Origin of the sequence: Komagataeibacter melomenusus (genome assembly GCF_013155395.1) — a bacterium.
Lineage (GTDB): Bacteria > Pseudomonadota > Alphaproteobacteria > Acetobacterales > Acetobacteraceae > Komagataeibacter > Komagataeibacter melomenusus.
Window position 1 is genome coordinate 110375 of sequence record NZ_JABJWC010000002.1, and the last position, 44286, is coordinate 154660.

Annotated in this window: 48 protein-coding genes and 1 pseudogene (1 of these 49 running past the window's edge); 33 read left to right on the forward strand and 16 right to left on the reverse strand. The window is 63.4% G+C overall.

The window, feature by feature from the left end; genetic code table 11:
• A protein-coding gene (gene dgt, locus HNW77_RS01575) for a dGTP triphosphohydrolase (RefSeq protein ID WP_172154725.1) crosses the window boundary here: on the reverse strand, positions 1-1191 show its 5' portion. Its footprint begins 183 nt before the window's first position; 1191 of the gene's 1374 nt are visible here — the first part of the coding sequence; its start codon is at positions 1189-1191; its stop codon lies off the left edge, out of view.
• Between the two features lie 124 nt (positions 1192-1315).
• Positions 1316-1453 (reverse strand): hypothetical protein, encoded by a 138-nt coding sequence (locus tag HNW77_RS01580; RefSeq protein WP_167370151.1) that lies wholly within the window; start codon positions 1451-1453, stop codon positions 1316-1318.
• A gap of 426 nt (positions 1454-1879) precedes the next feature.
• On the opposite strand from HNW77_RS01580, the gene HNW77_RS01585 reads away from it, so the two are divergent.
• The 4 genes from HNW77_RS01585 (at position 1880) to tmpT (ending at position 4091) form a co-directional block, all read left to right on the forward strand.
• Positions 1880-2365 (forward strand): DUF523 domain-containing protein, encoded by a 486-nt coding sequence (locus HNW77_RS01585; protein ID WP_172154727.1) that lies wholly within the window; start codon positions 1880-1882, stop codon positions 2363-2365.
• A 356-nt stretch (positions 2366-2721) separates the two neighbouring features.
• Positions 2722-2907 (forward strand): hypothetical protein, encoded by a 186-nt coding sequence (locus HNW77_RS01590; protein WP_172154729.1) that lies wholly within the window; start codon positions 2722-2724, stop codon positions 2905-2907.
• Positions 2908-3032: 125 nt separating this feature from the next.
• On the forward strand, positions 3033-3350 hold the full coding sequence (locus tag HNW77_RS01595; RefSeq protein ID WP_172154731.1) for a hypothetical protein: 318 nt from the start codon (positions 3033-3035) through the stop codon (positions 3348-3350).
• Between the two features lie 87 nt (positions 3351-3437).
• Entirely contained in the window at positions 3438-4091 is a 654-nt protein-coding gene (tmpT, locus tag HNW77_RS01600; protein ID WP_172154733.1) for a thiopurine S-methyltransferase, read from the forward strand.
• Between the two features lie 16 nt (positions 4092-4107).
• Here the strand turns inward: tmpT and HNW77_RS01605 are convergent, their stop codons facing one another.
• On the reverse strand, positions 4108-4344 hold the full coding sequence (locus HNW77_RS01605) for a hypothetical protein (protein WP_172154735.1): 237 nt from the start codon (positions 4342-4344) through the stop codon (positions 4108-4110).
• 494 nt (positions 4345-4838) lie between these two features.
• On the opposite strand from HNW77_RS01605, the gene wrbA reads away from it, so the two are divergent.
• A complete protein-coding gene (wrbA, locus tag HNW77_RS01610) occupies positions 4839-5438 on the forward strand; it encodes an NAD(P)H:quinone oxidoreductase (RefSeq protein ID WP_172154737.1) in 600 nt (199 codons plus the stop codon).
• 43 nt (positions 5439-5481) lie between these two features.
• On the opposite strand, the gene HNW77_RS01615 is transcribed toward wrbA, so the two are convergent.
• Positions 5482-6408: a LysR family transcriptional regulator gene (locus HNW77_RS01615; protein WP_172154739.1), complete on the reverse strand. Its 927-nt coding sequence runs from the start codon at positions 6406-6408 to the stop codon at positions 5482-5484.
• 181 nt (positions 6409-6589) lie between these two features.
• On the opposite strand from HNW77_RS01615, the gene HNW77_RS01620 reads away from it, so the two are divergent.
• The 7 genes and pseudogenes from HNW77_RS01620 to HNW77_RS01650 all read left to right on the forward strand — a co-directional run bounded on the left by HNW77_RS01620 (position 6590) and on the right by HNW77_RS01650 (position 11079).
• A complete protein-coding gene (locus tag HNW77_RS01620) occupies positions 6590-7291 on the forward strand; it encodes a pirin family protein (protein ID WP_172154741.1) in 702 nt (233 codons plus the stop codon).
• Between the two features lie 86 nt (positions 7292-7377).
• The gene (locus HNW77_RS01625) at positions 7378-8064 is read left to right on the forward strand and encodes a phosphoribosyltransferase (RefSeq protein ID WP_276592055.1); all 687 of its coding nucleotides are present in this window, start codon (positions 7378-7380) and stop codon (positions 8062-8064) included.
• 78 nt (positions 8065-8142) lie between these two features.
• Positions 8143-9165 carry an MYG1 family protein gene (locus HNW77_RS01630; protein ID WP_172154743.1) on the forward strand — a complete coding sequence of 341 codons (1023 nt, stop codon included), beginning with the start codon at positions 8143-8145 and terminating at the stop codon, positions 9163-9165.
• Between the two features lie 403 nt (positions 9166-9568).
• The gene (locus HNW77_RS17950) at positions 9569-9703 is read left to right on the forward strand and encodes a hypothetical protein (protein WP_275942125.1); all 135 of its coding nucleotides are present in this window, start codon (positions 9569-9571) and stop codon (positions 9701-9703) included.
• Positions 9704-9873: 170 nt separating this feature from the next.
• The gene (locus HNW77_RS01635; protein WP_172154745.1) at positions 9874-10044 is read left to right on the forward strand and encodes a hypothetical protein; all 171 of its coding nucleotides are present in this window, start codon (positions 9874-9876) and stop codon (positions 10042-10044) included.
• Between the two features lie 194 nt (positions 10045-10238).
• Positions 10239-10542 (forward strand): annotated as a pseudogene (locus tag HNW77_RS01645) (AGE family epimerase/isomerase); the annotation flags it as partial.
• A 72-nt stretch (positions 10543-10614) separates the two neighbouring features.
• Entirely contained in the window at positions 10615-11079 is a 465-nt protein-coding gene (locus HNW77_RS01650) for an Imm30 family immunity protein (protein ID WP_172154747.1), read from the forward strand.
• Positions 11080-11083: 4 nt separating this feature from the next.
• On the opposite strand, the gene HNW77_RS18140 is transcribed toward HNW77_RS01650, so the two are convergent.
• The gene (locus HNW77_RS18140) at positions 11084-11275 is read right to left on the reverse strand and encodes a CPCC family cysteine-rich protein (protein WP_172154749.1); all 192 of its coding nucleotides are present in this window, start codon (positions 11273-11275) and stop codon (positions 11084-11086) included.
• Between the two features lie 107 nt (positions 11276-11382).
• Here HNW77_RS18140 and HNW77_RS01660 point away from each other — a divergent pair, with 107 nt between their 5' ends.
• From HNW77_RS01660 to HNW77_RS01680, 5 genes are all read left to right on the forward strand, one after another.
• On the forward strand, positions 11383-11823 hold the full coding sequence (locus tag HNW77_RS01660) for a hypothetical protein (protein WP_172154751.1): 441 nt from the start codon (positions 11383-11385) through the stop codon (positions 11821-11823).
• 139 nt (positions 11824-11962) lie between these two features.
• Positions 11963-12958: an ABC transporter permease gene (locus HNW77_RS01665; protein WP_172154753.1), complete on the forward strand. Its 996-nt coding sequence runs from the start codon at positions 11963-11965 to the stop codon at positions 12956-12958.
• Positions 12955-13929 (forward strand): ABC transporter permease, encoded by a 975-nt coding sequence (locus HNW77_RS01670; RefSeq protein ID WP_172154755.1) that lies wholly within the window; start codon positions 12955-12957, stop codon positions 13927-13929. Before HNW77_RS01665 ends, HNW77_RS01670 begins: the two co-directional genes overlap by 4 nt.
• Positions 13919-14944 carry an ABC transporter ATP-binding protein gene (locus tag HNW77_RS01675; protein ID WP_172154757.1) on the forward strand — a complete coding sequence of 342 codons (1026 nt, stop codon included), beginning with the start codon at positions 13919-13921 and terminating at the stop codon, positions 14942-14944. Before HNW77_RS01670 ends, HNW77_RS01675 begins: the two co-directional genes overlap by 11 nt.
• Complete coding sequence (locus HNW77_RS01680) at positions 14941-15918, forward strand: ABC transporter ATP-binding protein (protein WP_172154759.1); 978 nt, start codon at positions 14941-14943, stop codon at positions 15916-15918. Before HNW77_RS01675 ends, HNW77_RS01680 begins: the two co-directional genes overlap by 4 nt.
• Before the next feature lie 103 nt (positions 15919-16021).
• Here the strand turns inward: HNW77_RS01680 and HNW77_RS01685 are convergent, their stop codons facing one another.
• A complete protein-coding gene (locus HNW77_RS01685) occupies positions 16022-16603 on the reverse strand; it encodes a peroxidase-related enzyme (RefSeq protein ID WP_172154761.1) in 582 nt (193 codons plus the stop codon).
• Positions 16600-17097 (reverse strand): hypothetical protein, encoded by a 498-nt coding sequence (locus tag HNW77_RS01690; RefSeq protein ID WP_172154763.1) that lies wholly within the window; start codon positions 17095-17097, stop codon positions 16600-16602. The genes HNW77_RS01685 and HNW77_RS01690 overlap by 4 nt, the downstream gene beginning before the upstream one ends.
• Before the next feature lie 314 nt (positions 17098-17411).
• Between HNW77_RS01690 and HNW77_RS01695 the strand changes: the two genes are divergently transcribed.
• Both HNW77_RS01695 and HNW77_RS01700 read left to right on the forward strand, forming a co-directional pair.
• A complete protein-coding gene (locus tag HNW77_RS01695; protein WP_172154775.1) occupies positions 17412-18173 on the forward strand; it encodes a 2-keto-4-pentenoate hydratase in 762 nt (253 codons plus the stop codon).
• 19 nt (positions 18174-18192) lie between these two features.
• Positions 18193-19122, forward strand: a complete 930-nt coding sequence (locus HNW77_RS01700) for an NAD(P)-dependent oxidoreductase (RefSeq protein ID WP_172154777.1) — start codon at positions 18193-18195, stop codon at positions 19120-19122.
• Between the two features lie 107 nt (positions 19123-19229).
• On the opposite strand, the gene HNW77_RS01705 is transcribed toward HNW77_RS01700, so the two are convergent.
• Positions 19230-20222: an MsnO8 family LLM class oxidoreductase gene (locus HNW77_RS01705; RefSeq protein WP_172154779.1), complete on the reverse strand. Its 993-nt coding sequence runs from the start codon at positions 20220-20222 to the stop codon at positions 19230-19232.
• Positions 20223-20363: 141 nt separating this feature from the next.
• Between HNW77_RS01705 and HNW77_RS01710 the strand changes: the two genes are divergently transcribed.
• Complete coding sequence (locus tag HNW77_RS01710; protein WP_172154781.1) at positions 20364-20552, forward strand: hypothetical protein; 189 nt, start codon at positions 20364-20366, stop codon at positions 20550-20552.
• A gap of 69 nt (positions 20553-20621) precedes the next feature.
• Here the strand turns inward: HNW77_RS01710 and panS are convergent, their stop codons facing one another.
• A complete protein-coding gene (panS, locus tag HNW77_RS01715) occupies positions 20622-21542 on the reverse strand; it encodes a ketopantoate/pantoate/pantothenate transporter PanS (protein ID WP_172154783.1) in 921 nt (306 codons plus the stop codon).
• A 315-nt stretch (positions 21543-21857) separates the two neighbouring features.
• Between panS and HNW77_RS01720 the strand changes: the two genes are divergently transcribed.
• From HNW77_RS01720 to HNW77_RS01740, 5 genes are all read left to right on the forward strand, one after another.
• Positions 21858-23792: an N-acyl-D-glutamate deacylase gene (locus tag HNW77_RS01720; protein ID WP_172154785.1), complete on the forward strand. Its 1935-nt coding sequence runs from the start codon at positions 21858-21860 to the stop codon at positions 23790-23792.
• A 147-nt stretch (positions 23793-23939) separates the two neighbouring features.
• The gene (locus HNW77_RS01725; protein WP_408886745.1) at positions 23940-25118 is read left to right on the forward strand and encodes an OprO/OprP family phosphate-selective porin; all 1179 of its coding nucleotides are present in this window, start codon (positions 23940-23942) and stop codon (positions 25116-25118) included.
• A 138-nt stretch (positions 25119-25256) separates the two neighbouring features.
• Positions 25257-25514 (forward strand): hypothetical protein, encoded by a 258-nt coding sequence (locus HNW77_RS01730; RefSeq protein ID WP_241694227.1) that lies wholly within the window; start codon positions 25257-25259, stop codon positions 25512-25514.
• Positions 25515-25689: 175 nt separating this feature from the next.
• Positions 25690-26496, forward strand: coding sequence for a DODA-type extradiol aromatic ring-opening family dioxygenase (locus HNW77_RS01735; protein WP_172154787.1), 807 nt, complete (start codon positions 25690-25692; stop codon positions 26494-26496).
• A gap of 39 nt (positions 26497-26535) precedes the next feature.
• Positions 26536-27144 (forward strand): YceI family protein, encoded by a 609-nt coding sequence (locus HNW77_RS01740; protein ID WP_172154789.1) that lies wholly within the window; start codon positions 26536-26538, stop codon positions 27142-27144.
• On the opposite strand, the gene HNW77_RS01745 is transcribed toward HNW77_RS01740, so the two are convergent.
• A complete protein-coding gene (locus tag HNW77_RS01745; RefSeq protein ID WP_241694228.1) occupies positions 27145-27786 on the reverse strand; it encodes a TetR/AcrR family transcriptional regulator in 642 nt (213 codons plus the stop codon).
• A gap of 130 nt (positions 27787-27916) precedes the next feature.
• On the opposite strand from HNW77_RS01745, the gene HNW77_RS01750 reads away from it, so the two are divergent.
• From HNW77_RS01750 to HNW77_RS01765, 4 genes are all read left to right on the forward strand, one after another.
• Complete coding sequence (locus tag HNW77_RS01750; RefSeq protein WP_172154793.1) at positions 27917-29047, forward strand: HlyD family secretion protein; 1131 nt, start codon at positions 27917-27919, stop codon at positions 29045-29047.
• Positions 29044-30570, forward strand: a complete 1527-nt coding sequence (locus HNW77_RS01755) for an MDR family MFS transporter (RefSeq protein ID WP_172154795.1) — start codon at positions 29044-29046, stop codon at positions 30568-30570. Before HNW77_RS01750 ends, HNW77_RS01755 begins: the two co-directional genes overlap by 4 nt.
• Positions 30571-30575: 5 nt before the next feature.
• A complete protein-coding gene (locus HNW77_RS01760) occupies positions 30576-32099 on the forward strand; it encodes an efflux transporter outer membrane subunit (protein WP_241694229.1) in 1524 nt (507 codons plus the stop codon).
• A 288-nt stretch (positions 32100-32387) separates the two neighbouring features.
• Positions 32388-33893, forward strand: coding sequence for a glucoamylase family protein (locus tag HNW77_RS01765; protein ID WP_172154846.1), 1506 nt, complete (start codon positions 32388-32390; stop codon positions 33891-33893).
• 64 nt (positions 33894-33957) lie between these two features.
• On the opposite strand, the gene HNW77_RS01770 is transcribed toward HNW77_RS01765, so the two are convergent.
• From HNW77_RS01770 to ahpC, 3 genes are all read right to left on the reverse strand, one after another.
• Positions 33958-35349 carry an NAD-dependent succinate-semialdehyde dehydrogenase gene (locus tag HNW77_RS01770; RefSeq protein WP_172154799.1) on the reverse strand — a complete coding sequence of 464 codons (1392 nt, stop codon included), beginning with the start codon at positions 35347-35349 and terminating at the stop codon, positions 33958-33960.
• A 236-nt stretch (positions 35350-35585) separates the two neighbouring features.
• On the reverse strand, positions 35586-37169 hold the full coding sequence (ahpF, locus tag HNW77_RS01775) for an alkyl hydroperoxide reductase subunit F (RefSeq protein WP_172154801.1): 1584 nt from the start codon (positions 37167-37169) through the stop codon (positions 35586-35588).
• Between the two features lie 86 nt (positions 37170-37255).
• Positions 37256-37819: an alkyl hydroperoxide reductase subunit C gene (gene ahpC / locus HNW77_RS01780; RefSeq protein ID WP_172154803.1), complete on the reverse strand. Its 564-nt coding sequence runs from the start codon at positions 37817-37819 to the stop codon at positions 37256-37258.
• Between the two features lie 142 nt (positions 37820-37961).
• On the opposite strand from ahpC, the gene HNW77_RS01785 reads away from it, so the two are divergent.
• Both HNW77_RS01785 and HNW77_RS01790 read left to right on the forward strand, forming a co-directional pair.
• Entirely contained in the window at positions 37962-38939 is a 978-nt protein-coding gene (locus HNW77_RS01785) for a hydrogen peroxide-inducible genes activator (RefSeq protein WP_172154805.1), read from the forward strand.
• A gap of 187 nt (positions 38940-39126) precedes the next feature.
• Positions 39127-39621 carry a hypothetical protein gene (locus HNW77_RS01790; RefSeq protein ID WP_172154807.1) on the forward strand — a complete coding sequence of 165 codons (495 nt, stop codon included), beginning with the start codon at positions 39127-39129 and terminating at the stop codon, positions 39619-39621.
• Between the two features lie 15 nt (positions 39622-39636).
• On the opposite strand, the gene HNW77_RS01795 is transcribed toward HNW77_RS01790, so the two are convergent.
• A complete protein-coding gene (locus tag HNW77_RS01795; protein ID WP_172154809.1) occupies positions 39637-40974 on the reverse strand; it encodes a CNNM domain-containing protein in 1338 nt (445 codons plus the stop codon).
• Between the two features lie 500 nt (positions 40975-41474).
• Here HNW77_RS01795 and HNW77_RS01800 point away from each other — a divergent pair, with 500 nt between their 5' ends.
• Both HNW77_RS01800 and HNW77_RS01805 read left to right on the forward strand, forming a co-directional pair.
• A complete protein-coding gene (locus HNW77_RS01800) occupies positions 41475-42626 on the forward strand; it encodes an acyl-CoA dehydrogenase family protein (RefSeq protein WP_172154811.1) in 1152 nt (383 codons plus the stop codon).
• Positions 42627-42967: 341 nt separating this feature from the next.
• Positions 42968-43462 carry an RcnB family protein gene (locus tag HNW77_RS01805; RefSeq protein WP_172154813.1) on the forward strand — a complete coding sequence of 165 codons (495 nt, stop codon included), beginning with the start codon at positions 42968-42970 and terminating at the stop codon, positions 43460-43462.
• A 218-nt stretch (positions 43463-43680) separates the two neighbouring features.
• On the opposite strand, the gene HNW77_RS01810 is transcribed toward HNW77_RS01805, so the two are convergent.
• Positions 43681-44088: a hypothetical protein gene (locus HNW77_RS01810; RefSeq protein ID WP_172154815.1), complete on the reverse strand. Its 408-nt coding sequence runs from the start codon at positions 44086-44088 to the stop codon at positions 43681-43683.
• An 11-nt stretch (positions 44089-44099) separates the two neighbouring features.
• Positions 44100-44286 (reverse strand): hypothetical protein (locus HNW77_RS17505; RefSeq protein ID WP_206677820.1); only part of this gene is annotated, 187 nt, incomplete at its 5' end.

Below are 44286 nucleotides of genomic sequence, written 5' to 3' on the forward strand. Positions count from 1 at the left end.
CAATTCATTCAGTAATGGCAGAAGCCCATCCAGAATGCGGTAGACGACGTTGCGCCCGTAAACCTCGAGTTCCGTCTTGCGTGCCGCGTTGAAGATCTCGGTCCGCGCCACCTGCCGTATGGCCTGGAATTCCGCCCCAAGCCGTGATGCCTCGACCAGCGAACGCGGGAAGTCTCCCTCCATGATGGCATCGTAATTCTCACGAAACGCCTCCACGCAGGCGGCAATCGCGCCGCTGATGGCCTTGGCGCGGTAGATGGAGACAATATCGGCCCGGCTGCGTTCAGGGTAATCCCTGCGCGAGCGGGTCGTGAGCGCGCCAAGCAGGGTGGTTGCCACCTCGAAGCTGATATCTTCCGAAAGGTAGGCATCTTCCAAGTCCATGATATTGTAGCAGATGTCATCTGCCGCCTCCATCAGGAAGGCCAGCGGGTGCCGCCGCCACCATGAGCCGACAACCCGCCCGCTGGCATCAAGCACATCCGTGCGCCGCAGGCCAAGTGCCGTGGCGACATGCGCGAAAGTCGGCACGTCATTCTCGAAAAAACCGTATTTCTTGAGACCGATATAGGGCGTGCCGTCCACCACGCCCCCGACCCCCGCCTCCAGCCGGACAGGTGCTGAAACCGGATATTTTGTAAAGGCCCCCAGTGAACCCAGCGCAAGCCGCATCCCGCCCCTGTTGCGATACATCTCGGTGCGCGTGAGAATGCGAAAACCCTGCGCATTCCCCTCAAAGGCATTGAATTCGATACGCTGCGCGGGCGTGATCTCGCCCATGATATCGTGGCCTGCCGCAAATTTTTCCTTGAACCATGATCCGATGGCCTCCTCCCCGGAATGGCCGAAAGGCGGGTTGCCGATATCATGCGCCATGCAGGCCGTCTGCACGAGGCCCGCAACGACCTTGACCTCATCAGCCGTGAGGGCCTTGAGGTCATCGGCCAGCCATGAGCCCACCTCGGTGCCCAGCGAGTGCCCCACCGTCGCGGCCTCAAGGCTGTGGATCAGGCGGTGGTGCACATGGTCGTTATCATAAAGCGGGTGAACCTGGGTCTTGTTCGCGAGCCTGCGGAAAGGCGGCGAAAACAGGATACGGTCCATGTCCTGCATATAGGCGGGGCGGTGTTTTTCCTGCCTGTAGTCGGGGTCGTTGAGGCGTTCGGTCCTGAGAAGCGTGTTCCACTGCATGCCCGGTCAATCCCTGGTGGCAATCTGCCTGCCATCATCCGTGCTCCCCCCATGCCGGTCAAGCCGCCTGCCCGCATGTAACGGAAAAAGCACGATAATCGGGTCCGCGCAGGCCCGTATGCGCTCACTCCTCGCCACCCGACCCGAACAGGAATTCAATCGCCCACATGGCCAGCCGCATCACCGCCCATGTTAAAAAACACAGCAGGATGCCATTACGGATTACGATGGAAATCTGATAAATCATATTCCACTGGGTCACGCGTTATCGTTCCTTCCCGCCAGGCATTCTCTGTTCATGGTAGGCGTGTGCACCCTTGCGCCTTGATTTGCCAGCATTTCCTGCCTCACCTGCTTTGCGCGCGCCCGTGGCGGGGCCTCTCCTGCCAGCATACAGGCTGCCATTGCAAAAGTATATGTTTCGTTATCGCAACGCATGTGTGGAGCCGGGGGTATGGGCTTTTCCAGCAATGCTTTAGCGGATGGTAGGGGTGCATTTTTTTCATGCGACATCCTGTCATAACAACCTTAAACCTGCTTGCATGTGTAGGTCGGCACATCCGTGATGAAGAAAGACCGGACGGCAGGGGCCCTGGCTCCTGCCGTTGCTGTTTTACCCCCCCTTATTTGCCTGCGCGCATGATCGTAACGGTTTTCCTTGCCACCCGTTCGTGGCAGGCTGGGCGGCATGAAACCCAACCTGTTGATCAGTGGCTGCCTTGCGGGCCTGCCGGTGCGCTATGATGGCTCGGCCCGCCCCCTGATGGAGCACAGTCTGGCGCGATGGCGGGCGGAAGGGCGTGTGACGGTTGCCTGCCCCGAAACGCAGGCAGGCCTCATGACTCCCCGCGCCCCGGCTGAAATTGCGCAGGGGCGCGATGGTGTAGCGGTGCTTGACGGGTGGGGCTGCGTTCATGAAGCGACAGGGCAGGATGTATCGGCCCCGTTTGTAGCGGGCGCCCATCTTGCCCTGGCCATGGCCCGGCAGCATCACTGCGCTCTGGCGCTGCTTATGGATGGCAGCCCGTCATGTGGCAGCAGTTTTATTTATGATGGCACGTTTACCGGCACGCGCCATGCCGGGATGGGGGTGACCACGGCTCTTTTACGCCGCCATGGGGTGGCCGTTTACGCGCCCGCGCAATTTGCGCTGCTCGCAGCCAGAATGGATTGAGTGCTCCTGCACGCTGCCCGCACACGGGGCATGGTTTGATGCCCTGTAACAGATACGCGCCAGAACCGTCTTCCTGCTGACAGGAGTTTTCCGGATTGGCTTTTGAGACACGCCCCGTTCATGCCGGTTCTGCCTGCCGTTACGTTTGGTCAGGTTTCTTTACGCAGTGTATGGCAGATGTCGCGTATCATGGAACCTGCGGTCCCGGCTTGCCCGGCCATCCACCTGCGCCGGGACCGCACCCGCCGGATGCGCGTCATGCCTTTGCACGCGGCGCATGGCTGTCGCAACGGGGCGCCGCTACGGCACAATCTTGCCTGCCTGCTGGCCCGCAGCCTGATGGGAAGCCTGCCGCCATGCGTCTGCTCCCGCGTTTTCTCATGCTTCTTGCCTGCATTGCTGGCCTTGCCGCCTGCGCTGACCACAATCCGCGCCTTGATGATAACGCGCGCGCCGCAGCGGATCATGGCAATGGTGGCCCGCAGGGTGAGTGGGGCAGCCTGGGCGGTGGCTGGAGCGGACCCGGTAACATGGGCTGGTAGAACCCGCTTTTATTGCCATGACATGAATAATATATAATCCATCTGAAACACAAAAACGGCCTCTGCACATAATGCCGTTACATTGACCCCTTACAGGTATTGCAAAACCACCCGAGGTCTTGCCAATGCCCAGAAGAATCACCATCGCGGCCCTGTCCGTCACGATGCTCGCCGCAGTCCCCCGGCCTGCGGCAAGCCACAGCTATCATATTGGCCTGCCCGCGCGGTTGCATGCGCATAACCATGTCAATTCGGTCTATGGCTACATGGCGGGGCATAGCGCTGCCATCCCCCGGCAGAGCAGCCGTTACCGCAACATCGAGGCCCGATGCGAGGGCCGTTCGCTCGGTAGCGATTCTACGGCCACGACCATCGGGATCAGCCAGGCCTCGCACCGTAACTTCTTTGCAGAATGCATGACACAGGCTGGCGCGTGGCAATAAGGGGCCAGCCTGTGGCAACCGGTCTGTTCACGCCATAGGTAACGCGCTACCACAGGCAGCATGAATCCGGGCATAAAGGCAGACAGGATGGATGAAGCTTTCTGGCAGGCGAAGTGGGAACGCGGCGAGACCGGCTTTCATGAACCCCGCCCCAACGCCCTGCTCACCCGCTATCTGCCAGCCCTGCACCTGCCTGCGGGCGCGCGGGTTTTCGTGCCCCTGTGTGGCATGAGCCTCGATATTCACTGGCTGCTGGCGCAGGGCTACGGCGTGGCGGGCTGCGAACTCAGCCGCATTGCCGTAACACGCCTCTTTGCAGCACTGGGTCTGGTGCCGCATGTTACACCCTGCGGCGCGCTTGATCGCTTCGAGGCGGGCAAACTCTGCGTTTTTGCTGGCAATATCCTTGACCTGACCCCACAACAGCTTGGAGCGGTGGATGCCGTCTATGATCGCGCGGCGCTGATCGCCCTGCCCGCGCCCATGCGGGTGGCCTATGCCCGCCACCTCGTTGCCCTGACCCACAGCGCGCCGCAATTGCTCATCTGCCTGGAATATGACCAGTCATGCCGCGCAGGGCCGCCCTTTGCGGTGGATGAAACGATGGTGCGCCAGTATTATGCCGGAACTCTGCTGCCAGCGCGCATCGCCCGGCAGGCCGTGCCCGGCGGCCTGAAAGGCGCCTGCCCGGCATGGGAAAGCGTATGGACCCTCACACCCTGCCCTGGGCCCGCACCATAGCGTCGCCGCCCGTCAATTACTTGCCGGACGGATTGCCCGTTGCAATCCACAATACGAGCGCCGGAATAAAGAAATACAGCGCCGTGGCCGCCAGCATCCAGGGCATGAGGAAAGACATGTCGGTATGCAGCACGTAGCGACACACCAGGTTGGCAAGCCCCAGCATGAGCACCACGCACAGGCAGGCGCACAGGTTCATGACCAGTGTGCGCTCCGCGTTGATTTGCCGGACGTGTTCTATAATCGATCGCATGGTTCCGCCTGTATCCGTATGGTGCCTGTCCGTTGGTGCCGGGGCCTGCCCCCATGCCCGGCCCCGTGTTGCCCCTTCTATAAAGGCCGCTGCGCCGGAAGTCACTTCCATGGGCAGGCGCGCGAAACAGGGTGCGTGAGGGGCTGCCTGCCTTCCGCCGGTTCTTTTGCTGTAGCGTGCGGACATGTTAACACGTGCGTCGCTTACGGCCACGGATCTCGCGCGCGTTCTCGGGCAGGGCACGGATTGCGTCAAGCTGCTTGACTGCAATGGCGTGGGGATGGGGTCATGGCTGCCATTTTCCTGCCACTGTCGGCGTGACAGGATTCAGGCAACGCCGTCTTTTTGGCAGGCCAGCCCGCGGGCAGGCTTCAAGGCCCGGAAACGGAGCGTTTCCAATTTTGGCGTATCGGCAGGCGCATGGGGCCGTATTGTTGGGGCTCCTGCCGGGCAGCCCGGCAGCGCAACATGAAACATAGCGGAAGGTCATGACTATGCCCAAGGTTCTCGTACTGTATTACTCATCCTACGGCCATGTGGAAACAATGGCCCATGCCGTGGCCGAAGGCGTGCGCGAGGCCGGGCTGGAGGCCGTGGTCAAGCGCGTGCCTGAACTCGTGCCTGAGGAAGTTGCCAAAAACCATCATTTCAAGACCGGGCAGAGTGCCCCGCTGGCCACCACGGCGGAACTGCCGGAATATGATGCGATCATCGTGGGTGCGCCCACCCGCTTTGGCCGCCTGCCATCGCAGATGGCCAATTTCTGGGACCAGACCGGCGGCCTGTGGCTCAAGGGCGCGCTGGTCGGCAAGGTGGGCGCGGTGTTCACCTCCACCGCATCGCAGCATGGCGGGCAGGAAACCACGCTGTTCTCGCTGATGTCGAACCTCTTGCACCACGGCATGGTCATTACCGGCCTGCCCTACAGCTTTCAGGGCCAGCTCCGGGTTGATGAAGTAACAGGGGGTGCGCCTTATGGCGCCACCACCATCGCGGCGGGCGACGGTTCGCGCCAGCCCAGCCCCACCGAGCTTGATGGGGCGCATTACCTTGGCCAGCATGTGGCGGGCCTTGCACGCAAGCTCACCGCCTGATCGCCCCCCCCGGCCCGTGGCGCCGGGGGGATTGCCCTGGCGCCTACAGGCAGCCTTCTTCCCGCGCCCAGGGCGGGTGGGCAAAGGCGCCCACCAGATAATCAATAAACGCATTGACCCGGATGGGCCGCAGCCCGCTTGCGGGCGTGATCAGGTACAGCCCCACGGGCGGCACCTCCCATCCGGGCAGCAGGCGCACGAAGCGGCCTGCCTTCAGCCCCTCCCATACCATGAATTCCGGAAACATGCCGAACCCCAGCCCCGCCTCGAGCGCGGGCAGGAAGCCTGCCGCATTATCGGCGCGGAGCCGCGCTGTCTGCGAAAGTACGAATTCCCGCCCATCCCCTTCGTGCCGCAGGCGGATCATGCCGGGGGCGGAGGTATTGGTGTAGACAAAACTCTTGTGCCCCTCCAGCGCGCGCGGATGCCCTGGCGCGCCAATGCGCGCCAGATAGGCAGGCGTGCACACCAGCGCCAGCCGCACGCTGCACAACCGCCGGGCGCGCAGCGATGAATCGGCCAGCGCCGCAATCCTGAGCGCAAGGTCATATCCCCCCGCCACCAGGTCAACCAGCGCATCGCTGTAATCGATGGTGAGGTCGATTTCAGGGTAACGGCTCAGGAATTCGGGCAGAACCGGGGCCAGGTGCTGGATGCCAAATGTCATGGGCGCGGCCATGCGGATCAGACCTGATGGCGCGCGCGTGCCGCCGCGGGCCTGTGTCTCGGCGGCCTCGGCTTCGGCCAGGATCGTGTTGGCGTGGCCAAGTAACTGGCGGCCGGTCTCGGTCAGTGACATCTGGCGTGAATTGCGGTTGAACAGGGCGACGCCAAGCGCCTGCTCAAGCCGGCTGATGGCTTTTGATACGGTCGGCTTGGAGAGTTGTATCTCCTCTGCCGCGCGGGCAAAGGAGCCGCGCTCCGCCACCTTGGCAAAAATGGCCCAGGCCTCGAAATCCGGCAGTCTCATCGGCAAACTCGGGAAAGGGTATGTGCCATATGTTTCCCTAACTTATCTGCCGGGCTGTGTCTCTACCCTGTCTGGTCAAGGGCTGAAGATGCAAAAATTGGAAATGAAACATTTCATTCATTTCCATATAAATACCGGACCCGGTCCGATACCCTCAGGGCAACAGAAAGGAAAAAGCCCGATGATCGAAGTCCGACCCTTTGGCCTGCTGGGCCACGCCAACCATGGCTGGCTTGATGCACGGCATCATTTCTCGTTTGCGGGGTATCATGATCCCGCCCGCATGCACTGGGGTGCGCTGCGGGTCTGGAATGACGACATGATCGCGCCCGGCACCGGTTTCGGCACCCATCCGCACCGGGATATGGAAATCATCACCTTCGTGCGCGAAGGCGCCATCACCCACACCGACAGCCTGGGCAATACCGGCCGCACCGAGGCAGGCGACGTGCAGGTCATGTCGGCTGGCACCGGCATCCGTCACAGCGAATACAACCGCGACGCGGTGGCCACGCGCCTGTTCCAGATCTGGATCATGCCTGACCGCGCGGGCCATGCGCCCTCATGGGGCACGCGGGCCTTTCCGCGCAATGAGCGGGCCGGGCAGTTCGTGGTGCTCGCCTCGGGGCATGAAGGCGATGGCGATGCCCTGCCCATCAATGCCGATGCCCGCGTGCTTGGTGCCACCCTGGCCAAGGGACAGACAGCCACCTACAGGCTGGGTGCGCAGCGGCTGGGCTACCTGGTGCCCGCGCGCGGCGCGGTGGAAATAGAGGGCGTGCGGGTAGGCGAGCGCGATGGCGCGGCCCTGTCCGATATCGAGACCCTGAGCGTGCGCGCGCTGGAGGATGCCGAGATCATTCTGGTCGACACCATCGCCTGACCCGCCAGGGGTGTGTATCATGCAGGTCGGGGCGCGAAAGTGCGCGCCCCGACCTGACACACGCCATGACCGGGACCAACTGATCCGTGACCCTGCCCGCCTACCACGCCACATGGTCGCCTGATGGCGCACCCGCCGCCGCGCCGCCTTATGGCGCATCCTACCCGGTGCGCCTGCATGATGGCTCCACCCTGACCCTGCCACTGCGCGCCCTGCCCGGCGGGGCGCAGGCCATTGCGCTGCTCATGGCCAACCAGACCGGCTTTGCCGTGGAGCACGCCCTCATCCGCCTGCTGGCCGCAATGGTCAGCCCGCTTGCGCCACAGGCGATCGTTGGCGTGCCCACCATGGGGCTGGCCTATGCCCGCCCCGTGGCGGAAAAGCTGGGCATGGGTGACTACGTGGCGCTGGGGCACTCACGCAAATTCTGGTACGATGACAGCCTTGCCATCCCGCTCACCTCATCAACCAGCCCGGACCAGACAAAGCACCTTTACCTTGACCCGGCACTGGTGGAGCGCGTGCGCGGCAGGCGCGTGGTGGTGATTGATGACGTGCTCAACACCGGGCGCACGGCTGCCGCCGCCATGCGCCTGCTTGAACGCGCGGGGGCATGCGTCGTGGCCATTGCAGCCGTGCTGACCGAAGGCTGGGCCTGGCGCACGGCGCTGGAGGCCACCGGCCCCACCAGCGCGCCGCAGGTGCATGCGCTGGGCCATATCCCGCTTTTTGGCAGGCAGGCCGATGGCTGGCATCCCCTGCCCGGCACCTGAAACTGCCCATTGTCTTGCCGGGGGGTTTGCGGCATGACGGCAGTATCAAATTCACTTTTGCCCGCAGCAGGTCGCCTTATGTCAGAACACACGCCCATCGGTCTTGAAAATCCCACCGCACCCGTCAGCGCGGTGACGCATTCAGGTAACTTCCACCTTGATGAGACGCTGGGCTATGTGATCCTGCATTACGCGCTCGCACCCGATGGCGACCTGCGCGGGCGCGTGACGGGCACCGGGCCGGACGGGCGGCTGGCCTTCACCCGCACCCGCTCGCCCGAGCGCATTGCCGCAGCCGACATCGTGTTTGACGTGGGCGGAAAATACGACCCCGCCACCGGTCGCTACGACCACCACATGAAGGAAAAGCCCCTGCGCGAGGACGGCACGCCCTATAGCGCGGCCGGACTGCTGTGGAAGGATTACGGCATGGCCGCGATCCGCAGCATCCTCAAGAACCCGGCGCCGGAACCCGAAGTCGCCGCCATCTGGCAGAGCCTTGACCGCTCGCTCGTGCTGCCCATCGATCTTGATGATAATGGCGTGACCAAGATGGGCAAGCTCTCGCTGGCCGATATCGTCTCCGCCTGCCGCCCCACATGGGATACGGTAGAGCTGTACGGCCCCGATGCCGCCAAAACCCGCGAGACCGAAGGCTTTGCCAACGCGGCGGTGGCGGTGGCGGGGCATCTCGTCAACATGATCGACCGCGTGCGCGCCAGCCTCAAGGCGGAAAGCCGCGTGCTCGCCGCCTATGCGCAGGCGGAGGACAAGCGCATCCTGCTCATGGAAACCGGCATGCCGACCGAGAAGGTGATTTTCGACCATGACCTGCCGGTGGTCTATGTCGTTTCCCCCGCTGCCCCCGATCGCTGGAACGTCAAGGCCATTCCGCCCGTGCGGGGTGATTTTGGCCAGCGCGTCTCCCTGCCCGAGGCCTGGCGTGGGCTTGATGGCGCGACACTGGCCAGCGTGTCAGGCGTGGCCGATGCGGTCTTCGCCCACCCGGCCCGCTTCATCTGCGGGGCGGCAAGCCGCGCGGGCGCGCTGAAAATGGCGCAGCTTGCCCTTGAGATCGACGCCGAACAGGCAAAAAGCTGAACCCGCCCTGTACCCCTGAGCCACAGGGGTACAGGGGCGCGGCCTTGAAAATCTTCCTGATTCCCCAAGGCTTTCACAAGCAGGTGGATATGCCCCCAGGGGCATATGCCTGATGATGCCACAAACGTGATGGGACAGGCCCTTCTACCCGGCCTCTCCCCTCTTTCCTCCAGCCCCGATGCATCCCACGTCACCTCCATCGGGCAGGACATGCCTGCCCGTAAGGGAGGTTGCCATGAATATGGGAACACGGTACCGCACAAACCCCAGTGTCATGGACATGGTTGGGCTGGGTATGGTCCTGCTGACACTGGCCTTGTGGCTATCCTTTATCTTCATCTGAACACGCAGCCCGACAGGTACGCCTGATCGGTTGCATGCACCCCGGATACAGGAGGCGTCAATGAAGCTTCATCTACGTCGTGCCTTTCATGCCGGCACGGGCAACTCCGGTTATGCCAGCCGGTGGGACATCATGGGTCCGGCCCTGCTGGCCATCGCCTTCGCGCTCTCGACGGCGATGATCTTCTTTCTCTAGCCAAAAAATCCTTACATCGGGCCTGCCGGGCCATGAAAAGCCGGGCAGGCCCGTTTTGCGCCGTCTGCCCAAGAGAGCAGGACGGTCGGGTGTGATCAGATATTCCTTTGCATCCGTCCAAACCTTCCGCCTCCTGCCACGTTGCCAGTCGGCAGTCACAGGAGATCCCCATGAGCCGGACCCTACAGATCCTCGCCATCCTTTCGCTTACCCTGTCCATGACCAGTTGCTACGATGGGCGACACCATCACCACCATCGGGACTGGCAGGATGGCCAGTACGGTGATGGCTACGGCCCCCATGGCGCGCGCATGCGCGGCGGCCCCGGCGGGCGCTGGTAACGCCCGGCCAGTGCAGGGCAACATCTGGCGTTGGATGGAGGCAGGGCACGACCCTGCCCTTCCTCCACCATACCGGAGCGCCTGCATGACCAGCACCATTCCCCCCAGGGCCAGCCCCACCAGCCCGGCGTCGAGCAGTTGATGAACCCGCAGGCCGAGCATATCCGCGCGAGCTATCGCGGCAGCGGCAAGCTGAAGGGGCGCCGGGGCTGGCCTATACCATCGACTGGAACCACCAGTTCGTGGTGCATAACCGCCCTCGCCCTGCTCAAGCGCACGGGGCATGCGCAATATGAACACTGGTACCGCATGATTTGAGGTTACATCGACCTTTACATGATCGACCGCAAACGGGGCGGCTGGATACAGGAACTGGACCGCAACAACCGGCCATCAGCCGTGGTCTATGCGGGCAAGGCCGACCTGTACCACGCCTGGCAGGCCACCATTACGCCGCTGCTGCCGCTTGCGCCAAGTTTTGCTACGGCCGTATCATGACTGGAAAATTAGGGCCTGAAAGGCACGCTATGCCATAAAGCCCCTTGCCCGCGATTTTCAGGAAATGGTCATATGAACGGAACGTACGGATCAACCATAGCGGCATTGAAGAAGCAGCTTGAAGTGGAGCATCCGGATACATTGACTGTAGATCAACTGGTTACGGAACTTCATAAAAACTTTATCACCGTTCCTGAATTTGTTCCAGATATGTTGGGGTTACTGTCAGACAAAGACGAAAGGGATGAAGCCAGTTTCCTGATACTCAAGGCCGCAGAAGGTCTGGATGATCATGTTTATATAAAAAAGCTTCTGGAATTCTTCCCTGAATTAATAAAAATCGCCCCTGAGTGGTCTACATTGCCGTTATTAAGGGTAATAAATAATCAGAAGTGTAAGAAAATACTCCTGTCCCAGCTCAGCCTGTCCTCAAAAAACATCAAGGAATCAGTATTTGCCACATGCAGGCGGATAAATGATGAATCGCCTGATTTTATGGAAAGAACCCGCGCTGTCATCGCCTGTTGCGAAGTCTGAAAAATTAACTCTGTGCTTCAGCCTGATGACGGGCCCTTGCCTGGTTCAGGCTGAGTTTATTGGCCCCGCCTGAATAGTCCGGGTCTGCTGACTGCACGGGATCATCTTCCCAATTACAGACGCGACATATCTCATAATTCCCATACTCTGAAATTTCCAATGATTTACAGCACGGGCATGGTAGCAGTTCCGTCATGGCCTGTTCCTATCAATCAAGCAGAAACCGTTTTTTTTACCATGGTCGGTTTCATGATAACAGGATACTCCTAAAGATATTTTCAGGTCATATGCAAGGGCGCAGTCATGTTTGATCTTTCTTTTACTGGAGAAGGCCATTTTTACGGTGAAACAGGATATAATGGTACCATAAAAATTGGAAATTTCTCTGAAAATTTCTTCTCCAACAATACGTTTTTCAATGCACGCCAGTATCAGGAACAGTGGCTTGCGGCAGCGGAAAGAGTGCTGGCAAACGGGAAATCGTATTTTCTGGTGAATGTTCATGACCCCGACAGGGCCAATTTCTTCTGGTCCTGGCCCTGTTCCGTAATTGATGGAACGGTTTATATTCAAAATAAAATCATTTTTGCCGATCAGCATTGCCTGAGTGACATTCTCTCTTTCCACACCGATCTGGAAGAGATGGAATTTACTGATGAAGACGGACAAAAGATTTCCACATGGCAGACAGACCTGCACGCCATGCAGCAATTCAGCACGAAAATGCGCCACCTTCTGGCCTGAAAACGCCCTTCATGCAGCGCCCCCTCCCCCACCGATGCAAGGCCGCAACATAAAATTGCCGCAGGCCCTCCCGCATCGGGGCGTGGCCGGGTTATAGTGCCCCACCAGTCCTGCAAGCCATCCGGGTGCGCCACCAAACATGTCTTCCCCTTCTTCCTCCCTTCCATCCGGCCCATGCCGGCAGGCCGCGCGCGCGTTCGGGCGCAACAGGTCGGCCATGGGGGCGCTGGGCGTGCTGGCGTTCATCACCTGCGCCTGCCTACTGGCGCCGCTTTATGCCCATGACGTGGCCCATAGCGACCCGTTCGCCTCAAACGTGGCGGGCAGCATCGTGCTGGATGGGCAGGAGGTGGACATCATGCAGCCCAATGACAACCCGCTGCATCTCGGCCTCAGCCCCATAGGCCCCACGGGGCATGCCGCCTACCTGCTGGGTGCCGACAGCCAGGGTCGCGACCTTGCCGCCCGCCTGCTCTATGGCGGGCGCAACTCCTTACTCATTGCAGCCTGTGCCGCCGTGCTGTGCCTTGTGGCGGCAACACTTGCGGGCATCGTGGCCGGTTTCTGCGGCGGCGTGATCGATACCGTCCTTTCCCGCATCATGGACATCATGTGGGCGGTGCCGGTCTATCTGTTCGCCATCTCGCTCTCCATTGTCATGGTCAGCCAGAAAATCCATCTGGGTCCGTTTACGCTAGGGGCGGACAGCCTGCTCATTCCCATCTTCATCATCGCGCTGGTTTACGTGCCCTATGCCGCACGCCCCATACGCGGGCGGGTGCTGGCGCTGCGGCAGGCGGAGTTCGTCACCGCCGCGCGCAGCCTTGGCGTGCCGGGGTGGCGCATCATGCTGCTTGATATCATGCCCAACATCAGCACCACGCTGGCAACGCTCGGCCCGCTGCTCATGGCGCTGGCCCTGCTGGCGGAGAGCGCGCTGTCCTTCCTCTCGCTGGGCGTGCAGGCGCCACAGGCCTCATGGGGTACCATCATTCAGGATGGCGAGGGCCTGATCTATACCCGCCCGCTGGTGGCCGTGGCCCCGGGGCTGGCCATCGTGGCGGTGGTGCTGGCGCTCAATATCGTGGCCGATGGCCTGCGCGATGCGCTTGACGGGCGCGAGGGCGCACGATGATCCCCGCCCTGCTGCGCCGCCTGGGCCAGACGCTGCTTGTGCTCTTTGGCGTGTCGGTGCTGGTATTCGCGGTGTTTTTTGCAACGCCGGGGGCCGACCCGACCGCGCGCATCGCTGGCCGCAACGCATCACCGCAGATCATGGAGAAAGTGCGCCGTGAATACGGCTTCGACCGCGCCCTGCCGGTGCAGTACGCCACCATGATGAAGAAGCTGTTCATCACCCGCGATCTTGCCTCCTACGCCGACCGGGGCGAACTGGTGGTGCCCCAGATCGAGCAGGCGGCCCCGGTCACGGCCTGCCTTGTGTGCGGGGCGGCGTTCATCTGGGTGAGTGCGTCCATCATCATGGGCACGCTGGCCGCGGCCTTCAGGGATACATGGGTGGACCGCACGCTCATGCTGGCCGGGCTGGTGGGCATTTCCATACCCGTGTTCTGGCTGGGGCAGGTCACCAACCTGATAACGCAGAGCCGCTATCATGACACATGGCTGTTCTCATGGGTGCCGGGGCTGGGCTATGTGCCGTTCAGCGAGGACCCGGGCGGGTGGTTCCGTGCACTGGTCATTCCGTGGGTGGTGTTGGCGGTGATGTTCATCGGCATCTACAGCCGGGTGCTGCGGGCCGACCTTGTGGCACTGGCGGGCGAGGACTTCATGCGCACGGCCCGCGCCAAGGGGCTTTCGCCCACGCGGGTCATGCTGCGCCATGGGCTACGCACCGCGCTGGTCACGTTCGTCTCGCTGTTCGGGCTGGATTTCGCGCAGCTTGTGGGCGGCGGCGCGCTGCTGACCGAGGTGGTGTTCGGCCTGCCCGGCGTGGGGCGGCTGACCTATCGGGCGCTGACCAATCTCGACCTGCCGGTCATCATGGCCACGGTCATGTATTCCGCCATTTTCGTGGTGGTGGCCAACGCGGTGGTGGACATGGTGTATCTGTTACTCGACCCGAGGGTGCGTGATGCCCGCTGATCGCATGCCCCTGCTCGATGTGCGCGACCTGTGCGTGAGCGTGCCCGGCAATGGTGGCATGATCCCGCTGGTCGAGAACGTGTCCTTTTGCGTGAATGAAGCCGAAATCGTGGGGCTGGTGGGTGAATCCGGCTCGGGCAAGTCGGTCACGGCCATGGCGCTGATGGGGCTGATCGACAGCCCCGGGGTGCAGGTCCGTGGCTCGGCGCGCTTTCGCGGGCAGGAACTCGTAGGCATGCCCGCAAAAGCCCTGCGGACGCTGCGCGGGCGTGATATCGCCATGATCTTTCAGGACCCAATGACGGCGTTCACCCCGGTCTATACCATCGGCTGGCAGATCGATGAGCAGATCCGCGCGCATGAGCGCCTCACCCGCCGGGCGGCGCGGGCACGCACGGTGCAACTGCTGGCCGAGATGGGCGTGCCCGACCCCGCCCGCACGGCGCAGCGCTATCCGCACCAGCTCTCCGGCGGGCTGCGCCAGCGCGCCATGATCGCCATGGCGCTGTCATGCAGGCCCACATTGCTCATTGCCGATGAGCCGACCACCGCCCTTGATGTCACCGTGCAGGCGCAGATCCTTGACCTGCTGCGCGGTCTACGCCACAGCCACGGCTCCTCCGTGCTGCTCATCACGCATGACATGGGGGTGGTGGCCCAGACCTGCTCACGCACGCTCGTGCTCTATTCCGGCCGCATGGCGGAGAGCGGGCCGACAACCACCCTGTTCGCCCGGCCTGCCCACCCCTATACCGCAGCGCTGCTGGACTCCATCCCCCCGCTTTACGGCTCGCGCCCGCACCGCCTGCCCGCCATTGCCGGCGTGCCGCCCACCCCACGGGAGCGGCCTGCGGGCTGCGCCTTTGGCCCACGCTGTGCGTATGTGCATGCCACCTGCCTGCCAGCCCCGCCAGCGCTGGCCCCCATCGGGGCGGGGCAGCTTGCGGCCTGCGTGCTGCCAGCCGAGGGCACGCCCCTGCCACCGCGCACCATCGCACAGGGCATGCAGCCATGAACGAACCCACACCCGTGCTGGAACTGCGCGACGTGCGCAAGACCTACCGCCTGCCCCATGGGCAGAGGCTCAGGGCGGTTGATGGCATATCGCTGCGCGTCATGCCTGGCGAGATGCTGGGGCTGGTGGGGGAATCCGGCTGCGGCAAGTCCACGCTGGGGCGGTGCATGCTGCGGCTCGATGATGTCTCATCCGGGCAGGTACTGTTTGAAGGGCGCGACATCACCACGCTGAGCGAACGCAGGTTGCGCCCGCTGCGCACCGGCATGCAGATGGTGTTCCAGAACTCTACCGCCGCCCTCAACCCGCGCCGCAGCATTGGCGATTTGCTGGCCGAGCCGCTGCGCGTGCATCCGGCGGCTGACGGGCGCAGGCGCAGCGCGGCCGCGATTGCCGCCCGCCTGCACGAACTCATGGCGCTGGTCGGCCTGCCTGCCTCGGCGCTTGCGCGGTATCCGCATGCCTTCTCGGGCGGGCAGCGCCAGCGCATCAACATCGCCCGTGCGCTTGCGCTCTCGCCGCGACTGGTGGTGGCGGATGAACCGGTCTCCGCACTCGATGTGTCGGTGCAGGCCCAGATCGTCAACCTGTTTGCCGACCTGCGCGAGCAACTGGGGCTGACCTATGTGTTCGTGGCGCATGACCTGGCGGTGGTGCGGCAGATCTCCACCCGCGTTGCAGTCATGTATCTCGGCGCGATTGTGGAATGTGGCGAAACAGACACCGTGCTGCACACGCCCGCTCACCCCTATACCGCAGCCCTCACCGCCGCCGTGCCGCGCCCCGTGGTGGGAGCCCCCCCTGCCATGCTGCTGCGCGGCGATGTGCCCAGCCCGGTCAACCGGCCTGCGGGCTGCCGGTTTCACACGCGCTGCCCGCAGGCGCAGGCGCGTTGCAGCGCGGAGGAACCCGCCTTGCGCGCCTTACGCCCCGGCCATGAAGTGGCCTGCCACTATCCGCTCCCGCCCGCGTAGGGCCGGAACATGAAAAATTTTTGGTAAAGCTTTTTTTTTACAAAGCCTCAGGAAATACCGCCTTTTTCAAAAAGGCGGTACCCAAAAGTTTTTATCTGTTTTTTCAGGATTCCGCGGGTTCTACCGCCTGCCCCAGCGTGTGCATGAGCCGGTTGGCCCAGCCAAAAATGGCGCTGGCCAGCACAAGATCGAGCGCCTGCAACGCGGTAAAGCCCAGATCGCGCACATGGTTTATGTCAGCCTGGGTTGCCGCAACGGGCGTTTTGGAAAGGGCAACCGCGAAGTCGAACAGGCCCTGTGAATATTCATCGATTTCCGCTTTGGTGCCATCGGTAAGGATCGCATCCATCACCTCGGGCCGCCTTGTCAGTTCGATATAACGCGCGGCATGGACCGAGCCGCAGTAAATGCAGTGGTTCACCACCGATGTCGCCACCGCCGCAAGTTCACGCTCCGCGCGTGGCAGGCCGTCCTTGCCGTACATGATCTGGTTGAACAGCGGCGAGCGGTATTTCAGGCTCTCGGGGTCATGGGCCAGCGTGAGCGTATATTTCGAGATCTTGCGGTGCGAAGGGGTTTCCTGCAGCGCCTCGCGCTGGGCGGGGGTTGCCGTGTCATAGTCCACCGGGGTGATGTATGGCTCCCAGTCCAGCGTGTCGGTGGTAAAGCGGGTGACGGGCTTCATGCGAATGTCTCCTCGACCAGACGGACCCCTGCCAGCACGCGGGCCTGGAAATTGATGCACGCCACCAGTTCGGCCAGACTCACCACATCGCTGTCGGTCAGGCCCGCGCCCAGCAGGGCATCAATATGCGCGCGGCTGGCCCTGGCGGGCGTGAGTGTCACCGTATCGACATAGGACAGGATGGCCGCCCCGCGCGCATCCGCATCCGCCGCACCATCCGCAATGGCCGCAACGTCCGGGGTGGCATCCAGGGTGGCCAGCAGGGGGGCGTAGATCGTGGCCAGTTCCGCACAGCCATTGGCCCGCGCAATGCGGATGGCAATGGCGCAGCGCAGGGCATGGGGCAGGTTGCCGCACGCCGCAGGCATGACGACGGCCTGCCCGCTGGCATCGCATAACTGCATGATCTTCGCGCGGTCGGCCAGCGCTGCCTTCATCTCGCCTGAGCGCGATTGCGCCGATAGGGAACTGAATGTCGAGAACGGGTTGGGCATTACGGTCCACTTTCTGGTGGGCCGGTTCGTGCGGAACCGGCAGTGGGGTCGGGGCTGCACGCTACCATGCACTTACTGCATCGCAATATACCAAATACCCGTATGATGCATTTTATTCTCAAGGCCCATGATGCGGATTTTACGGCGCAATACGGATATCGCGCACGGTTCATGGCGAACAGCGCAAGGCGTTTGCCGCCGTCATGTTTCACTGCCCTGCCCGCCTGCGGCATGGCGGCATCTATGGCCTTGCGCAGGGCGATATGCCACCATGCAGGTGACAATCGTAAACGACGAGCCGGAAAAGAGACCCCATGCCCACTCCTGCCCCGACCAGTCTGGCCGAGCTGTTTCTTGCGGTAAGGCAGCGCAGAACCGATCCCCTCGCCAGCGTGCATGAAGCCCTGACCCCGCGCACCCTGGCCGATGCCTATGCGGTGCAGGACGCGGTGGGCCTGCATCTCGGGCCGGTACGGGGGTGGAAAGTGGGGGCCGAAACCCCGCAGTCCGAGCCATTTGCCGCCCCCATCCATGCCGCCACGATCTTTGAGGATGGCGAGACCGTGCCCGCCTATGTCTGCCGCCACCTGGGCGTGGAGGCTGAAATTGGCTACCGCTTTGCCAAGGCCCTGCCCCCGCGCGCGGCGGAATGGACGGCAGACGAGGTGATGGACGCCATCGGCACGATTCACCCCATGATCGAGATTGTCGATACCCGCTTTGAAAAACCCGGCTCACAGCACAAACTGCTCCACACCGCCGACCACCAGAGCCATGGCGCGCTGATCGTAGGCCCCGGCCGTGCGGACTGGCGCGGCATCACCCCCACGGACGAGCCGGTCAGCCTCACCATAAACGGGCGCACGGTCGTCGAGCACATAGGCGGCAACAGCGCGGGCGACCCGCTGCGCCTGCTGGTATGGCTGGCCAACCATGCCGCCCGCCGCGGGCTGGGCATCGAGCCGGGCTGCCTAGTTACGACCGGCTCGACAACCGGCACGATGTTCGTAGTGCATGACACCGATGTGCGCGCAAGCTTTCCCTCAATCGGCACGGTGCGTGCCCATCTGGCCTGACCTTGCGGGAGACATGACCGTGAAGCCCGAAATCCTATTGCTTGAACCCATGATGGACACCATCGAGAAACAGCTCGAGGCAGCCTATGTGGTGCACCGCCCGGACCCCGCAGGCGTGCCTGCGGATGTGGCGGGGCGCATCCGCGGCATTGCCACCGGGGGCGGCACGGGCGTGCCCCGCCCGTTGATGGACAGCCTGCCGGAACTGGAAATCATCGCCATCAACGGCATCGGCACCGATGCGGTCGATCTGCTTGAAGCCCGCAGGCGCGGCATCCGCGTCACCACCACGCCGGGCGTACTGACCGATGACGTGGCGGACATGGCCATGGGCCTGCTGCTGGCGCTGCTGCGCGGCCTGCCTGAATCCGACCGCTACGTGCGCGCGGGCGCATGGGGCCACGCCCCGGCACCCGCGCTGGGGCACCGGGTATCGGGCCGCCGCATGGGCATTTTCGGCATGGGGCATGTGGGGCAGGCCATAGCCGTCCGCGCCCGGGCCTTTGGCATGGCCATTGCCTATACCGACCACCAGGACAAGAACCTGCCGGGCTGCGCGTTCGTGCCGGATCTGCTCACGCTTGCGCGGGGAGTGGATACCCTGGTTGTGGCGGCATCGGGCGGCGCGGGGTCGCGCAATATGGTCAATGCGGCCGTGCTTGCAGCCCTTGGGCCGGCGGGCGTGCTGATCAATATCGCGCGGGGGTCGATCGTGGATGAGGCAGCCCTTGTGGCAGCCCTGACAGCAGGCACGCTGGGTGGTGCCGGGCTGGATGTCTTCGCGCATGAACCCGACGTGCCCGAGGCCCTGCGCGCCTCGCCCCGCACCGTGCTGCAACCTCACCGCGCCAGCGCCACGGTGGAAACCCGGCTGGCCATGGGCGAACTGGTTCTGGCCAATCTTGCCGCCCATTTCGCGGGCAGGCCACTGCCTACGCCCGTGGCGTGACAGGCCGCGCCTGCACCCGGTGCAAACGGCCCTGCTCATGTGCGCAAGTGAAAGCATAACCGCAACGGGCAGGAGCGCCATATTGCTGGCTGCCAGCGCCTGCCCGCTCAGCCGAGCTGTCCATCACGCAGCGCGGCTACGAGTTCCAGCGCATGTCGGCGCCGGGCGTGATCATAAACCGGCAGGGCCACCAGCAGTTCATCCGGCTGGTGCCGGGCCATGAAATCATGCAGCCGGGGTGCAACCGCCTGGGGCGAGCCGGTAAAGGTATAGGCAAGCGTCTGGTCCATCATGGCCTGCTCGGCAGGAAGCCATGCAGGGTGCTCGACCGGCGGCGGAAAGGCGATGGGCCGCCCGCGCCGTAGCGCCATGAAATACTGTTGCAGCGAGGTGGCGAGATGCCGCGCCTCCTCCGTGTCATCGGCCAGCACCATGTTCACGCCCAGCATGACATGCGGCGCCGGGCAGCGTGCGGATGGCTCGAAGCGGGCACGGTAGAGGGCAATCGCCTGCTCCATGTATGCGGGTGCGAAATGGGAGGCAAAGGCGTAGGGCAGGCCAAGGCGGGCCGCCAGCGCGGCAGAAAACAGCGATGAACCCAGCAGCCATACCGGCACGCGCAGCCCGGCACCGGGAATGGCGCGTACGAGATGGGTATCATCCGCCGTGCTCGGCTCGAAATAATGCAGCAGTTCAACCACATCATCCGCAAACCGTTCAGCGGCATGCGGGTCGCGCCGCAGGGCGCGGGCGGTCTGCTGGTCGGAACCGGGCGCACGGCCAAGACCAAGGTCAATGCGACCGGGAAAAAGCGTTTCAAGCGTGCCGAACTGCTCGGCCACCACCAGCGGCGCATGGTTGGGCAGCATGATGCCCCCCGCCCCCACGCGGATGTGGCGCGTGGCCGCCGCCACCTGCCCGATCAGGATGGATGTCGCAGCCGAGGCGATGCCCGGCATGGCGTGGTGTTCCGCCAGCCAGTACCGCGCAAAGCCCAGCCCATCGGCCAGGCGGGCAAGGTCAAGCGTATTGCGAAAGGCATCCGCCGCATCGGCGCCACGCGTGATCAGGGACAGGTCAAGAACGGAAAACGCACGCACGCAACAGGCCTCCATGCCGTATCATTATCCCTGATATGGGGGGAACCAGCCCTGAAAACACCCCCGCAACGCAGGTCCGGCGGGCGGAACCATCCATAAGGGGCCACGTTGGGTCAGCAGGCATTTTGCGGAGTACATCCCATGCTGACTCTTCTCATCATCGCACTCCTCATCTTCGCCATTGGCGGGGGTGGGTATGGCTATCGCTCCGGCTGGTACGGCGGCCCCCGAAGTACGGGGTTCAACGGGCTGGGGCTGTTGCCCATCATCATCCTGGTCGTGGCACTGTTCCTGCTGTTCCACACGCCCGGCACGACCCCCATGCCCTGAGCGCTGGCACGGGCGGGGCGTGCGGTGCGGCATGCCCCGCCCGTGTCACGGCAGGAGCTGGAAGAAGCATTATGACAGGTGCCCCCCATCGCGGGGTGGCCGTCCGGCCCACAGGGCGGCCAGCGCCGAGCCCGATATGTTGTGCCATACCGAAAAGACAGCACCGGGCAGTGCCGCCAGTGGCGAGAAATAGACCCGCCCCAGTGTTGCGGCCAGACCCGAGTTCTGCATGCCCACCTCAAGCGCCAGCGTGCGGCAGACGGATTCATCAAACCCCAGCAGCCTGCCCCCCCAGTAGCCGCCTGCAAGCCCGATGGCATTATGCAGTATCACGCCCAGCAACACGAGCGGGCCGACACTGGCCAGGGCAGGCCGCACGCCCGCCACGATACTGCCGATGATGATCATGATCGACACCATGGCCACCAGTGGCAACGCGGGGGAGACGCGGCGGATGAGGCGCGGGCACAGCATATTGACCCCGACACCCCCGCACACCGGCAGGGCCACCATCTCCATGATGCTGCAAAACAGGCCCCAGCTATCCACGCTCACGCCCGCCGAGACATAAAGCCGGGTCAGCAGCGGGGTGGCGATGATGCCCACCAGCGTGGACAGCGTGCTGATACTGACCGAAAGCGCCACATCGCCGCGCGAGAGGTAGATCATGACATTCGACGCCGTGCCGCTTGAAACACAGCCCACCAGCACCATGCCCGTGGCAATCATGGGCGGCATGCGCAGCATGTGCGCAATACCCCATGCCGCAAGCGGCATGACAAGGTAATGCAGCCCCACCCCCGCCAGCACCGGCGCGGGCCTGCGCGCGATCCGCCCGAAATCAGCGGGCGTGAGGGTGACCCCCATGGTGAACATGATAAAGGCCAGTAGCGGGGTAATGGCCGGGGTCACATGCATGAAGGGGCCGGGCGCCAGCACCGCTGCGAGCGAAACCAGCACCGCCCATACGGGGAAAAGCCTCGTCAGCATGCGCAGCCCCCGCCTGTCCATCCTGCCCTGACATCCATCGCCATCATCACCCTGCCCCATGCCACCTGGCCAAGGGCGTGTGCATAGCGGGCCGCCCTGCGTGTGAACAGCCCGTATTGCACCTGCCCTGATAACGGCATCGCCACCGCGCATTGCCCGAGGGGATTGGCCGGGGGGATTGGCCGGGGGGATTGGCCGCATGCAACCCTTTGCCCCACAGGTGGTTGAAACAGGGGCATGCCCCGGGGGATGCCATCAATACGCCGCAATACTGCCCCGTCATGCTGTCCGCCCATCATCCCGCTGGAGACCTGCGTGCCTGATACCATCTACCGTAATGCGCTGTTTTTCGATGGCACGGGCGCCAGCCCCACCAGAACCGACATTGCCGTATCAGCAGGCAGGATCTCCGCCATAGGCCATATGCTCGTGGCGGACAGCCACACGACCGAGATCGCGTGCGACGGCATGTGGCTCATGCCGGGGCTGCTCGACATCCACACCCATCTCGACCTCGAGCTTGAACTCGACCCCGCCCTGCCCGAGGTCGTGCGCCACGGCACCACCACGGTCGTGATAGGCAACTGCTCGATTGGCGTCACCTACGGCAACCAGCGCCGCGCGGGCGAAGACCCGATCGTGGACTGCTTCGCCCGCGTGGAGAACATGCCCAAGGCCGTGCTCTCCACGGTGGCCGATGCGTGTGACTGGACGGATTCACAAAGCTATCTCGACCACTTTTCCAGCCTGAATCTTGGCCCCAACGTGGTGCCGCTCATTCCGCATTCCATGCTGCGCATCGAGGTGATGGGCCTGCGTGATTCCATCTCGCGCCGCCCGACACGGCGCGAGCGCGCGCGCATGGAGCGCCTGGTCGATGCGGGCATGGCGCAGGGTTATGCCGGTTTTTCAACCGATGCCCTGCCCTTTCATTTCCTGGCCAACGACCCGCACAAGAAGCGCAAGATCCCCACGCAATATGCCAGCTTTCGCGAGCTGCGGCAGTTGACCGGGGTGGTGCGCCGCTACGGGCGCGTGTGGCAGGCAACGCCGCCCAAGGATGACATTGTCGATGCCGTGCGCAGTTTCCTGCTCACCAGCGGGCGGCTGTTCGGTCGCCCGCTCAAGACCACGGTGCTGGCCGCGATCGACCTGCAGACCAACCGCGCCGCCGTCTCGATGTGCCTCATGCTCTCGGCCATGCTCAATTCCCGGCTGCTTGGCGGGATGTTCCGCTTTCAGGTGCTGGCCGCCTCGTTCAGGATCTGGAGTGATGGGGCAATCAACCCCATTGCCGATGAAATACCGCAACTGCGCGCCCTGAACGAACTTGAGCTTGATGACCGCGCGGGGCGTGCGCGCATTCTCAACGACCCGGAATGGATCGCGGGCTTTCGCGAGATGTGGCTCAAGGGCAAGTCAGGCTGGACACCCGACCGCCTGCGCCGCCTGCTGCGCCAGGAAGAAACGGTGCTCACCCGCAGCCTGGCCGACATGAAAGTGGCCGAATGCCCGCTGGCCAACTGGCAGGGCGAGAGCCTGCTTGCCCCCTATGAGCGCCTGCTGCGCTGGCAGCACACCAAGGGCCGGCAGGGCGCTGCCAGTGCCGCGGAGGCCGCGTTCTTCGCCACCTTCCCCGACCCCGTGCGCGATGATGCCACCTTCCTCCTGCACCTGCTGCGCCAGTGGGATACCGACCTGCGATGGGAGACAACCTTTGCCAACCGCGACCCGGCAAGGCTGAAGAAACTGCTGTTCAATCCCCAGACCCTGCCCGGCTTCAACGATAGCGGGGCGCATCTGGCCAATATCGCCTTTTATGATGGCAACCTGCGCTTTCTCAAGATCGCGCAGCCCGACGGGCCGGAAAAGGTGGCGCTCGCCATCCATCGCCTGACCGGCCTGCCGGCTGATTTCTTCAACCTCAACGCAGGCAGGCTGCGGGTGGGTGCGCAGGCCGACCTGTGCGTGATCGACCCCGAGGCCCTGCGGCGGTGGAACCCGGAGGAAACCTATGAATTCGTCCACCGCTCCGAATTCGGCTGCCGCCAGGTCATCAACCGCCCCACCGGCGTGGTGCGCCATGTCATGATCGCAGGCCAGCACGTCTGGACCGATGGCCGCTATGCGCCGGGCTTTGGCACCACGCGCCATGGCCGGGTCATGCGCGCCAGTGACCACCCGCTTGAGCACCAGCAGGCCTGCGCCATGGCAGGGCGCATGGCCAGTGACGGCGCGGCCATCACGTAATCTTCACCCGCGGGCGGGCGTTTTGCGCAACTTTTTGATAGATACCCGGCCCGGCCCGTCATGCTATCCCGCCACATCTGTTATGGCTGGAGAAAGCACGTACCCTTGGCATATCGGCCGCAAACCCGATGCATGGCATCCCTCTGCATGGCAATGGTGGCCGCTGTCGTGCCGGTCATGGCCGTGCATGCCCAGAGCGTGCCCGTGGTCAGGCTGGATGGCATCACCATCCGGCCCTACGCCACAGACCAGCTTGATACGGGCGGCTTTGTCTCGGCCGGGCCCGCCCACCCCGGCACCGGCGCGCGCGGGGCACGGCTGCGCAATGGCGTGCGTGTCAATATCCATGACCAGGTGGAAATTGGCGCGATATGGGATTTCGGGCCAGCCCCCAACGGCCCGATGCGGCTGTTCGAGGGGCAGGTCTCCTATACGGGGCTGAAGCATTTCGTCTTTACCGCCGGTATCTTCAAACCCAGCTTCGGCCTTGAATCGATGCAGGCGCAGGGCGATACGGTGTTTGTCGAGCGCTCGAGCATTTCCACCATTACCCGCAACCTTGCCACCGGCATCGAACGCCAGGCCGTGCAGGCGGAAGCCTATGGCAGGCGCTACCATTTTGCCCTCTCCGCCACAGCAGGCACCGCAGGCCCCGGCGAGGACGGCAACCAGCGCGCCATGGCCTTCCGCCTCGTGGGGCTGCCGGTGCGCAGCCATGACGTGGTGGTGCATGCCGGCATTTCGGGGGAATGGGTGTTCCGCCCTGCCGCCATGACGCATGCCAGCCCGGCCATTGCGCTATCCGACAACCCGGAACTCAACCCCGGCACGGTCTCGAAATACCTCAATACCGGCCGCCTGGCCGCGACATCCGCCGGGGCTTTTGGCGCGGAGGCCGCCGTGGCGTGGAAGCGGCTGCTGTTCCAGGGCGAAGGCTATGACATCATGCTCGACACCAGCCCCGCTACTGGCAGCCAGAGCCTGAACTTTCATGGCTGGTATGGCATGCTGGGCTATACGATCAACGGCACGCCGCGCCAGTGGAAAGGGCGCAGCGCAGCCTTTTCCTCCCCCACATGCGCGCGGGGGCAGGATGTCCTGTGCAACGGCTATGGCGTGCTGGAGGTCGCGGCCCGCTATTCCGAGGTCAGTCTTGACTCCGCCACCGTGCATGGCGGCCACCAGCAGACCGGCGCGCTGGCCCTGAACTGGTGGCCCACCGCCATCATCCGCACCACCGTGCAGTATGAATACGGGCAGGAGAACGCCGGCAGGGTGCCGGAGCATTTTCATGCCATCATGTCGCTTTTCCAGATCAAATTCTGAGCGGTAGCGGGCCGCGTTCATGCTGGATCTGGGGTTTTGTAACTTTTTGTTGCCAAACGCTCGCCACATTTACCGGGGCACACTGTCCGGGTCGATGCATCGGCGATAACAGGCACATATAAAAGAGGAAGACTGACCATGATGATCCGCTCCACTTCCATTCTCGCGACTGTCGCCGCAATTGCGCTGGCCACCCCGGCCTTCGCGCAGGGCCACCCCGATTACTGCAAGAGCGTGTCCAAGGAGCCCTCGGGCGAATGGAAAATCAATTCCGACACCACCGTCACGGTGGGCGGCGCGCGCGTGGACCTCAAGCCCCAGTCGGTCTATCGCGGGGAAATCAAGATAAACGAGCAGGACGTGCATAACGAGTTTGAGAAAAGCTGCGGAAAGTAACTCCCCCGACAGGGCCGGCATAGCCCGTCCGGCCCTGTCTGCCATGAGGTACGCTCCGGACGGCCTGCCGTGGAGAGAACCTGTCATCGTGCAGGGACGTTTACCCGATCCCTGTATAAACCAGGTTATTCCAGACAGTATCCAGCCATGATCCGCCACCGGGAGAACACACCTCATGGAACCATCCCCACCCCGCCAGCCGGTGCTGTTCCTGCCGCATGGCGGTGGTCCCTGCTTTTTCATGGACTGGCCCGATACGTGGGACCGCATGGCGGCCCATCTGCGCGGCATCGCCGCCACCCTGCCCTGCAGGCCCGATGGCATCGTGGTCATGTCCGGCCACTGGGAGACCGGGGTGCCGATGGTCACCACGTCAGCGCATCCATCGCTGATCTATGATTATTACGGCTTTCCGCCCCATACCTACCACCTGCAATACCCTGCCCCCGGCGCGCCCGCGCTGGCAGCCGGGGTGCTCGACCTGCTGGCCCAGGCCGGCATGCCCGGCGAGGCCGATGCCGGGCGCGGGCTTGACCACGGGGTGTTCATTCCCTTCATGCTGGCCTTTGCGCAGGCGGATGTTCCCATCGTGGAACTCTCGCTGCCACGCGACCTCAATGCCGCGCATACCCTGCACATGGGGGCGGCCCTGCAGCCGCTGCGGGCGCGCAACATCCTGATCGTGGGCACCGGCATGACCTACCATAACGTGCGCCACCTGATGGGGCGCGATCCCCAGTCCGATGCGCCGTCGCGTGCGTTCGATGCGTGGCTGGCACGCGCGGTGGAATCGCCGCCTTCCATCCGCGCCGAGGCCCTGACCCACTGGGCGCAGGCACCCGGCGCGCGCATCTGCCACCCCACGCCAGAGCACCTGCTGCCCCTGGTCTTTGCCGCAGGGGCCGCGGGAAATGACCTTGGCAGGCGGGATTACAGTGATACGATCATGGGCAAGGCACTGTCCGGCTTCCGCTTTGGCTGAGGGCATGCCGCCCCTTTCGCCTGCAAGGACAGGATGCCCATGACCGTGAAGTTTCCCGTATGCCTGCTTGCGGCACTGGCCACGGCCCTGCCGCTTGCCCCGCTTGCCGCCGCAACCCCTGCGGCCGATGTGCGCCCCGGCCAGTACAGGGTCGAGCCGGGGCACACGCAGGTGACGTTCTCGCTGCTGCACATGGGTTTTACGCCCTATGCGGGCCTGTTTGCAGGGGCTTCGGGCACGTTGCGGCTCGACCCTGCCCTTCCCGCCGCATCACGCCTGAACGTGACCGTGCCGATTGACAGCATCACCACCACCAGTTCCGTGCTGACCACCGAACTCAGGGGGCCGGACTGGTTCGATGCCGCCCGCTACCCCACCGCCACCTTTGTCTCGAGCCGCGTGGTGCCGGTAGGAGCCGACCATGCCAGCGTGACCGGCGACCTGACGCTGCATGGCGTCACCCGCCCCGTGGTGTTGCAGGTGCAGTATGTGGGCGCGGGCATCAACCCGATCGACAAGGCCTATACCGTCGGCTTCCAGGCCACCACCACCATCCAGCGCAGCGCATTCGGCATGAAGACCTACCTGCCCATGGTGGGCGACGAGGTTAGCCTGTCCATTGCTGGCGCGTTTGAAAAACAGGACTGATCACGCCCCTGCCCGCCCGCCGAGGCCGTGCAGGAAGAACTGCCACGTTTCATCAACATAGGTCGCGCGCATGGCGGCATCGGGCAGCGGGTTGCGCCCGAGCAGGCGCTGCTGTATCGCCCAGCCGGTCATGAGGCCGGTGAGCAGGCGGGCCGTTTTTTCATTGTCATGGCCGGGCGGGATCTGCCCCGCCGCCCCCGCCATGCGCAGCAGCCTGATGATGCGCTGGTGAAAGGGCGTGGCGATCTCGTCCATCGCGTGCTCGATCAGCGCGGGATAGCGGTAGCCATCGGCTATCATCATGCGATAGGTCGCGATCACGTTCTCCTGCATGATGAAGTCGAGCAGCATGCGGCATACCGCATGCAGGGCCTGAAGCGGATCACGCAGCGAAACCTGCGTGTCGTGCTCCAGAAGGCGGGCGCATAAATGGGTAATGACCGCCTTGAACAGCGCCTCCTTGGAGGCATAGCGGTGGTAGAGTGTCTGCTTGCTTGCCCCCGCCGCGCGCGCGATCTGCCCCATCGAGGTACCCGCATAGCCATGGGCGATGAACAGGCCGCCCGCCACCTCAAGCAGGTAGCGGTCAAGCTGGGCTGAATCCGCGGGCGTGGGGCGGCCTGAGCGGCGCGGTCGGGTCATGACGTTCGGCATCGTTGCTCTCCCCGGTCTGGCGGTGGTCAGGGCGCGGGCCCCGCGCTTATGTGGCTTGACCGGGGCATCTTGTCCATCCTAACAAAACCGTACCGACCCGTTCCATAAATGGTGGCGCATGCCTGATACCCCCCCGACCGACCCGACCCCCGCAGGCCAGCCTGCCACGCCCCAAAAACCGGCAAACCCGCGCAGGGCCGCCCTGCGCAGGATGGTGCTGGCCGGTATTGGTGGCCTGGCACTCATCGCCTTTGCCGCATGGCTGGTGCATTGGTGGATGCACGGGCGCTTTATCGAGTCCACCAATGATGCCTACCTGCAGGCGGATCAGGTCACGGTTTCCACCCGTGTGGCGGGGTTTGTGGATGAGGTGCTGGTGGCGGAGAACCAGAAGGTGAGCAAGGGCCAGGTCCTGCTGCGCCTTGATGAGCGCGACCCGCGCGCGCGCTTCGAGCAGGCCCGCGCGCTGGCCGATCAGGGCCAGGCCGCCATTACCCAGACCAAGGCGCAGATCGATGCGCAGGATGCCCAGATCGCGCAGGCGCAGGCCCGCGTGCAGGCGGCACAGGCGCAGGCCGATTTTGCCGACCGCGAGGTGGCCCGCTACCGCGCCCTTGCCGCAACCGGCGCCGAAACCAGCGAGCATTACGACCAGTTGCGCAACAGCAGCGCGCAGGCCCATGCCCAGCTTGCCCAGGCCACGGCCGGCCTGCAATCGGCCCAGCGCCAGCTTGCCACCTACAGCGCCGAGATCCTGCAGGCGCAGGCCCGCATCGAGCAGGCCATTGCCCAGCAGCGCACTGCCCAGGTCGATCTTGACGCCACCACCATCCGCGCCGCCATTGATGGCCGCGTGGGCGACAAGACCGCCCGCGTGGGGCAGTACGCCACCGTGGGCACGCGCATGATGACCATCGTGCCGGTGCAGGACCTCTATCTCGTGGCCAATTTCAAGGAAACGCAGATCCGCCGCATGCGGCCCGGCCAGCCGGTTGAAGTGTCGGTCGATGCGCTGGGCGGCACCAAGATCAAGGGCACGGTCGAGAGTTTCGCACCGGGCACCGGCGCGCAGTTCGCGCTGCTGCCGCCTGATAACGCCACCGGCAACTTCACCAAGGTGGTGCAGCGCGTGCCGGTGCGCATCCGCATCCAGCCCGAAGGCAGCGAACGCGCGGTGCTGGTGCCCGGCCTGTCGGTTACGGCCGCAGTTGACACGCTGGTCGAACCCGCGGCGGATGGCGGCCCATGACCGCCGCCCCCGCTGAAGAACAGGCCCCGCCCGAAAAGGCGGATGCCGCCGCCTGGCTGGCAGTTGCGGCAGGCACCATCGGCGCGCTCATGGCAACGCTTGACACCTCCATCGTCAACTCAGCCCTGCCCACCATCCAGGGCGAGATCGGGGCCAGCAGCAGCGAGGGCACCTGGGTCACCACCGCCTATCTGGTGGCCGAGATTGTCATGATCCCGCTGGCGGGCTGGTTCGAGCGCATTTTCAAGCTGCGCAACTTCCTGCTCATCGCCGCCGTGCTGTTCACCATCTTTTCCATGTGGTGCGGGCTGTCGCCCAACCTTTTGCACATGATCATCGGCCGCGTGGGCCAGGGCTTTACCGGGGGGGCGATGATCCCCACCGCCATGACCATCGTGGCCACCCGCCTGCCGCCCGCCCAGCGCCCGGTGGGCATTGCGCTGTTTGGCATGACCGCCGTGCTCGGCCCCGTGATCGGGCCGGTGATCGGCGGCTGGCTGACCGAGAACCTGAGCTGGCATTATGCCTTCTTCCTCAACCTGCCCATCAGCATCGGGCTGGGGGTGCTGCTGTTCGTGGGGCTGCCTGCGGGCAGGATCGACTGGGGCGCGTTTCGCGAGACGGATTATTACGGGCTGGCGGGCCTGATCATGGGGCTGGGCGGCCTGACCGTGGTGCTGGAGGAAGGGCAGCGCGAACGCTGGTTTGAATCCGACATGATCCGGGAACTCAGCGTCATGTGCGCGATTGGCATGGTGCTGCTGGTCATTGGCCAGTTCCGCTCGCCCCGGCCGGTCATTCACCTTAAAATACTGCTGCAAAAAAGCTTTTTTGGCGTCTTCATTCTCAGCCTGGGCGTGGGCGGGGCGCTTTATGGCATCCTGTATCTCATCCCGCAGTTCCTTGCCGCCGTGCCGGACTACAATTCCGAGCAGTCGGGCATGGTCGCGGCCATCAGCGGCGTGCCCACGCTGCTCATGCTGGCGGTATTCCCCATCCTGGTGCGCAAGCTCGACATCCGCTTTGCCATCGGCTTTGGCATGTTCCTTTATGTGGTCAGTTGCTTCATGAATGCCCATCTCTCGCCCGACAGCGCGGGCGAGCACTTCTTCTGGTCACAGATCGTGCGCGGGTTTGCGCAGTTCTTCTCGCTCCTGTTCCTCAACCAGGCCGCGACCAGCGCCGTGCCCATACAGTATGCCGAGGATGCATCGGGCCTGTTCAACGCCGCGCGCAACCTTGGCGGCTCGTTCGGGCTGGCGGCGGTGGCCACCCTGCATGACCGCAGGCTGGACCTGCACACCGCCCGGCTGGAGGAAACGGTCACCGCCAACTCCCTGGCCGGGCAGGACTTCGTGCAGCATTTTGGCCTTGCCCGCCTGAGCGCGCTCATTACCCGGCAGGCCACGGTCATGACCTATAGCGACCTGTTCTGGATATTCGGCATCGCCCTGCTGGCCATGCTGCCGCTGGTCATGCTCATCAAACCCCTCCCCAAAGATGCCGGCATGACGGTGGGATGACAGATATGACGCGCCTTTTCCCCTCCCTGTGCCGCACGCCGCGCCGCCTTGTACTGGGTGTTGCAGCGGGCCTCCCCCTTGCCGCCTGCTCGGTCGGGCCGGACTACAAGGGCCCGCCCCATGTTGCCCCCGTGGCGGAACATGCACGGGCCTTCAACCGGGCTGACCCCACGCGCACCCCGGCGCAGGAGCCGCTGGCCCAGTGGTGGACCGGACTCAATGACCCGCTCCTGAACACGCTCATCACCACTGCGCTGCAGAACAGCCCGGACGTGAAGCAGGCCGCAGCCCGCCTGCACACCGCGCGCGCCACCCAGCGCGAGCGCTTTGCGGGCTTCTTCCCCGGTGGTGGGGCAGCGGCCTTCTGGGACCGCACGCGCATCCCCACGGGCGATATCACCTCCGTGCTGGGCGGTAGCGGGGCCGAGCAGGCCATGACGCTGCCACCGGCCATCAAGTCCGATTCCTACGGCGCGGGTTTCGATGCCAGTTGGGAAATCGACCCCTTTGGCGGCAACCGGCGCGGCTATGAGGGCGCGCGCGCCCAGAGCGAGGCGCAACTGGCCCAGCTGGCCGATACAAGGCTGCGCCTCGTGGCCGATGTGGCGCGCAACTATGTCAGCCTGCGTGACGTGCAGAACCGCCTGGCACTGATGGAGCGTACGATCACGATCGAACGCCAGATGCTCGACCTGACCCGCCAGCGCCGCGCACAGGGCACCGTATCGCAGGAGGACGTGGCCCGCTTTGCAGGCCAGCTTGCACAGGTGGAAGGCGCCATTGCCCCGATGAAGGCCCAGCAGGCCAGCTATATGGATGCGCTCGCAACCCTCGTGGGCCGCGAGCCCGGCCAGCTTGACGCCATGCTCGCCCGCCCCGCCCCGGTGCCCGTGCCGCCTGCGGTCGTGCCCGTGGGCAATCCTGCCGACATGATCCGCAGGCGGCCCGACATCCGCGTGGCCGAACGCGATATTGCCGCCAATAACGCCCAGATCGGTCAGGCTATTGGCCAGTATTTCCCTAAAGTCAGCCTGTTTGGCACGGTGGGCTTTACCGGGGCGAACGGGCAGCGGTTCTTCTCGGGCGACAGTTTCTCCTACATGGGCGGCCCGACGCTGGAATGGAGCATCCTGAACTTTGCCCGCACCAATTCACGTGTGGGGCAGGCCAAGGGCGGGCGTGACGCGGCCCTTGCGCATTACCAGAACGTGGTGCTCGCCGCCCTGCAGGATGCGGAAGGCAGCCTGTCACGCTTTGGCCACCAGCGCGAATACGTGCTCAAGCTCGATGAGGCCCGCGCCGCTTCCGACCAGTCATGGACCTTGGCCCAGCAGCGCCAGCGCGCGGGCACGCTCTCGGTCATTGACGCGCTCGATGTCGAACGCCAGCGCATCCAGATCGAACAGCAGCAGGCACAGGCGCGTGCCAGCATGACCACCGATTACATCGCCGTGCAGAAGGCACTCGGCCTGGGCTGGCAATCCGCTCCCGCGCCGCAGCCCACAACCGGGCCCAAACCGGCGCATTGAGGCGACACGCCCTGCCAGTGCGCATGAGCCCTACCTGCCGCCTGCCGCGCCGCAGAGACCGAACGCCTGCCATGAAGGTGATGTGCCGGCCGGCGCCTGATGGCATGCCACCCGGTCCAGGCATCCGGGCAGGGCGTAACCGGATCGTTACAATTTGCAATGCAACTCCGCCCCGAAAGCGAGGCGGGGATCTTGCCATCTTGCCTGATCTGAATTCATAACGGCATGCGATAGTATCAGGCAGGAGACCGGGCTTTGCGATTGAAACACACGCGGGCCTATGCAGGCATGTTCCTCTCGGCAGTGCTGTGCTGCACCTCTGCCCCGCCCGTATGGGCCGCAACCCCTGCAGCACCTGCCCCGGTCGCAGCATCCACGCCCATCGGGACCGGCACCGCCGATTCCATCATGGTGGGCGACCTTGAGCGACGCACCTTCCAGTGGTTCTGGGATGCGGGCGACCCGCGCACCGGCCTCATACCCGACCGCTACCCCTCGCCCCAGACCCTGAGCAGCGTGGCATCCGTGGGCTTTGGGCTGACGGCCTACGGTATCGGGGCCGAGCGCGGCTATATCACGCGCGCGCAGGCGGTGCAGCGCACGCTCGCCACCCTGCGCTACCTGATGCAGAGCCCGCAGAATGACAGCCCGGACAAGGCCACTGGCTATCATGGCTTTTATTACCACTTCCTCGACCGCACGACCGGCCTGCGCTTCAACCGTGATATCGAACTCTCCAGCATCGACACGTCGCTGCTCATGCAGGGCGTGCTGTTTGCGCAGGCCTATTACACCGGCAATACGGCCCCCGAGCGCGAAATCCGCGCCCTGGCCGACAAGCTGTACCAGCGCGTGGACTGGCAGTGGATGCGCAGGCCCGATAACCGGCTGAGCATGGGCTGGAGCCCCGAGCACCAGTTCATCCCCAATTACTGGGAAGGCTACAGCGAGGGGATGATGGCCTACATCCTTGGCCTCGGCGCCCCCACCCACGGGCTGGAACCCGCCTCGTGGCAGGCTTGGCTTGCCACCAACAACCAGCGCTGGGGTGATTATTACGGCCAGACCTTTCTCAACTTCGCCCCGCTTTTTGGCCACCAGTACACCCATGCCTGGATCGACTTTCGCGGGTTGCATGATGCCTGGGCGCGCGAGAAGCAGATCGACTACTTCGAGAACAGCCGCCGCGCGGTCTATGCCCAGCAGGCCTATGCCATTGCCAACCCCGGCAAATGGCAGGGCTACAGCGCCACGACGTGGGGCCTGACAGCGTGCGATGGCCCCGGTGACGCCACGCAGCAGATCGATGGGCAGCCGCGGCATTTCCTGGCCTATTCCGCCCGTGGCGCGGGGCGCGACTATACGCAGGATGACGGCACCATCGCCCCCACCGCCGCAGCCGGTTCCATAGCCTTTGCGCCCGAGATCGTGCTGCCCACCCTGCGCGACATGAAGGCGCGCTATGGCCAGCAGATTTATGGCCGGTACGGCTTTGTCGATGCGTTCAACCCCAGCTTTCATGATGGAAAAACGTTCTGGACCGACCACGAATATCTGGGCATCGACCAGGGCCCGATCCTGCTCATGATTGAAAACTGGCGCAGCGGGCTGGTGTGGAACGTGATGAAGCGCAGCCCCTATATCCGCACAGGACTTGAACGCGCGGGCTTTGAGGGCGGCTGGCTGCCTGCGGCCCCCGTTACGGCAACCGCCCCGCAGCCCGCCACACCGCCTGCGGCGATGGACGGCGCGCATGCCAGTGCCGTGTTGCCTGCGGCGCCCCATCCCTCGTAAAAGCGGGTTTGTGATAACGCCGCCTTTTTGAAAAAAGGCGTCACCCGGAACCTGTTGCCAGGGATCACGGCGCCGCGTCGATCGGCACCACGTCGATCAGCTTCTTGTTGACGAATTCCTGAATGCCGAGCGAGGAGAGTTCGCGCCCGAACCCCGAGCGCTTGACCCCGCCAAAAGGCAGGTCGCATGTGGTCCATGTGGGGTGGTTGATATAGACCATGCCGGTCTCGATCTGCTCGGCCACCCGCACGCCGCGCGCGGTATCGCGGGTAAAGACCGAGCCGCCCAGCCCGTACGGGTTGTCATTGGCAAGCTGTATCGCTTCCTCATCATCGTGCACGCGGAAGAACATGGCCACGGGGCCGAACAGTTCCTGGTGGAAAACCGGGTTCTCGGGGGTTACGCCGGTCAGGATGGTGGTCTGCACGAACGCGCCGGTCTCGGGTGGGGCCTCGCCCACGCGGATGGCGATCGCACCGTGCTTGACCGCAAGGGCGACCTGATCGTTCAACTGGTCCGCTGCCGCCTGCGATGACAGGGGCGGCACGCCGGTTTTCTCGTCCATCGGGTCACCGGGCACGAGTCTGGCCAGCGCGGTCTCGAACCGGTCGAGGAACTCATCGGCAATCGCATCTGCCACGATGATGCGCTTGGAGGCGACACAGCACTGCCCGCCATTGTTCATGCGCCCCCACACTGCCCATTTGACCGCTTTTTCCATGTCGGCATCATCAAGCACGATAAAGGCATCACTGCCGCCAAGCTCCATGGTGGTTTTTTTCAGCGCCTTGCCCGCCTGAGCGGCCACAATGGCCCCTGCCCCCTCGCTGCCGGTCAGCGCCACGCCAATCACCCGGTCATCGGCAATGATCTCGCCCAACTGGTCGCGGGTGGCGTAAAGGTTGGTGTACAGCCCTTCCGGCGCGCCTGCATCACGGAAGAGCTGCTCGAAGGCCGCCGCCGATTGCGGCACGTTGGAGGCATGCTTGACCACCACCACGTTGCCCGCCATGAACTGCGGGCCGACCACGCGGGCAAGCTGGTAGTACGGGAAGTTCCACGGCTCGATGGCGAACACGATGCCCAGCGGCTGGCTGATCAGCATGGCGTTATCGCCCCGGCCACTTTTTTCGGTCAGTTTCTGGGGGGCGAGGAATTCCTCGGCATGATCGGCGTAGTATTGCAAGATATCGGCCGAGAGTTCGACTTCCGCCAGGCTCTCGCGGTACAGTTTGCCCATCTCGAGTGTCAGCAGGCGGGCGTAATGGTCGTTGTTCTGGCGCAGTAGCTGGGCCGCGCGCCCCACAATGGCCGCCCGTGCGCTGAAGGGCTGTTTTGACCACTGCCGGTAAGTGGCCTGGGCGCAATCAAGCTTCTGCGCCAGTTCCGCGTCTGTCAGGTCAGGGAATGTGGCTAGGGTCTCGTTGGTAAACGGATTGACGGTCCTGTAGGCCATTGCTCTGCCTCCGTACGAAATGATGCAGGCTTTCGTGCAGGAGCGACCCGATGACCGATCATGGGGCATGGACAGGCCCCTGCATGCTGCCTGTTCTGGCCCAACGGCAGGCAGCTACGCGGGTTGCCTGCCATATGCAGTCAGCAAGACAATAAGCGCTTCCGGCTGCCGCCTGTTTTCGGGAAGGCGGCATGATCTGAAGTTCAATGATCTGAAGTTCTGGGAGCGGCCCCTCTTCAGGCCGGCACCTTCTTCTCCACCGGCGCAGGCACGCGGATCAGGTAGTCAAAAGCTGACAGCGCGGCCTTCGCACCTTCGCCAATGGCAATGACGATCTGCTTGTAGGGCGTGGTGGTGGCATCGCCTGCGGCAAACACGCCAGGCACCGAGGTCGCGCCATGGTCATTGACCACGATCTCGCCAAATGCGTTGCGCTCCACCGTGTCCTTCAGCCAGTCCGTATTGGGCAGCAGGCCGATCTGCACGAACACGCCTTCCAGGTCGACATGATGGTCCGCCCCGTCGCCCCCGCGATAGGTCAGGCCGGTCACGTTGCGGCCATTGCCCTCGATGCGGGTGGTCAGCGCCTCGGTCAGCACGGTCACGTTGGGCAGGGTGGCCAGCTTGTCACACAGCACCTTGTCCGCCTTGAGGCGCGAGCCACGTTGCAGCAGCGTCACATGCGCCACGATACCGGCAAGGTCGATGGCCGCCTCCACCCCGCTATTGCCGCCACCTGCCACCGCCACGCGCTTGCCCTTGTAGAAGGGGCCATCGCAATGCGGGCAGTAGGCCACGCCCTTGTTGCGGTATTCCTCCTCGCCCGGCACGCCAAGGTGGCGCCAGTGCGCGCCAGTCGCCACGATCACGGTGCGGGCATGCAGGATCGCGCCACTTTCCAGCGCCACGCCATGCAGCCCGCCGGGGTGCGCTGCGGGGAAGAGTTCGGTCGCCACCTCACCCGGTATCACATCGACATCATAGGCGCGGACATGGGCTTCGAGTGCCGCCGAGAGCCTGGGGCCGGTTGTCTCGGGCACGGAGATGAAGTTCTCGATGCCCTCGGTATCCATCATCTGGCCGCCAAAGCGCTCGGCCACAAGCCCGGTGCGCACACCCTTGCGCGCCGCGTAGATTGCCGCCGAGGCCCCGGCCGGCCCACTGCCGATGATCAGCACGTCAAAGGGTGCGATATCCTTCAGTTTGGCCGCGGCACGTTTCGGTGCATCCGCATCGAGCTTTGCGAGAAGCTGCCCCGCATCGGCGCGGCCGGTCTCGAACAGCTTGCCGTTGAGGTAGACCTGCGGCACCGACATGATGTTGCGGGCCGTCACCTCATCGGGAAACAGCGCGCCGTCGATCGTCACGTTGCGGATGTTGGGGTTGATGACACTCATGGCGTTGAGCGCCTGCACCACGTCGGGGCAGTTCTGGCATGACAGCGCCACGTAGGTCTCGAAACTGTATTCCCCCGGCAGGGCGCGGATCTGGGCCACCATGTCATCGGAGAATTTGGGCGCATGCCCGCCCACCTGCAGCATGGCGAGCACGAAGGAGGTGAATTCGTGGCCCATGGGGATGGCGGCAAAGCTGACGCCCCCCGTCTTGGCGCCTGCCTGCTTGATGACGAAGGAGGGCCTGCGGGTAGCCTCGCCCTGCTCGCTGACCTGCACCCTGTCGGAAAGGGCGGCGACCTCGTGCAACAGTTCATGCATCTCGCGCGAGGGCGGGGTGTCATCCAGCGAGGCTTCGAGCACGATGGGGTGCGCGAGGCTGGCGAGGTAACCCTTGAGCTGCGTCTTGATGGCATCTTGCAACATGGCACGTCTCTCCACTTTTTCAGGCAGGGTGTGCGGGGGTTCCGGCCCGGCCCCTGCATGTTGCAGGAACCGGGCCGGAGGCATGGTCAGATCTTGCCCACGAGGTCGAGCGAGGGGGTCAGCGTGGCGCTGCCTTCCTTCCATTTCGCCGGGCAGACTTCACCGGGGTGGGAGGCGACATACTGCGCCGCCTCGATCTTGGAGAGGAGTTCGGCGGCGCTGCGGCCCACGCTGCCTGCCGTGATCTCGATGTACTGGATCTTGCCCTCGGGATCGAGCAGGAACGCACCACGGTCGGCCACGCCCGCTTCCTCGATATACACATCAAAATTACGTGCGATGTGGCCTGTCGGGTCGCCGAGCATGACGTACTTGATCTTGCTGATGGCGGGCGACGTGTCATGCCACGCCTTGTGGGTGAAATGCTTGTCGGTCGAGACCGAGTAGATTTCCACGCCCAGCTTCTGGAAGGCGGCGTAATTATCCGCGAGGTCTTCGAGTTCCGTCGGGCAGACAAAAGTGAAATCCGCCGGATAGAAGAAAAAGACGGACCATTTGCCCTTCACGTCGGCATCGCTCACCTTGATGAACTGGCCGTTATGGAAAGCGTCGGTTGTAAACGGTTTCAGCGAGTCATTGATGCGTGCCATTGGACTGCTCCTTGGTTTCGCGTGTCAGTTGTCGACGGGGTCTTATCCCACGTACACGAAATGCGCAGAAACTGTTTCTGTCAATGTCTGTGATAGGAGAAACCTTTTTACAAATGATCCAAAATAGGTTCTATCTATACGCATGACCTATATTCCCCTCTCCGGCCTCTCCCTGCGTGATATCGAATATGTTGTAGCGGTCGATGACCTGCGCAACTTTTCACGCGCTGCCGAGCGGTGCGGCGTGAGCCAGGGCGGCCTGTCGGAGCAGGTGCGCAAGCTGGAGGCGCTGCTGGGTGTGGTCCTGTTCGAGCGTTCGCGCCGCCATGTCGCCCCCACGCCTGATGGCGCGCGGCTGATCGGCATGGGGCGCGAGGTGCTGGCCGCCGCCCGCGCCATGATCGAGGCCGCGCGCGTGCGCACCGGCCCGCTTGAGGGGCTGCTGCGCATTGGCGTGATTGCAACGCTCGGCCCCTATTACGTGCCCAACCTGCTGCCACTGCTGCGCCGCAACTACCCGCAACTGCAACTGCGCCTGACCGACAGCCTGACCGACATCATGCTGCGCATGCTGCGCCATGACGAACTTGATATCGTGCTCGCGGCCCTGCCGGTCAGTGGCGAGGGCTTTCATAGCGTGCCGCTGTTCAGCGAGCCGTTCCTGGCCGCCTTCCCCGCCGAGCACGCGCTGGCCGGGCGCAAGAACCTGACCATGCCCGACCTGAAGGGGCCGGACCTGCTTTTGCTGGAAGACGGGCACTGCCTGCGCGACCAGGCGCTCGCCCTGTGCGGCATGTCATCGAACCACGAGCCCGAACGCCTGGCCGCAAGCCTGGAAATGCTGTGGCACATGATTGGCGCGGGCGAAGGCTATTCGCTCATCCCCCGCCTCGCCCTGCGCAACCGCGGCGAATGGGAAGGGCTGATCACGGTCCAGCCCATTCCCGCAGCAAGCCGCACCATCGGGCTGGTCTGGCGCGCGTCCGACCCGCGCGGGGCCGCCTTTGCCGACTTCGCCACCTGCCTGCGCAACAACACGCCCGAAGGCTGCACCGCGCTGCCGCACTTCCCCGCAAAAACCTGCATGACCCTTGAGCCGGACATGCCGCACAGGGACTGATGGCCAACCGGCCCTGAATCCGGCGGCAAAAACAGCCTGCCACCCGCAGCGGCGGCCAGCCGGGCTTGCCCCGAGTGCGTTGGACAATCAGGGAATTCTGTTTAGTGTAGGGTTTATCACGTGAATGGACGCTGGCTGCTGGCGTTCGGTTCGCCCCCTTTCTTTCAACACAAGCACGGAACCCGACATGCGCCGCACTGTTGTCTCATGGGGTAAGATTTTTGCGTCCTCATTCGTTATTTCCGTTTCCGTCCTCTGCGTTTTTTCAAGCCAAAGCCATGCTGGCGATAATGATACCAGTCTGGTTATCAAATACTCCGCACCACATTATACGACCACTGTAGATGATGGGTCCGATATTACGATCAAGGGCACAATAGAATTTGTTGAAACCAGGGACAAACATTCAGGTTCTTACTATAAATACGCCATATTGAAAACGGACACCCCCTACCGGCTCAGGGAAATTGAAAATACGGGGGAAGGTGACTACATTGAAGACAGCAACGTAACGCCTACGACGTTCTTCCCGATTACGGAACATGACCCGAAGAATTCAATCAGCGAATTCACGTCTTATCTGGGCCAGTACGTCACGCTGACGGGCAAGATCAAGTCAACCAATGGCGACGGCCCGATACTGGAATATCAATCCATCGCCCCCACCCCCAGAGATAAGTGACCCCACGCGCATCCGCTACCCGTTCAGGCGGGTCACAAGAAGCTGGTTGATGCGAAAGCCCTCCACGTCAACCACTTCAAAGCGGAAGCCCATCGTATCCACCCGGTCCGCCTTGCGTGCCATGCGGCGCAGGCGGTGCATGATGAAGCCGCCGATCGTGTCAAACGGTCCTGCTTCATCAAGATCGGTGGCGTCAAGTTCACGCCGCACGTCGCCAATCGAGGCCGCGCCATCAATCAGCCAGGAATTGGCGTCACGCCGCACGATCAGTTGCTCCTCGAACGGGTTGGCCACCCCGCCCATCAGCGCCCCCATGATGTCCTTGAAGGTAATCAGCCCCACGACCAGCCCGTATTCGTTCACCACCAGCGCAAAACCCACGCCGTGGATGTCGAACTGGGCCAGCGTATCCCACAGATTAATGGTTTCGGGCACCGAGAGCACATCGCGGCGCACCTGAAAGATCGGGCTCTCGGCCATGGGGCCGCCCGTGCGCATGGCTGGTGGCGCGGTGGCCGGATCACGGTCCACCACCGCGGCCAGCACGTCTTCCGCCCGGATGGAACCCACCACGTTGTCCAGCCCGCCATTACATAAAGGGTAGCGGGAATAAGGCTTGGCGCGCACCTTGGCCTTCTGCATCTCGGTGGTTTCCTGCAGGTCGAGGAACACGATCTCGTCACGCGGGGTCATGGCGGAGGTGATGGAGCGGTCCTGAAGCCCCAGCACGTTCTGGATCATCTGGTGCTCCTGCTCGAGCAGCACGCCCGAGGCGGTGCCGGCGGCCAGAATGGCGCGCAGGTCCTCCGGCGTTACGGGTTCCACCGCCGAGGCCGCCGGAATGCGCAGCGCGCGCAGGATCGCATCCGACACCCTGGAAAACACCCACACGATGGGAAAGAGCAGCCGCAACGCCAGGGCAGGAAACCACCCCACGGCCAGTGCGATCTTGTCAGGCGCGTTCATGGCGATGCGCTTGGGCAGCAGGTCGGCAAACAGCACGAACAGGCCGGTAACGAGCATGAACCCCAGCACGGAGGCCAGCGTCCCGGCCGTGGTCTCGTTCAGGCCCCACTGCGTAAAGCCATGCGTGAGCGAGGGCGAGAGCATCTGCGAACTGATCATGCCGCCAAGCACGCCCACGCCGTTGAGGCAGATCTGCAGCACGGTCATGACCTGCCCGCTGTTGCGCCGCAGTTTGAGGAAGGCAACCGCCCGCTCATCCCCCGCTTCGGCGCGGGAGCGCAGGCGGACATCACGGGCGGCGGCAAATGATATTTCTGATAGCGAAATAAATATATTAAGCGCGACCAGAAGCACAAGCGCAATCAGGCCAGAAAAAAACAGGACCACCAGAACACCCACAAAATAAATGCAGGACTGTATAACACGCGCCTGTCCCTGTCGGCAGCACCATATGCACGAGACGGATATTTTTTACTTCCCCTGCATATCGGGAAAAACACGGATCACGGCCCTGCGACAGCCCTGGCCACGATGCGCCAGCAGGCCGAAAAACGAACGGAACATAAGCGTTTCAGGATCATTATCGTTTTAAGCGTAGAATCTTTTTCCGCCAGGCGGGACATCAGGCCGCCCCGCATATCTCGTATCGTCAGGAACGCTGTTGCGTTGGCGCCGGGCAGGAACGGGATCGCGTATGGAACCATTAATTATGGTGAAACCATAAAATCACTATTGATGGTGTTATAATTCTGCATTATCTGTCAGAAAAGACACATGGCGCTTGTCATGCCGCGCGTCTTCCCCGGCACTGGGGGTATTGTGGTACCGTTTGCGTGCTCTCGCCCGCACGCAGGCATGAACAGCCGTAGCAAGGAAACAGGTGATCCATGAACGCAACGCCGCCCTCCCGGACCAAAGCCGCCCTGACCGACATGGCGGCCCGTTTTGCGCAGCGCGCGGCGGCCTATGACCGATCGGGGGAAATCGCGACCGATAACCTTGATGACGTGCAGGCAGCCGGCCTGCTGGGCCTGACCATAGCCCGTGCGGATGGCGGCCAGGGGGGCGGCCTGCGGCAGATTGTCGAGGTGATCGGCACGCTGGCCAAAGGCGACCCCACCACGGCGCTGATCGTGGGCATGCATTACCTGCAGCACGCCGTCATTGCCAAGGCCACCCACTGGCCGGAGGCCGCGCGCAGGCAGGTGATCGAGACCGCCCTGCGCGAAGGCGCGCTGATCAATGCGCTGCGGGTCGAGCCTGAACTGGGCACGCCCTCACGCGGGGGGCTGCCGGGCACGCGCATCACGTGGGTTGATGGCAGGCCACGGCTGAACGGGCGCAAGATCTATTCCACCGGGTCCACCGCCCTGCGCTGGGGCACCGTCTGGGCCGCGACCGACGAGCCGGAACCACGCGTGGGACAGGTACTCGTGGACCTGACCCTGCCCGGGGTCAGCATAGAGCGCAGCTGGAACCAGATGGGCATGCGCGCCACGGGCAGCCACACCATCGTGTTTGACAACGTGGAACTGCCCGACACGGCGCTGGTGGACCTGCGCGCACCCGACGCATGGCACAACCGCGATGGCTCGCTGGTGGTGGGGCATGTGCTGGCCATTGCCTGCCTGTATGATGGCGTGGCCCGCGCGGCACGGGACTGGCTGATCACCTTCCTGCATGAGCGCGTGCCGACCGCGCTGGGCAGGCCACTGGCCACGCTGCCACGCTTCCAGACCCTGCTGGGCGAGATCGATGCGCTGCTGATGGTCAATGAAAGCCTGATTGAAACCGCGCTGGCCAGGGCAGAAAGCGGCAACTACCCCGCGCATGAAGCCAACCTGGCCAAATATGTGGTGACCGAAAACGCCATCAAGTCGGTTGAACTGGGCCTTGCCGCGATCGGCAACCCGGGGCTGAGCCAGGACAACCCGCTCGAGCGGCATTACCGCAACGTGCTGTGCGCGCGCATCCACACCCCTCAGGCCGATGTGGCGCTGGCCAGCGCAGGGCGCGTGGCGCTTGAGGCGGGGCAGTAAGCGGATTTATGCGGGTTCCATTTCATTCATGCATGATAACGGCGGACATGCCTTATTACGAAACGTATTGAAATTACCATATTCCAGATATGGTTAGGCTTGTATAAACATGGGTGAAACGGCAGCCGGTTGCGTGAATGATGCTGGTATTCTTGTTCCTCGGGTTTGCCGTGATGTCTGCATGGAGCGGCACAAGGCAGCAGACCGCCGCCCCATGACCGGATTGTCCGATTTCCGTGCGGGGTACTACACGGCACGGACGTGATGACTACCGTGACCCCTGCCTGCATGCCGCAGGTTCAGGGTTGACCCCAACACTCAGGATCAGGCCTGTAAGCATAATGAAAAAACAGTCTTTTCTGGCACTTGGCGCAGCATGCCTGCTGGGCTTTGCCACATCGGCCCAGGCCCAGCCCTATGGCGGGCCACAAGGCCCCGGTCCGGGCGGCATGGGCGCCCCCGCAGGGCATGAAGGCCCGCATGCAGGTGCTGGGCAGCACGGTCCCGGGCAGCGTGGTCCTGCGCCCGGCCCGCAGCACCGCCCGGCCCCGCATGGCGGCCCCGACCACCGCATGGCAGGCCCCGGCGACAACCGCGATGGCGGCTGGCGTGACAACAATCCGGACATGAACCGCGTATGGCATCAGGGCGAGCGTTATGATGGCCCGCGCAACAGCCGCTGGATTGTCAATGACTGGCAGGACCACCGTGGCCTCTCCGCCCCGCCCTCAGGCTACCAGTGGATGCGCTATGGCAACCAGTATCTGCTGACAGCCATCACCACCGGCGTGATCGCGGGCGTGGTCAGCGCTACGCTGGGCGGCGGCATCCGCTAACGGCGACAGGACGCGCATAGGGCCATGCGGCAGATCCCCTGCCCCGCGGCCCTATGAACGCCCGCCCGTACAGGCTGGCAGCACCCTAAGCGCTGATTGCACAATAATCGCAAATACAGCTATTCTTTAAAATATACGTGCATTACGCAAGACCTGGCACGGCCGGTTCATTCATCGGCATGATCGGGTTCACACCCCCCACATGCGCTTAATGGCTGTCATTTTTTCATTTGTTGTAAAATATACGAATAATCGACGTCCGATTTCCCGAAAAAATCTTTTACTGCATCTTGACGATAAGTATTTTCTTCATAGATGTTGACTTCATCAGGATATCTGAATTCTACTTTTATTTTTTCATTTTCTATTTTATATAACATTATTCTCCATACATTTTGCGTATTGTTATTTTTGCATTCATACCAGAAGTCAGACAGTAAATCACCCAATGCGTCAGAGCACATTCTCAATTCGATCGTGCCCTGATCATTCAGGAAATAAATGGCATCGGAAATATATCCTTCATCGCCTTCCACATACAGAAGAGTCTTTTTTGATACACCCCCGACCGCCTCGACCAGGGCGTACCCTATTTCCTGATAAAAATTTTCTATTTCTTTTTTCATATCCTGTCCCTCTATAAAATATATTTATCCGTCCATAATGCTTGCAGGATTTCCATTCTACGCCAAGGCAGAAAAGCCGGGTTTTGCGCGGCCTGCCTATCTGCTCCTGAACATGGCATGGCCTGATAATATTTTCTTGTGCTATTTAATATAGCGTATTGCATATTATGAGCGGATACGATTAGCTCGCACCATGAC

Coding starts and splice junctions, on each gene's coding strand:
- HNW77_RS01585 (WP_172154727.1), top strand. CDS start 1,880: ATGAAACCCAACCTGTTGATCAGTGGCTGCCTTGCGGGCCTGCCGGTG.
- HNW77_RS01590 (WP_172154729.1), top strand. CDS start 2,722: ATGCGTCTGCTCCCGCGTTTTCTCATGCTTCTTGCCTGCATTGCTGGC.
- HNW77_RS01595 (WP_172154731.1), top strand. CDS start 3,033: ATGCCCAGAAGAATCACCATCGCGGCCCTGTCCGTCACGATGCTCGCC.
- tmpT (WP_172154733.1), top strand. CDS start 3,438: ATGGATGAAGCTTTCTGGCAGGCGAAGTGGGAACGCGGCGAGACCGGC.
- HNW77_RS01605 (WP_172154735.1), bottom strand. CDS start 4,344: ATGCGATCGATTATAGAACACGTCCGGCAAATCAACGCGGAGCGCACA.
- wrbA (WP_172154737.1), top strand. CDS start 4,839: ATGCCCAAGGTTCTCGTACTGTATTACTCATCCTACGGCCATGTGGAA.
- HNW77_RS01615 (WP_172154739.1), bottom strand. CDS start 6,408: ATGAGACTGCCGGATTTCGAGGCCTGGGCCATTTTTGCCAAGGTGGCG.
- HNW77_RS01620 (WP_172154741.1), top strand. CDS start 6,590: ATGATCGAAGTCCGACCCTTTGGCCTGCTGGGCCACGCCAACCATGGC.
- HNW77_RS01630 (WP_172154743.1), top strand. CDS start 8,143: ATGTCAGAACACACGCCCATCGGTCTTGAAAATCCCACCGCACCCGTC.
- HNW77_RS17950 (WP_275942125.1), top strand. CDS start 9,569: ATGAAGCTTCATCTACGTCGTGCCTTTCATGCCGGCACGGGCAACTCC.
- HNW77_RS01635 (WP_172154745.1), top strand. CDS start 9,874: ATGAGCCGGACCCTACAGATCCTCGCCATCCTTTCGCTTACCCTGTCC.
- HNW77_RS01650 (WP_172154747.1), top strand. CDS start 10,615: ATGAACGGAACGTACGGATCAACCATAGCGGCATTGAAGAAGCAGCTT.
- HNW77_RS18140 (WP_172154749.1), bottom strand. CDS start 11,275: ATGACGGAACTGCTACCATGCCCGTGCTGTAAATCATTGGAAATTTCA.
- HNW77_RS01660 (WP_172154751.1), top strand. CDS start 11,383: ATGTTTGATCTTTCTTTTACTGGAGAAGGCCATTTTTACGGTGAAACA.
- HNW77_RS01665 (WP_172154753.1), top strand. CDS start 11,963: ATGTCTTCCCCTTCTTCCTCCCTTCCATCCGGCCCATGCCGGCAGGCC.
- HNW77_RS01670 (WP_172154755.1), top strand. CDS start 12,955: ATGATCCCCGCCCTGCTGCGCCGCCTGGGCCAGACGCTGCTTGTGCTC.
- HNW77_RS01675 (WP_172154757.1), top strand. CDS start 13,919: ATGCCCGCTGATCGCATGCCCCTGCTCGATGTGCGCGACCTGTGCGTG.
- HNW77_RS01680 (WP_172154759.1), top strand. CDS start 14,941: ATGAACGAACCCACACCCGTGCTGGAACTGCGCGACGTGCGCAAGACC.
- HNW77_RS01685 (WP_172154761.1), bottom strand. CDS start 16,603: ATGAAGCCCGTCACCCGCTTTACCACCGACACGCTGGACTGGGAGCCA.
- HNW77_RS01690 (WP_172154763.1), bottom strand. CDS start 17,097: ATGCCCAACCCGTTCTCGACATTCAGTTCCCTATCGGCGCAATCGCGC.
- HNW77_RS01695 (WP_172154775.1), top strand. CDS start 17,412: ATGCCCACTCCTGCCCCGACCAGTCTGGCCGAGCTGTTTCTTGCGGTA.
- HNW77_RS01710 (WP_172154781.1), top strand. CDS start 20,364: ATGCTGACTCTTCTCATCATCGCACTCCTCATCTTCGCCATTGGCGGG.
- panS (WP_172154783.1), bottom strand. CDS start 21,542: ATGCTGACGAGGCTTTTCCCCGTATGGGCGGTGCTGGTTTCGCTCGCA.
- HNW77_RS01725 (WP_408886745.1), top strand. CDS start 23,940: ATGGCAATGGTGGCCGCTGTCGTGCCGGTCATGGCCGTGCATGCCCAG.
- HNW77_RS01730 (WP_241694227.1), top strand. CDS start 25,257: ATGATGATCCGCTCCACTTCCATTCTCGCGACTGTCGCCGCAATTGCG.
- HNW77_RS01735 (WP_172154787.1), top strand. CDS start 25,690: ATGGAACCATCCCCACCCCGCCAGCCGGTGCTGTTCCTGCCGCATGGC.
- HNW77_RS01740 (WP_172154789.1), top strand. CDS start 26,536: ATGACCGTGAAGTTTCCCGTATGCCTGCTTGCGGCACTGGCCACGGCC.
- HNW77_RS01745 (WP_241694228.1), bottom strand. CDS start 27,786: ATGACCCGACCGCGCCGCTCAGGCCGCCCCACGCCCGCGGATTCAGCC.
- HNW77_RS01750 (WP_172154793.1), top strand. CDS start 27,917: ATGCCTGATACCCCCCCGACCGACCCGACCCCCGCAGGCCAGCCTGCC.
- HNW77_RS01755 (WP_172154795.1), top strand. CDS start 29,044: ATGACCGCCGCCCCCGCTGAAGAACAGGCCCCGCCCGAAAAGGCGGAT.
- HNW77_RS01760 (WP_241694229.1), top strand. CDS start 30,576: ATGACGCGCCTTTTCCCCTCCCTGTGCCGCACGCCGCGCCGCCTTGTA.
- HNW77_RS01765 (WP_172154846.1), top strand. CDS start 32,388: ATGTTCCTCTCGGCAGTGCTGTGCTGCACCTCTGCCCCGCCCGTATGG.
- HNW77_RS01770 (WP_172154799.1), bottom strand. CDS start 35,349: ATGGCCTACAGGACCGTCAATCCGTTTACCAACGAGACCCTAGCCACA.
- ahpF (WP_172154801.1), bottom strand. CDS start 37,169: ATGTTGCAAGATGCCATCAAGACGCAGCTCAAGGGTTACCTCGCCAGC.
- ahpC (WP_172154803.1), bottom strand. CDS start 37,819: ATGGCACGCATCAATGACTCGCTGAAACCGTTTACAACCGACGCTTTC.
- HNW77_RS01785 (WP_172154805.1), top strand. CDS start 37,962: ATGACCTATATTCCCCTCTCCGGCCTCTCCCTGCGTGATATCGAATAT.
- HNW77_RS01790 (WP_172154807.1), top strand. CDS start 39,127: ATGCGCCGCACTGTTGTCTCATGGGGTAAGATTTTTGCGTCCTCATTC.
- HNW77_RS01800 (WP_172154811.1), top strand. CDS start 41,475: ATGAACGCAACGCCGCCCTCCCGGACCAAAGCCGCCCTGACCGACATG.
- HNW77_RS01805 (WP_172154813.1), top strand. CDS start 42,968: ATGAAAAAACAGTCTTTTCTGGCACTTGGCGCAGCATGCCTGCTGGGC.
- HNW77_RS01810 (WP_172154815.1), bottom strand. CDS start 44,088: ATGAAAAAAGAAATAGAAAATTTTTATCAGGAAATAGGGTACGCCCTG.